The organism is Variovorax sp. V93, assembly GCF_041154485.1.
Taxonomy (GTDB): Bacteria; Pseudomonadota; Gammaproteobacteria; order Burkholderiales; family Burkholderiaceae_C; genus Variovorax; species Variovorax beijingensis_A.
Map to the genome: position 1 here is coordinate 1726216 of NZ_AP028669.1, position 56080 is coordinate 1782295.

Consider the following 56080-nt stretch of genomic DNA (forward strand, 5'->3'; position numbering starts at 1 on the left):
GCTGCACGAGCGCGTCCGCCTCGCCGAACTCGACTTCGGTAAAAACTGCCATGGCGATGCTCAGCGTCTTGCTGCAGATGGAAGGCGCGGCACGGTCAGAACTTCATCACGTTCCAGACCCGGGCGCCGTTGCCGTTCGAGTTGGCATCGCCCGAACCCGCACGGGCGCCTGGATCGTTGGGCCGCACCTCGTAGCCCGGCACGTTGGCCTTGGGCTTCACGTTGATGCTCTGCGTGCGGCCGCCGTAGCGCACCTCGTCGACTGAGGCGCCGCTGTCTTCCGTGTGGATGTGCTCGACCTTCTGGTTGCGGCGGCCGTCGGCCTGCTCCTGATTTTGTAGCGGCTCGGCCGGCGCAGGCGTTGCGGCGGGCGCGGGCTGCGCCTGGACGGCGGCAACGGGGACGGCAAAGGCCAGCGCCAGCAGGATGCGGCGGGCGACCAGGAGTGTGGGGCTAGGCATGCAGGGATTGTAGGCGCGGGGGCGCTTTCGGGGTGTCGGCCGGCGGCGCTTGCCGGCGTGGTTCGGGATGCCGGTCCGGGCACGGCAAAATGGCCCGATGACCGACAAGAAAACGCTGCTGCTCGTCGATGGCTCGAGCTATCTCTACCGCGCCTTCCATGCCATGCCCGACCTGCGGGCCGTGCCCGGCGACCCGAAGAGCCCGGCGACCGGCGCCATCCGCGGAATGATCAACATGATGACGGCGCTGCGCCGCGAGGTGCGCGCCGACTATGCGGCCTGCGTCTTCGATGCGCCCGGCAAGACCTTCCGCGACGACCTGTACCCCGAGTACAAGGCCAACCGCTCTCCCATGCCCGACGACCTGCGCAGCCAGATCGACCCCATCCACCAGGTGGTCAAGCTGATGGGCTGGCCGGTGCTCTGCGTGCCCGACATCGAGGCCGACGACGTGATCGGCACGCTCGCCAAGACGGCGGCGCAGCAGGGCGTCGAAGTCATCGTGTCGAGCGGCGACAAGGACCTGAGCCAGCTGGTGGACGAGCACATCACGATCATCGACACGATGAACGGCAAGAAGCGCGACGTGGCGGGGGTCACGGCGGAATTCGGCGTGCCGCCCACCTTGATGATCGACTACCAGACGCTGGTGGGCGATGCCGTCGACAACGTGCCCGGCGTCGAGAAGGTCGGCCCGAAGACTGCTGCCAAGTGGCTGCTCGAATACGGCTCGCTCGACGCGCTGATTGAACGCGCCGCCGAGGTGAAAGGCCAGGCTGGTGAAAACCTGCGCAAGGCCCTGGACAAGCTCCCGCTGAGCCGTCAGCTCGTCACCATCCGCACCGATTGCGACCTGGCCGCGCACGTGGCCGGCCTGCCTTCGCTCGAAGGCCTGCCGGTGGGTGCACCGCAGACCGCGGAGCTCAAGCCCTTCTACGAGAGGTTCGGCTTCAAGAGCCTGGTCAAGTCCCTCGAGGCGCTGGAAGTGCCGCCCGAGCTGATCGAAGAGAACATCAAGAAGCAGTTGGCCCGGGGCGCCGCCGCGAGCGCCGACCAGGGCGGCCTGTTCGACGAATCGGCCGAGCTCGGCGCGCTGGAGGCCGCTGCGCCCGCGAGCAACCTCAAGTACGAGACGATCACCACCTGGGAGCAGTTCGATGCCTGGCTCGCCAAGCTCGAGGCCGCCGAGCTGGCCGCCATCGACACCGAGACCACCTCGCTCGACGAAATGGTCGCGCGCATCGTCGGCGTGAGCTTCAGCATCGAGCCCGGCGCGGCGGCCTACGTTCCGCTCGCGCACAACTATCCCGACGCGCCCGCGCAGTTGCCCATCGACGAGGTGCTCGCGAGGCTCAAGCCCTGGCTCGAAAACCCCGCGAAGAAGAAGCTCGGCCAGCACATCAAGTACGACCGCCATGTGTTCGCCAACCACGGCATCGAGGTGCAGGGCTATGCGCACGACACCATGCTGCAGAGCTACGTGCTCGAGGCGCACCGGCCGCATGGGCTCGCGAGCCTGGCCGAACGGCACCTGGGCCGCAGCGGCATCTCGTACGAAGACCTGTGCGGCAAGGGCGCGCACCAGATCCCGTTCAGCCAGGTCGACATCGCCAAGGCCGCCGAATATTCGTGCGAGGACAGCGACCAGACGCTCGACGTGCACCTGGCGCTGTGGCCGCAGATCGAGCGCGACGAGAAGCTGCGCTTCATCTACCAGCTCGAGATGGATTCGAGCGAGGCGCTCTACCGCGTCGAGCGCAACGGCGTGCTGATCGATGCACCCACGCTGGCCGCGCAGAGCCACGAACTCGGCACGCGCATCATGGCGCTCGAGCAGGAGGCTTACGAGATCGCCGGCCAGCCCTTCAACCTGGGCTCGCCCAAGCAGATCGGCGAGATCTTCTTCACCAAGCTGGGCCTGCCGGTGGTCAAGAAGACGCCGAGCGGCGCACCCAGCACCGACGAGGAAGTGCTCGAGAAGCTGGCCGAGGACTATCCGCTGCCGGCCAAGATCCTCGAGCACCGCGGCCTGTCCAAGCTCAAGGGCACCTACACCGACAAGCTGGGCCAGCTCGCCAACCCGCGCACCGGCCGCGTCCACACGCACTATGCGCAGGCGGTGGCGGTCACGGGGCGGCTGTCGAGCAACGATCCCAACCTGCAGAACATCCCGATCCGCACGCCCGAAGGCCGCCGCGTGCGCGAGGCCTTCATTGCGCCGCCCGGCAGCGTGATCGCGAGCGCCGACTACTCGCAGATCGAGCTGCGCATCATGGCCCACATCAGCGGCGACGAATCGTTGCTGCGCGCCTTCAGGGAAGGCATCGACGTGCACCGCGCCACCGCGGCGGAGGTGTTCGGCGCCACGCCCGACCAGGTGTCGAGCGAGCAGCGCCGCTATGCCAAGGTGATCAACTTCGGACTCATCTACGGCATGAGCAGCTTCGGCCTGGCGCGCAACCTGGGCATCGAGACCAAGGCCGCGGCCTCCTACATCGACCGCTACTTTGCGCGCTATCCGGGCGTGAAGGCGTACATGGACGAGACCAAGGCGCTGGCCAAGGAGAAGGGCTATGTGGAGACCGTGTTCGGCCGGCGCCTCTACCTGCCCGAGATCAATTCGCCCAACGGCCCGCGCCGCGGCGGTGCCGAGCGCGCCGCCATCAACGCGCCGATGCAGGGCACGGCGGCCGACCTGATCAAGCTCAGCATGATCAAGGTACAGAACGTGCTTGACGAGGAGAAGCGCGCCACCCGCATGATCATGCAGGTGCACGACGAACTGGTGTTCGAGGTGCCCGAAGCCGAGATCGAATGGGTGCGCACCGAAATCCCGCGCCTGATGGCCGGCGTGGCCGAGCTCAAGGTGCCGCTCCTGGCCGAGATCGGCATCGGTCCCAACTGGGACAAGGCGCACTGATCCCCACCCACTGAAGAAAGAAGAAGCACGCACATGACATTCCAGCCCCGCAAATTCTTGCTCGCCGCCGTTTGCGCCGCATGCCTTGGCACCGCGTTTGCCGCGCCCGATGCCAGCATCGCCTCGCTGGCCGCCAAGGAAAAGCCCGCGCTGCTCGAGACGCTGAAGGAGCTGGTCTCCATCGAATCCGGCAGCCGCGACCTCGAAGGCCTCGAGAAGATCTCCGAGCTCATCGCCGCAAAGTTCAAGGCCATGGGCGGCGAGGTCGAGCTGGTCGACACCAGCGCCGAGGCCTACCGCATGGAAGACACGCCCGAGAAGATCGGCCGGGCGGTGCGCGCCACCTTCAAGGGCACGGGCAAGAAGAAGATCATGTTGATCGCGCACATGGACACGGTCTACACCGTGGGCATGCTCGACAAGCAGCCGTTCCGCGTCGAAGGCGACAAGGCCTATGGCCTGGGCATTGCCGACGACAAGCAGGGCGTGGCCGTCATCACGCACACGGTGGCGATGCTGCAGGCGCTGAAGTTCAAGGACTACGGCACGCTCACGGTGCTGATCAACGGCGACGAGGAAATCAGCTCGCCGGGTTCGCGCGCGCTCATCACGCGGCTGGGCGGCGAGCACGATGCGGTGCTGTCGTTCGAGGGCGCCTCGGTCAAGGAAGACAAGCTCTCGCTGGCTACCGCGGGCATCGCCTCGGTCACGCTGAACGTCACGGGCAAGGCCTCGCACGCGGGGTCGGCGCCGGAGCTGGGCGTGAATGCGCTCTACGAGCTGTCGCACCAGATCCTGCAGATGCGCGACCTGTCCGACCCCGCCACCGGCCTCAAGATGAACTGGACCATCTCGCGCTCGGGCAGCAACCGCAACGTGATTCCGGCCAGCGCCACCGCGGGCGCCGACGTGCGCGTGCTCAAGGTGAGCGACTACGACCGCATCGAGCAGCAGGTGCAGGAGCGCGTGAAGAAGCAGCTGATCCCGGAGGCCAAGGTCGTGATGAAGTTCGAGCGCCGCCGTCCGCCGCTCGAAGCCACCGATGCCTCGCTGGCGCTTGCGAAGCACGCGCAGCAGATCTACAAGGACGAGCTCGGCCGGCCGCTGGGCGCCGACGACAAGGTGGCCGGCGGCGGCACCGATGCCGCCTTTGCCGCGCTCAAGACCAAGGCGCCGGTGGTCGAGCGCTTCGGCCTGCAGGGCTTCGGCGCGCATTCGGCCGATGCCGAGTACGTGCTGGTCGACTCCATCGAGCCGAGGCTCTATCTTGCAACCCGCATGGTGATGGACCTCTCGCGCAGCAAGGTCGCAGGCAACTGAGCCGGCCATGCGCCTGCGCCACATCGAGGTCTTCAACGCGATCATGCTCACGGGCAGCGTGAGCGCGGCGGCGCGGCTCATCAACATCACGCAGCCGGCCGTGAGCCGCACCTTGCAGCATGCCGAGCTGCAACTGGGCTTTCCGCTGTTCCAGCGCGCCAAGGGCCGGCTCACGCCGACCACCGAGGCGCTCACGCTCTATCCGCACATCGAGCGGCTGTTCGCGCAGCTCGACGAGGTGCAGCGCCTTGCGGCCAACCTGCGGGCGGGCAGCGACACCGGCGAGCTGCGCATCCTGAGCGTGCTGGCGCTGAGCTACGAGGTGCTGCCGCGCGCGCTCAAGGCCTTCCGCGAGAAGCATCCGGGTTATGCGATCACGGTGGAGTCGCTGCATTCGCCGCAGATCATGTCGGCGCTGCTGCTGCAGGAGGCCGACGTGGGCTTTGTCTTCAGCCCCGCGGTGCATCCCTCGCTCACGCAGGAGACGCTGGCCGACACGCGCATGGTGTGCATCGCGCCCAAGGGCATGCTGCCGCGCGCGCTGGTGCGCAACGGCTCGGTGGCACTGCACGACCTGGTCGACCGGCCGGTGATCGGCCTGGACAGCCGCGACCCGGTGGGCACCAGCCTGAGCCAGGCCTGCCGCCAGGCGGGCGTCGGCTTCCAGCAGGCGGTGGTCACGGTGCAGACCTACCACGCGGCGCTGTCGATGGCGCACCACGGCCTCGGCGTGGCGCTGGTCGACGGCTGCACGGCCCGCTCGGCGGACGCCGCCAAGGTCGACGTGCTCGCGCTGGAGCCGCACATCCCGGTGCCGGTGCGCGCCTTGCGTTTTGCGGGGAAGCCCGATTCGGTGGCGGTGCGCGGCATCACGCGCTGCATGCGCGAGGCAATCGAACAGGCGGCCTGAGGGCCGCAGCGGGGAAACTCAGGAGTCCGCGGACTCCAGCGCCTCGGCAATCCGCTGCGCCGAGCCGAAGGCCAGCGTGAAGCCCAGCGCGCCATGCCCGGTGTTGAACAGCATGTTGGCCGGCGCGCTCGGCAGCCGGCCGATGATCGGCAGCCCCTTGGGCGTGGCCGGCCGCATGCCGGTCCACGGATGCAGTTCCTCGAGCCGGCTTGCATGCGGGAACACGGCGCGCGTGGCCGCGGCCAGCGTCTCGATGCGCGTGGCCGGAATGCTCGCATCGTGCCCCACCAGTTCCGCCATGCCCGCCACGCGCAGCCGCGAGCCGATGCGCGCGAACACCACCTTGCGGGCGCTGTCGGTCACGTTCACCGTGGGTGCGGCGCCCGGCGAAGGATCGACCTCCACCGTGATGCTGTAGCCCTTGAGCGGATACACCGGCAGGTAGGCGCCCAGCGCGCGCCCGAGCCGGTGCGAGGCCGAGCCCAGCGCCATCACGAAGGCATCGGCCTCGATGCCGCCGGCGCTGGTGTTCACTGCCGCCACCTGGCCGTTGCTGCGTGCGAAGCCATGCACGTCGGTGCCGAGCAGAAAGCGCACGCCGCGTGCGCCGAGCACCCGCTGCAGTTCGGCGCAGACCTTGAGGCAGTCGGCCGCGCATTCGCTCGGCGTGTAGACCGCGCCCGCCATCTGGCCGCGGTAGCCCGCGAGCGCGGGCTCGATGGCCACGCACTCGTCGGGCGAGACGATGCGCTGCGCGCTGCCCATGGTGCGCTGCAGTTCGAGCTGCGCGCGCGCCCCGTCGAGCGAGGCCGCGCTGGCGTACAGCACCAGCTTGCCGGTGGCGGAAAAGTCGCAGTCGGGTGCCACGTCGGCTTGCATTTCCTCGAAGCCGGTGCGGCTCAGCGCGGCCAGCGCGAGCAATTGCGCGGTGGTGCTGCGCGAGGTCTGCGCATTGCAGGCGGCCATGAAGGCCAGCCCCCAGCGCCACTGCAGCGGATCGAGCTGGGGCCGCAGCTTGAGCGGCGACGAGGGCGAGAGCAGCAGCTTGGGCAACTGCTTCCAGATCGACGGGTCGGCCAGCGGCTGCACGTACGAGTAGCTGAGCTGCGCGCCGTTGCCGCCGCTGGCGCCCGCACCGGGGGCTGCGCGGTCGACGACCGTGACCTGGTGGCCCCGGCGTTCGAGCTGCCAGGCGGTGGCCAGGCCCACGATGCCGGCGCCCAGCACACACACATGCATGAAGGCAACTTTCCGGGAGGGAGTGAAGAGGGGACGGCATCGACTGTAGGTGCACGCCGCGCCGGCCGGAAATGCCAAAAGCGTGGTGGCCCATAGCCAAAGCGCATGCCTTGCCGCCCGGCTTTGCCTAACCCATAACCTTTGGGTATGGCCTAGGGTTCAATTGGAATTGTCGCGCTGTGTCACTCCTTCTTACACTGGCCGCTCTGTTCAACCAACCTGAAGAAGGCTCGCATGAAACTCTCCGCATTGATGGCCGCCGCTGCCGTGGTGCTGCTTACCGCCACCGGCGTCCAGGCCGCCGACACGCTGGCCAAGATCGCCGAGACCGGCAAGATCACGCTCGCCTACCGCGAGTCGTCGGTGCCCTTCAGCTACCTGGACGGCCCCAACAAGCCGATCGGTTTCTCGGTCGAACTCTCCAACGCCGTGGTCGAGGCGGTGAAGAAGAAGCTCAACAAGCCCAGCCTGCAGGTGCAGCTGATGCCGGTGACCTCGCAGAACCGCATTCCGCTCATCACCAACGGCACCATCGACCTGGAGTGCGGCTCCACCACCAACAACAGCGCGCGCGGCAAGGACGTGGCCTTTGCCGTCAACCATTTCTACACGGGCACGCGCCTGCTGGTGAAGAAGTCCTCGAAGATCAAGGACTACGCCGACCTCGCCAAGAAGACGGTGGCCAGCACCACCGGCACCACCAATGCGCTGGTCATGCGCAAGTACAACACCGAGAAGAACCTCGACATGGACATCGTGCTCGGCAAGGACCACGCCGATGCCTTCCTGCTCGTGGAAAGCGACCGCGCCATGGCGTTTGCCATGGACGACATCCTGCTGTACGGCCTGATCGCCAACGCCAAGAACCCGGCCGACTACGAGGTGGTGGGCGAGGCGCTGCAGGTCGAGCCCTATGCCTGCATGCTGCCCAAGGACGATCCGGCCTTCAAGAAGCTGGTGGACGACACCTTCATTGGCATGATGAAGAGCGGCGAGTTCGAGAAGCTCTACACCAAGTGGTTCATGTCGCCGATCCCGCCGAAGAACGTGCCGCTGAACCTGCCCATGAGCCAGCAGCTCAAGGACAACATCAAGGCGCCTTCGGACAAGCCAGCTACTTGAGCTCGCCCCCAGGCTGCGCGCACTTCGTGTCGCTTCGCCCACCCCCTACCGGGGGCAATACCCGCGGCCCGGCAAAGCCGGTTCCGCGGTATTCCTGAAACAGAGAAAGATCATGGCTTCCACGAACGTAGTTGGCATCCTGGGCGGCATGGGCCCTGCGGCGGGGGCCGACTTCGTGCGGCTGTTCGTGCAGGCCTGCGCACAGCAGATGCGCGCGCGCGGGGAGCCGGTGCGGGACCAGTCCTTTCCGGAGCACTGGCTCGCGCAGGTGCCGGTGCCTGACCGCACCGACGCGCTGGGCTCGGCCGAAAACGGCGCACACCAGCCGCTCGAGCCGATGCTGCAGGCGCTCGGGCGCCTGGCCGCGCTGGGCAGCCAAGCCGTGGCCATTGCCTGCAACACTGCGCATGCCTGGCATGCCCGGCTGCAGGAGCGCTTTCCGCAGATCGAGCTGCTGCACATGGCGCGCGAGGTGGCGCGGCATCTGGCCGCGCAGGGCACGGGCAGCGTGGCGCTGATGGCCACCGAAGGCACCTACCGCGTGCGGCTCTACGAACAGGCGCTGGCCGAGGCAGGGCTCGACTGCCATGTGCCGCTGGCCGAAGAGCGCCGCATCATCACGCGCGGCATCTTCGACGGGGTCAAGGCCGGCAACATGCAGCTCGCCGAGGCCTGCTTTTCGCAGGTGGCGCTGCAGCTCGCGCAGCGCCACGGGCCGGTCACCATCATCATGGGCTGCACCGAGGTTCCGCTCGGGCTCCAGGGCTCGGCCGCCGTGGCCGGGCTGGACCTGGTCGACCCGGCGCAGGTACTGGCCGCCGCACTGGCGCGCCGCGCCTACCGCGACTAGTCCGGCAGCAACCCTGCCGGCAGACGGGCCGGGCTGGTTTCGCCTACATTGCGGCGTGCGTTTTTCGCGCATGCCCTCCTTGTCCGACGATTCAACTGGAGCCCTACCCATGTCCCTTCGCGACGACAGCCGTTCCGATTTCGATTCGCTTCGCCCCGGCCAGAGCACAGAGCAGGGTGCCACGCGGCGCACCGCGCTCAAGGCCGCCATTGGCGTGGGCTACGCGGCCGCGGTCATGCCGGTCACGGCGCAGACCGCCATCAGCACCTCGGCCGAAGGCCTGAAGGCCGGCCCCGTCAAGTACACCGTCAATGGCTTCGAGGTGCCGGCCTATGCGGCCGCGCCGGCCGGCGAGACCGGCCTGCCCGTGGTCCTGGTGGTGCAGGAAATCTTCGGCGTGCACGAATACATCGCCGACACCTGCCGCCGCTTCGCCCAGCTCGGCTACCTGGCGATCGCGCCCGAACTCTATGCGCGGCAGGGCAATCCGCGCGGCTATACCGACATCCCGAAACTGCAGGCCGACATCGTGAGCAAGGTGCCCGATGCGCAGGTGCTGGCCGACCTCGATGGTGCACTTTCGTATGCATCGGCCAATGGCGGCAACGTGGCCAAGGCCGGCATCACCGGCTTCTGCTGGGGCGGGCGCATCGTGTGGCTCTATGCCGCCACCGGCAAGATCAAGGCCGGCGTGGCCTGGTACGGCCGGCTGGTTGGCCAGCCGAGCGAACTCACGCCCAGGCACCCGATCGACATCGCGGCCAGCCTGCAGGCGCCCGTGCTCGGGCTCTACGGAGGCAAGGACCAGGGCATCCCCCTTGACACGGTTGATAAGATGAAGGCGGCCCTGGCCACCGGAACCCCGGCGGCCAAGGCTTCGAGCTTCGTCGTGTATCCCGAAGCAGGCCACGCGTTCCATGCCGACTACCGCCCGAGCTACGTGAAGAGCGCGGCCGAAGACGGATGGCAGCGCGCCACGGCCTGGTTCAAAGCCAATGGCGTCGCCTGACGACAGCCTGTAGCCATCCACCGCCGAAGGCCGTCCCCGTGACGGCCTTTCTCTTTTTATGAACGGTATCGGGCATCAATGCCCATCGACATTGCGCAAGCAGCTATGAATTTGATAGTGATCATCGTGGCGACCCTGGTTGCCGGCATCGGAAGCGTGTGGCTGGCCGCATTGCTCTTGCGCGTGGGCGTTCGCAACGGTTCGGGCGGCGTGAATTCGCAGCACCTGCTGAGCCTGGCCGCGGGCGCGCTGCTGGCCACCGCATTCATGCACCTCTTGCCCGAAGCCTTCGAGAGCCGCATCGAGCCCGCGCTGCTGTTCGGCGTGCTGCTGTTCGGCCTGGTGTTCTTCTTCCTGCTCGACAAGGCCGAGCTCTGGCACCACGGGCACGAGCACCATCACGGCGATCACGGCCATGCCCACGATCACGGCCACGATCACGGCCATGCGCATGCCCACGCGCCCCGCATGGGCGGCGGCTGGGCGGTGCTCACCGGCGACAGCGTGCACTGCTTCGGCGACGGCATCCTGATTGCGTCGGCCTTCATCGCGGACATCCGCCTGGGCCTGGTGGCGGCCGTGGCCGTGCTCGCGCACGAGGTGCCGCACCACATCGGCGACCTGGTCGTGCTGCGCCAGAGCTCGGCCAACCAGCGTGCGGCGCTCGTCAAGGTGTCGCTGGCCGGCACCATGACCATGCTCGGGGGCATCGTGGGATGGTGGCTGGTCGACCAGCTGCACGGCTGGCTGCCGTACTTCCTGGTGCTGGCCAGCAGCAGCTTCGTCTACGTGGCGCTGGCCGACCTGATTCCCCAGCTGCAGAAGCGGTTGCCCGCGCGGCAGACCGCGGCGCAGATCGTGTGGCTGGTGGTGGGCATTGCGCTGGTTTCGCTGGTGAGCCGGCTGGCCCACGGCGAGCATGGCCATGGCGACCACGGCCATGACGAGGGCCATGGGGAACACGGCCACGTCCACAAGGACTGAAGGCGGGGCCCGGCAAGTCAGGCGGCGCCGGGCGAGAAACTTTCCGACACCGACGCCGCGCCTCAGGTGAAGCGGAACGGCCGAAACAGGCGCACTATAGGGGTTCGTTCAGTCCAGTATCCAGTCTGAGGAGCCGATCATGATCAACGTCGACGCCACCGCGCGTTCCGCCTCGTTGCCCGACGAAGACGACGACAACACGCCAGCCGACGATTTCGAGGAAACCGACAGCGAAATCTCCGACGACCTGTCGGAGGAAACGGGCATCGATCTCACGGATGCGAGCGAACTCGACGCCGACAACGTCCCGGCCGACGAGGAGTTCGACCGCGTGATGAACGCCCCCGACTGATCCCCGTCAGGCCGCCGTTTCGCGCCGCGTGATCACCTGCCCGTTGCGCGCACCGCTGTGCGCGCCGTGCTGCCAGGTGATGGCGCCATTCACGATCACTGCATCGATGCCTTCGGCCGCCCGTGTCGGCGTCTCGTAGTTCGCGGTGTCGCGTACCGTGGCCGCATTGAAGATCACCACGTCGGCGTGGTGGCCCGGCTTCAAGGTGCCGCGCTCGTGCAGCCCGAAGTTGCGCGCGGTGAGCCCGGTCATCTTCCACACCGCCGTCTCCAGCGGAAACAGGCCGACGTCGCGGCTGTAGTGGCCGAGCACGCGCGGGAAGGTGCCCCAGAGGCGCGGATGCGGCTTCTCGCCGAGCGGGATGCCGTCGGAGCCGATCATGGTGTCGTCGAAAGCGAGGATGCGCTGCACGTCGTCCTCGTCCATCATGAAATAGATCGCGCTGCCGGGCGACAGCCGCTTCGCCGCCTCTTCGCCGGAGACGCCCCATTCGGCCGCGATGTCCTTCAGGTCGCGCCCCGCGCACTCGGGGTGCGGCACGCTCGACGCGATCAGCACCCGGCCGTCCATCATGCCCCGGTCGGTGCGGATCATGGTGGAACCCGCGGTGTAGGGATAGCAGTCGAGGCCGATGCACTGGTGGCGCATCGCTTCCTTGATGAAGGGCAGCGTCACCTTGCTCTTGCCGAAGTTCTGCGCGTTCTGCACCTTGTGGTGAGACACCACCACCGGAATGCCGAGCGCGCGGCCGATGTGGAAGGTTTCCTCCAGCGACTCCATCACGCGATCCGCCTCGTCGCGCATGTGCGTCACGTAGAGCGCCTTGCGCGAACTGAGCGGGCGGGCGACCTCGATGATCTCCTCGGTCGTCGCCTTGACGGCCGGCGGATAGAAGGTGCCGGTCGACAGGCCGATGGCGCCGGCCTGCATGGCTTCCTCGACCAGCGCCTGCATGGCGGCGATCTCGCTGTCGTTGGCGGGGCGGTCGAGGTCGGACATGGTCACGGCGCGCAAGGTCGAGTGGCCGACCATCGCGGCCACGTTCACCGACGAGGGCGTGGTGCGCAGCGCATCGAGGTAGGCCGCGAAGGTCGTGAACCGGTCTTCCGGCGGCGTCTCGAGCAGGCTCAGCGGCATCGGCAGTTCCATGTCTTCGCGCAGCGGCGCGGCGCTGATGCCGCAGTTGCCCGCCACCACCGTGGTCACGCCCTGCGACACCTTGAAGGGCATCTGCGCCTGCGACAGCACGGCCTGGTCGTCGTGCGTGTGCGAGTCGATGAAGCCGGGCGCGACGATGCGGCCGGTGGCGTCGAGCGTTTGGTCGGCGGTGTGGCCAGCGAGATTGCCGATGGCCGCGATGCGGCCGCCCGAGATGCCCACGTCGGCATCGAAGCGCGGCGCCTTGGTGCCGTCGATCACGGTGCCGCCGCGGATCAGCAGGTCGTAGTGGGGTGTCTTGTCGCTCATCGGTGGGATCTTTCAGCGGAAGTGGCAGGCGACCCAGTGGCCGCCGATGGAAGACGAAGGCCGCTCGCTCAACTCGGGCGCTTTTTCCTTGCACACGGCCTGCGCCATCGGGCAGCGTGTGTGGAAGCGGCAGCCCGAAGGCGGATTGGCGGGGCTCGGCGGATCGCCCTGCAGCAGCATGCGGCGCGCCGGTGTGCGCGGATTGGGCACGGGCACCGCCGACAGGAGAATCTCCGTGTACGGATGGCGCGGCGCAGAAAACAGCGTGTTGCGATCGGCAATCTCGACGATGTGCCCGAGGTACATCACCGCCACGCGGTGGCTGATGTGGCGCACCACCGCAAGGTCGTGCGCGACGAACAGGTAGGCAATGCCGAACTCGGCCTGCAGATCCATCAGCAGGTTCACCACCTGCGCCTGCACCGACACGTCGAGTGCCGACACCGGCTCGTCGCAGACGATCAGCTTGGGGTTGAGCGCCAGCGCGCGCGCAATGCCCAGCCGCTGCCGCTGGCCGCCCGAGAACTCGTGCGGGAATTTCTTCGCCGCCTCGGGCCTGAGGCCCACGCGCGAGAACAGCCACTGCACGCGCTCGCGCCGCTCGGCGGCCGTGCCCGTGCCAAGATGGCTGAAGTTGCGCATGGGCTCGGCCACGATGTCGCCGGCCGTCAGGCGTGGGTTCAGCGAGGCATACGGGTCCTGGAAGATGATCTGCAGCTGGCGCCGGCGCAGCCGCATCTCGTTGGCGGAGAGCGTCAGCAGCTCCTCGCCCTCGAGCTGCACCGAGCCCGAGGTCGGTTCGACCAGCCGCATCACCGACTTGGCGGTGGTCGTCTTGCCGCAGCCCGATTCGCCGACCAGCGACAGCGTCTCGCCGCGCGCGACCGAGAACGAGACCCCATCGACCGCCTGGATCGCGGGCCTGGCCGGCCGCAGCCAGCGCTTGGGCGAGAGGTAGTGCTTGCGCAGGTTGCGCACCTGGAGCAGCGGCGCTGCGGTTGTCGTCGTGGTCATGCGCTCACCTCGGCGGCCTCGGCCCATTGTTCTTCGACGGCAAAGCAGGCCACCACGTGGTCGTTGCCCTGCAGCGTGAGCTGCGGCGCCTCGGCGCGGCAGCGTTCGCGCGCCTGGCTGCAGCGCGCCGCAAAGGCGCAGCCGCGGCCCAGCTCGTGCGCGGCCGGCACCAGCCCCGGGATCTCGGCCAGCCGCGTGCTCGCGGTGTTCATCGACGGCATCGAGGCCATCAGCGCGCGCGTGTAGGGGTGCAGCGGCCGGTCGAACAGGTCGATCACATCGGCCTCTTCGACCTTCCTGCCGGCATACATCACGACCACGCGGTCGCAGCTCTCGGCCACCACGCCGAGGTCGTGCGTGATCATCACCACGCCCATGCCCAGCTCCTTCTGCAGCCGCTTGATGAGGTCGAGGATCTGCGCCTGGATCGTCACGTCGAGTGCGGTGGTGGGTTCGTCGGCAATCAGCACCTCGGGGTTGCAGGCCAGTGCCAGCGCGATCATCACGCGCTGGCGCATGCCGCCCGAAAGCTGGTGCGGGTACTCGTTCACGCGCCGCTCGGGCTCGGGGATCTGCACCACGCGCAGCATTTCCACCGCGCGCTGCAGCGCTTCGGCGCGGCTGGCCTTCTGGTGCAGCTGCACTGTCTCGGCGATCTGCCGGCCCACGGTGAGCACCGGGTTCAGCGAGGTCATCGGCTCCTGGAAGATCATCGAGATGCGGTTGCCGCGGATCTGCCGCATCTCGCGTTCGCCGAGCTGCATCAGGTCGGTGCCGCGCAGGCGCACGGCGCCCATGTGGCGGCCCGGCGGCGTCGGCACCAGCCGCAGGATCGAGAGCGCGGTCACGCTCTTGCCGCAGCCCGATTCGCCGACCACGCCGAGCGTGCGGCCCGCGCGCACGGTGTACGACACGCCATCGACCGAGCGCACCACGCCGGCCAGCGTATGGAAATGGGTGCGCAGGTTGTCGACTTCGAGCAGGGGCTCGCCGGGCGCGAGCGCAAGGTGGGACATCGGTGCCATGGTGGGCCTCACAGCTGCCGCGCCAGGCGCGGGTCGAGCGCATCGCGCAGGCCGTCGCCGAGCAGGTTGATCGCCAGCACCGTGGCCGCCAGCAGCAGGCCCGGGTACAGGATGATGTGGAACGCCACTGCCACGAAGTTGCGGCCCTCGGCCATCATGTTGCCCCAGCTGGGCGTCTGCGCCGGCACACCCACGCCGAGGAAGGACAGCGCCGCTTCCGTCAGCACCGCGGCGGCGGCCACGAAGGTCGACTGCACGATCAGAGGGGCCACCATGTTGGGCAGCACGTGGCGCAGCAGGATCACGGGCAGCCGCGTGCCGACCGCATGCGCGGCCTCGACATACAGCTGCTCGCGCAGGGTGAGCGCGAGCGAGCGCACCAGCCGCACCACGCGCGGAATCTCCGGCACCGTGATGGCGACGATCACCGTCGTGAGGCTGGCGCGCGTCACCGCCATGAGCGCAATGGCGAGCAAGATGCCGGGAATGGCCATGAGCCCGTCCATCACGCGCATCACCGGCCCGTCGGCCCAGCGCACGAAGCCCGCGATGAGGCCGATCAGCACGCCGAAGAAGGTGGCGAGCAGCGCGACCGAGGCGCCGACGATCATCGACACCTGCCCGCCCCACACGGCGCGGCTGAACACGTCGCGGCCGAGCGCGTCGGTGCCGAACCAGTGTTCGGCCGAAGGCGGCTGCATGCGCGCGAGCGGGTCGATGTCCTGCGGATCGAAGGTGGCGATCCAGGGCGCGCCGATGGAGACCGCGGCCACTGCAACCAGCAGCAGCCCGCCGACGATCAGCGTCGGATGCTTGCGCACCCAGCGCCAGCGCGGCGGCACGAAGGGCGCATCGTCGGCCGCGGCAACGGGCGGCGCGGGCAGGGGGCTTTCACTCATCGGAAGTACGGTGGACATGGGGTCATCTAGTACGTGATGCGCGGATCGAACAGCCGGTAGCTCAGATCGATCAGCAGGTTGATCAGCACGTACACGCCGGCCGACAACAGCAGCACGCTCTGGATCACGGGATAGTCGTGGCGCTGCACCGAATCGATCACGAGCCGGCCCACGCCCGGAATGGCGAACACCGTCTCGGTGACCACCACGCCGCCGATCAGGAGCGCGATGCCCACGCCCACCGTGGTGGCGATGGGAATGGCCGCATTGCGCAGCGCATGGCCCAGCACCGGCAGCACGCCCAGGCCCTTGGCGCGCGCGGTGCGGATGTAGTCTTCATGCAGCACCTCGAGCACGGTGGCGCGCGTCATGCGCGTGACGAGCGCGATGTACACCAGTGCGAGGTTCACGCAGGGCAGCACCAGGCCGCGCAGCCATTGGCCGGGGCTGTCGGAGAAGCGCGCGTAGCCCTGCACCGGAAACCACGGCAGCTGGATCGCGAAGGCGTAGATCAGCAGGTAGCCCACCAGGAACACCGGCACCGAGAACGCGAGCACCGCGAACAGCATCACGAGCCGGTCGATCCAGCTGCCCGCGCGGTAGGCCGCGAGCGTGCCCAGCGGCACCGCCAGAACGAGCGTGATGGCCATGGTCAGCACCGCGATCGACACCGTGGGCTCCAGCCGCTGCGCGAGCAGCTGCGCCACCGGCACCTGGGTGAAGATCGAGGTGCCGAGGTCGCCCGTGAAGAGCTTGCCCAGCCAGATTGCGAACTGCTGCCACAGCGGCAGGTTGAGGCCGAGCGCGGCGCGCAGTTTCTCGATGTCCTCGACCGAGGCCAGGTCGCCCGCGATCAGCGCCGCGGGGTCGCCCGGCGACAGGTGGATCAGCAGGAACACCACCACCGCCACCACGGCCATCACGGGCAGCGTCGAGAGGAATCGTCGGAGGATGTAGCCCATGGTGCTGCCGTGCGATGCCGCTTACTTGTCGAGCATCCAGACCGTCGGCATGCCGGCCCAGAGCTTGTCCGTGCCCTTGAGGCTCGCGCGCGCGGCAAACGCGGCCGTGTACTGGCCTGCGTTGATGTAGGGCACCGTTTCGTAGGCGCGGGCCTGGAAGGCGTCGAGGATCTCGCGGCGCTTGGCCGGCACGGTCTCCTTGAGCCAGGCGTTGCGCAGGTCGTCGAGCGTCTTGTCGCAGGGCCAGCCGGGCAGGGTGTTGCCGCAGGCCGCGCTCAGGTAGGCGTTGGTGATGGGGGAGTTGACGTCGAACTCGCCCGCCACCGTGACGTACATGTTCCAGCCGCCGGCCTCGGGCGCATCGCGCTTGGCGCGGCGCGCGCCGATGGAGGCCCAGTCCATGGTCTGCGCATCGACGTTCATGCCGATGCTGCGCATGGTCTGCGCGGCCATCAGCGCCTCGGCGTTGAGGTAGGTGACGTCGCTCGGCACCAGGATGGTGATCTTCTCGCCCTTGTAGCCGGCGTCCGCGAGCATCTTCTTGGCCTTGGCCACGTCGGCCTTGCGGTAGGGTTCGGCGCCCGCGGCGGTGTCGTTGGGGCTGCCGCAGATGAAGAAGGTCTGGCAGTAGCTCATGCGCATGTCCAGCGGATAGCCCATGGCCGCGACGATGCGCTCCTGGCTCACGGCCTGCAGCAGCGCCTGGCGCACCTTCGGGTTGTTGAAGGGCGGCAGCAGGTGGTTCATCACCAGGAAGCCCTGGTAGGTGCCGCCCGAGCCGATCTTCACGCCCGGGTCGGTGCGCAGCGGCGCGATGTAGTCGGGCGGCACTTGCTCCACCAGGTCGACCTCGCCGCGCTTGAGCGCCGCGATGGCGCTGTTGGCGTCGGGCAGGTAGAGCCATTCCACGCGGTCGAAGCTGGTCTTCTTGCTGCCGGCCAGGCCGCTCGGCGCTTCGCTGCGCGGCAGGTAGTTGGGGTTGCGCACGAACACGGTCTTGTTGCCAGGCACCCATTCGTCGCGCTTGAAGATGAAGGGGCCGGAGCCGATCACCTCGGGCAGCGGCGCGGTGGCGGGCATCTTCGCGAGCCGCTCGGGCAGGATCACGGGCGGAAAGCTCGACGGCTTGGCGAGCCCCTCGAGCACCAGGCCGAAGGGCTCGGCGAGCGTGAGCGTGAAGGTGCGCGCATCCACCGCCTTCCACTCGGCGCCGCCCGCCACCATGGCGCGGCCGATGCTGTCGCGTGCGGCCCAGCGCTGCAGCGAGGCAATCGCGTCGGCCGAGGTCACGGCGCTGCCGTCGGAGAACTTCAGGCCTGGGCGCAGCGTGAAGCTCCACTGCTTGCCGTCCTTGGAGGAGGTGTACTTCTCGGCCATCTGCGGCTGCGGCTTGCCGTTCGCATCCTGCGCGAACAGCGTGTCGTAGACCATGTAGCCGAAGTTGCGCGAAATGTAGGCGGTGGTGAAGGTCGGGTCGAGGATCTTCAGGTCGGCATGCGCCACCACCTTGAGCGTCTTGGGCGGCGCCGTCTGGGCGAGCGCCGGCAAGTACGCGGCCGAAAGCGCCAGGGTGGCAAGGGCTGCAAGCGTTCGTCGTTTCATCGTCGGTACTCCGGTGGGGGGCGAAAGAAAGGTCAGGCGGCAGCGCCGATGGGCCACTTGGGCAGGCGCGCCTTGCGGTAGGGCAGGGTGTTCAGGTCGAGCGTCACGGCGCCGGGAGCGCCGGCGTAGATCACGTGCTTCGCAACCTTCGAGTAAGAAGCGTAGAAGTGCTGCGACGACTTCACGACGATGATCTTCCTGGCCGCCAGGTCGCATCCGAGCTGCGTGAACAGGTCGGTGCCCATGGCCTGGTTGCGCAGCGTGACCAGCACGATCTCGATGCCGTTGGCCTCGACCAGCGCGCTGTCGCCCATGAGCGTGGGCGTGCCCGCCAGGCCCGTCATCACCAGGTCGTGCTTGAGCGCCTTCACGGTGCAGTCGAGGTCGATCGGGTCGCCCGAGAGCGGGCTGATCTTGCCGCCGATGCGCATGGCCAGCTTCGCGCCCACGCCGGCATCGAAGGCGATGCGCACCGCGATCGGGTCCCACATCGGACCGATGGCCGCGTTCGCGATGCCGCGCTCGACCATGCGGCGCAGGATGAAGGTGGAGTCGCTGGCCGCGCCGCCGCCGGGGTTGTCGGCGCCGTCGGACAGCACTACCGGGCCACCGTCGAAGGCCAGCGCCTGGTCGAGCGAGGCGTCGATGCCCGGGTAGTCGATCGTGAGCCCGTCGCGCATGGCGATGACTTCGTCCGCGAGCTGGCGGGCGAGCGCATCGGCCTTGGCCTGGTCGCCGTCGGTGTAGACCAGCACCTTGGTGCCCATCTCGGGCACGTCGCCCCATGAGAAGCCGTGCGTGAGCGAGATCGACAGCACGCCGTCCTTGCCCTCGAGCGACTGCATGCGCTCGACGAACCCGCGCGCCGGCTCGCGCGAGGTGTGAACGGTAACGATCATGTCGCAGTCGACCATCGCGGCCACCGGCTTCACCTTGCCTTCGACCATTGCGGCGCAGATGTCCACCAGCTCCAGGCCGCGTTCGAGCACGTCGGTGTGCGGGTATTCCTTGAACGAGATCATCAGGTCGGCGTTGTCGACCATCTGGGGCGTCAGGTGGTTGTGCGGATCGAGTTCGGCGCCGATCACCACGCCGGGCCCGACGATCTGCCGCACGCGCGCGAGCAGATCGCCCTCGCAGTCGTCGTAGCCGTCGGCCACCATGGCGCCGTGCAGGCCGAGCAGCACCATGTCGACCGGCAGCACCGCGCGCAGGTCGGCCAGCAGTTCGTCGCGCAGCGTCTCGTAGGCGTGGCGCGTGGTGGTGCCGCTGGGCTGCGCGCCGGCCACCATGCCTTCGAACAGCTCCCAGCCGCGGTCGGCGCCGCGCATGCGCGCGGCCCACAGCGGGCCCGAGAACAGCGTCATCGCGTCCGGATGCTGGCCGGCCGGGAAGTAGCCGCGGTCCCTGAAGGAGGCGAGGCCGGTCGGCATCGGGCCGAAGGTGTTGGTTTCGGTGGCGAGGGAGGCGCTGAAGACACGCATGGGTTTGTCTCTGTGGTGGTGGGAGTGTTCTTGTCAGCCGGCTGCGACAGTGCGCAGCCGCTGCGGCCCGAGCATCTCGGCCGTGAGGCCGAAGCCCGCGATGCGTTCGGGCAGCGGCAGCCCGCGTGCCAGCGCGGCGCAGGCCTCGCCCATGGCCGCCGAGGTCTGGATGCCATAGCCGCCCTGCGCCGCAACCCAGAAGAAGCCCGGCGCGTCGGGATCGAAGCCGCCCACCAGGTCGCCGTCGGCCACGAAGGAGCGCAGGCCGGCCCAGGTGCGCGTGGGCCGGCGGATGGTGAGCGTGGTCGCTTCCTCGATGCGGTGGATCGCGAAGGCGATGTCCAGTTCTTCGGGCTGCACGTCCTGCGGCTCGACCGGGTCCGCATTGGCCGGCGAGCCCAGCAGCATGCCGGCATCGGGCTTGATGTACCAGCCTTCGTCGGCGCCGAAGACCATGGGCCAGTGTGCGACGCTGCTGCCTTCGGGCGGCGCGAAGATGAAAGCCGAGCGCCGGCGCGGCTCGATGCCGATGGGCTGCACGCCAGCCAGCTGCGCGATGGTGTCGACCCAGGCGCCCGCGGCATTGAGCAGCACCGGCGCTTCGTACACGGCGCCGCCAGCGGTCACGCGCCAGCGCTCGCCGATGCGCTCGATGGCCGTCACGCCGGCATCGCACACCAGCTTGCCGCCGGCCTGCCGCATGCCGCGCAGGTAGCCCTGGTGGATGGCGTGCACGTCCATGTCGGCGGCATCGGGTTCGTAGACCGCGCCGGCGACCTGCTCGGGCCGTAGGGCCGGCACCATCGCGAGTGCCTCTTCGCTGCCCAGGCGCGTGGCGCCGGTGTTCATGGCGCGCAGCACGTTCCAGTGGGCTTCGAGCTCCGGCAGGTGCTCGGTGCTCGCGACCATCATCGCGCCGCGTGGCGTGAGCAGCGGGTGTTCGGAAAAACCTTCGGGCGGATGCTCGAGAAAGGCGCGGCTCGCCATGGTGAGGGCGCGCACCTGCGCCGTGCCGTAGCTTTCCATGAAGAGCGCGGCCGAGCGGCCGGTGGAGTGGTAGCCCGGCTGGGCTTCGCGTTCGAGCAGGATCACGCGGGCGTGCGGCGCGAGCCAGTGGGCCACCGAAGCCCCGGCAATGCCGCCGCCAATCACAAGGTAGTCGGCCACCGTGGGTGCTTTGGAATTTGCAGTCATCGGCGAAAAGTGTAGGTAGAAATTTGCGGATACGCAAATAAAATAGAGGGCACCAAGGGGAAACCATGGTGCACCTGGTCGGTGAAATTTGCGTCAACGCAATTTGCGTATACGCAACTTCCGGGCCTGCACCGCCCGGGCCGCAAGGAACGGCGCGGCACCGGGCTGGCAGAATTGCGCTGCACCACAAGAGAAAGCCAAGCGTGAATCCACACACAGGGACCAAGCCGGGGACAAGGCCGAAGGACGAGGCGCCCACGCTGGACCGCACCACCTTCGGCCATCGCCTGCGCGCCGCGCGCAAGCGCTTCGGCTGGACGCTGGCGCAGCTGGCCGAGCGCTCGGGCGTGTCGATCACCACCATCTCGCGCGCCGAGCGCGGCCAGCTCGCGCTGGGCTACGAGAACTTCACCGCGCTCGGCCGCGCGCTGGAGATGGACATGAACGCCATGTTCGCGGGCGCCGGCGTCAAGCCCGCGCAGCTCGACGGGCCGGTCGTCACGCGCGCCGGCAAGGGCGTGGTGTACCGGGGCCTGTCGATCGCGTATGAATTCCTCGGCACCACGGCGGCCGGCAAGCAGATGAGCCCCATCGTGGGCACCGTGCATGCGCGCCGCATCCACGGCCCGGAAGACTTCGTGCGGCACTCCGGCGAGGAATTCGCCTACGTGCTGTCGGGCGAGATCGAGGTGCACTTCGACAACGGCGAGGTGGTGCGCCTGGCGCGCGGCGACTCGCTGTACTTCGACAGCCGCATCGGCCACGCCTATGTGAGCGTGAGCCGGCAGCTCGCCAAGATCGTGGGCATGACCACCGCGGAGAGCGGGCACATGAGGTCGGCGCGCGAGGCGCCTGAGCCGGGGCCGGAGCCGAAGCGCAAGGCCGCGGCAAGGAAGACCCGCCGCGGCCGGAAGGATTGAAAGGACGGCTCTTGCAAGGTGTTGACTGCGGCGCGGTGCCAACGCTATAGTCGCGGCCGCAGTCGCCCACGCGGCGCTGCCGTAAGCGTTACCGTCATCCAACGCGTCCTTTGTCGAGAGGATCCCAGCGGGGAATATCTCGATCCATAAAGACGCGCCTTGGCATGACATCACTTTTCTCATCCGCTTCCGTTCGCCCCCTCGAGACCCGTTCTGCTTTCACGGGGCTCGCCCCGGTGGTGCTGGCGGTCTTCCTCGGATTCCTTGCAATCAGCGTTCCGCTGGCTGCGCTCGCGCTCCAGGTGCGCGACCGCCTGGGATTCGGCGCGGCCACCGTCGGCTGGGCCATCGGCCTTCAGTCGCTCGCCACTTTGCTGACCCGCCACCAGGCCGGCACGCTCTGCGACCAGCGCGGCCCGCGGGCCGCTGTGCTTTTCGGCCTTCCGCTGGCCGCCTGTTCGGGCCTGGCCTATGGCTTGTCGAACGCCCTGCCCATCGATCCCGCTGCGAAGCTTGCCGTCCTGCTGCTGGGCCGGCTGGTGGCGGGCGTCGGCGAAAGCCTGTTTCTCACCGGCTTGATGAGCTGGGGCATTGCACGCGTGGGCGCCGCCCGCACCGGGCAGGTGATGTCGTGGACGGGCATTGCCATCTACGCCGCGCTCGGGCTCGGCGCGCCGCTCGGGCTGGCCGTGCAGGCGTCGCATGGCTTCACGGGTGTGGGCGTGGCCGCGCTGCTGGCACCGATGCTGGCCTGGGTCATCGCGGCGCGCCTTCCGGCGGTGGCCGCGGCAGGCGGGCAGCGCGTGCCCTTTCATCGGGTGCTCGGACTGATCTGGCGGCCCGGTCTCGTGCTCGCGCTGGCGACCGTGCCCTATGCCGCGATGGCGGCCTTCCTGACGCTCGACTACGCGGCCCACGGCTGGCCGCATGCCGGCACGGCGCTGCTCGGCTTCGGTGCCGCCTATGTCTTCGTGCGGCTGGCCGGTTCGGGCCTGCCGGACCGCTTCGGCGCGACGCGCGTGGCCGTGGGCTCATTGATTTTCGAGGCCGTGGGGCAGGTGCTCGTCTCGTGCGCCGCCACGCCCGCGATGGCCGTGTGCGGAGCCACGCTGACGGGGCTCGGCTTTTCGCTCGTGTTCCCGGCGATGGGCGTGCTGGCGACCCGGTCGGTGCCGCCGCAGCAGCGCGGCCGCGCGGTGGGCAACTTCATTGCGTTTGCGGACATCGCAATGGGGGTGACCGGACCCGCGGTCGGCATTGCGACGCAGTGGCTCGGGATCACGGCAGCTTTCCTCGTGGGTGCCGGCGCGACCTGTGCCGCGCTGTGCCTGCTGCCTTCCTTGCGGCTCGGCCGCAGCAGCGGCTAGCGGCGCGAAGCGCTACCGCATGGGGCCGCCATGGCACTGTCGCCGATTTGCAGCGCGCCGCGCTTCGGCTCGCTATGCTGGCGCCCGCCATCCACTCCAACAAAGAGAACCTTCATGACCATGCGCTCCTCGCCTTTCTTCGCCCTGCGCTCCATTGCACTGGCCTGCGGCCTCGTGTTCGGTGCCGCCGCCGCCGCGCATGCCGCGCCCGATGCCAAGCTGCTCGCCGCCGCTGAAAAGGCGCAGCCCGCGGTGATCGACAACCTCAAGGAAATGGTGCTGATCGAGTCGGGCAGCCTCAACGTCGACGGCCTGCTCAAGATGGCCGACGTGGTGGAAGCGCGCCTGAAGGCCGCCGGCTTCAAGACCGAGCGGCGCAAGGCCACATCCGGTGCGGGCGCCGACATCGTCATCGGCACCCTCAAGGGAACCGGCAAGCGCAAGATCATGCTGCAGGGGCACATGGACACGGTGTACGCCGCCGGCATCCTGAACAGCCAGCCCTACAAGGTCGACGGCAACCGCATCTACGGACCGGGCATCGCGGACGACAAGGGCGGGCTCGCGGTGATGATGGCTTCGCTGAAGATCCTGGCCGACGCGGGCTGGCGCGACTACGACACGCTCACGGTGTTCATGAACCCCGACGAAGAGGTGGGCTCGGTCGGCTCCGGCGAACTCATCGCAACCATGGCCGATCAGCACGACACGGTGCTGTCCTTCGAGCCCACCGCGGCCAAGTCGGTGGCCAAGGGCGAATCGCTGCTGCTGGGCGCGGCCGGCATCGCGCAGGCCACGCTCGACGTGAAGGGCCGCGCATCGCATGCAGGTGCTGCACCCGAGCTGGGCCGCAACGCCCTGTACGAGCTGTCGTACCAGCTGCTGCAGACCCGCGACGTGGCAAAGGACATTCCCGGCGTCGCACTCAACTGGACCGAGGCTCGCGCCACCGGGCCGATCAACCAGATCACCGAAAAGGCGCAGGCGCTCGGCGACATCCGCATCACGCAGCCTGGCGCCGAGAAGAAGCTCGAAGCCGCGCTGCAGGCGAAGATCGCGAGCGGCAAGCTGGTGCCCGATACCGAGACCACGCTCAAGGTGGAAGTGGGCCGTCCGGCTTTCGTGGCGGGCGAGAAGGGCCGCGCGCTGGGCGAGAAGGCGCAGGCCATCTACAAGGAGATCGATCGCGAGCTCGCGCTCACGCCAATGACCGGCGGCGGCACCGATGCGGGCTATGCAGGCCGCTCCGGCAAGGCCACCGTGCTCGAGAGCTTCGGCCTGGCGGGCTTCGGCTATCACGCGCGCGACGAATACATCGAGGTCGACTCGATCGTGCCGCGCCTTTATCTCGTCACCCGGCTGCTGACCGAAATCGGCAAGCAATAGCAGCGCGCGCCGCGGCGCTCCTTCTCAGGGTTGATCCTTGGGAGGTTCGCCGGGGCGGCCGGGTGGCCGGCGATGGGCGGCTGCGGCTGCGGCCGCATGCTGCTGGGCCTGCTGTTGGCGCTGGGCCGCCTGTTGCTGCTGCTGTTGTTGGTGGAGCTGGGCCTGTTGCTGTTGGCGCTGCTGCTGCATCGCCTGTTGTTGTTGCTGGCGCGCGGCTTGCGCCTGCTGTTCCTGCTGCCGGTGCATCTGCTCTTGCTGCTGCTGGCGGGCCTGTTGCTGCGCCTGCTGCCGCTGCATCTGTTGCTGCTGCTGTGCCTGCTGGCGCCGCGATTGCTCCTGCTGTGCCGACTGCCTTTGCTGCTGGCGCTCCTGCATGGCCTGCTGCTGTTGTTGAGCCTGCTGGCTGGCGGCGCGCGCCTGTTGCTGCTGGGCCGCCTGCTGCCGCCGTGCCTGGTCCTGCTGCTGTTGTTGAAGCAAGGCCTGCGGCGCCTGCGGGGGCGCGTTGTGTGCCTGCTGCCGTGCCTGCCGCTCCTGTTGTTGTGCCTGTTGCCGTGCCTGTCGTTGCGCCTGCCGTTCTTGCTGTTCCTGCTGGCGCTGGCGGGCCTGCAACTGCTGGGCTTGTTGCGCGGCTTGCTGCTGTTCCTGCTGCTGGCGCATGAAGGCTTGCTGCTGCCGTGCCTGCTGCTCCCGTTGTTGTTGCTGTTGCTGCGCGAACTGGGCGTTCTGTGGCGGGGGCAGGCTCGGCGCGGCCGCGAAATTGGGCGCGGGAGCGCCTGGCGGCAGGCTGCGCGGTGCGTTGTTGTTGTAGACGTTGCGCACGTTGTTGACCACGGTCGTCGAACGCGAGATGTAGGTGCTGTTGTTGTAGATCACGGCAGGCCGCGCATAGGCCGGCGGCACCGCGCGGTCGCGATCGCTATCGCGGTCACGGTAGCGCGGCGCACCCCAGTTCACATCCCAGGAGCGCCAGCCCCAGTCGTGCCGCTGGAGCGCGGCGCCCACGACCACGCCGAGCCCGAAGGTGAACGCGCCTGCCGCCGCCACCTGGCCGCGGCTGTAGCCGGGCGCAACCTCGACGGGCGGGGTGTACGCATAGCCGGGGTACACGGGCACGGGTTCGCCGTAGATGCGCTGCGGGTCGTAGCTCGGTACGTAGACCACGTCGGGCTGTGCGGGCTCGATGGTGATGAACTGCGGCGGCGGCTCGACCACGGCGGGGCCCGCGTAGACGGGCTGCATGTCAGGCGCCGGTGCGTAGTTGCGCGGTGTGGCGGCGCTGGCCACGCGCAGCTTGTCGTTGTTCTTGAGCCGGCCCGCCGCCGATGCGCGCTGGCGCATGACCTGGATCGCGTTCATCACGTCGGCCGGATCGTTGTAGTAGGCCTGCCCCAGCGCTTCGGTCCACGCGATGTTGCCGGCCATCTGGTCCAGCACCGGGCGGAATGCGGTGAGCGCCTTGACGCTCGGGTCCCAGGGCTGCTGGTTGGCCGCGTCGGCGAGCGCGCCGCCCTTCAAGGCCGCGTTCTGCACGAGCCAGCCGTGCGCCGCAGTGATCTGCTCGGGATAGGTGGCGCCGGCCAGCACCTGCGCCACCAGCTTGTCGGGGTACAGCGCGACGGGTGCGACCAGCTGGTAGAGCTGCTCGGCCGGGGGCGGCGTGTAGGCCGCGGGTGCGGGGGCAGCCGGCGCTGGTGCGGGCGCCGCAGCCGCTGGAGGCGAGGGCGCGGGTGCCGGCACCGAAGGCGTGTCGGTCCTGTTGCAGCCAGCGATGGCGAGCGCGCCGGTGCACAGCGAGATCGTCAGGAGCCGCGCGAGCGGTGTGCGGCGCAGTGATGTTGTCATCTGGAGTTCCTGTGGGCGCAGAAGTCACGCCTTCGAAACTCTTCAACGGCGCGCTACCTGTAGCGACGACGCCAGCGTGCATCGTCGATGCAACGGTCTGTGTCGGTGTTGCGCCGCCTGTGCTGTCGGCGCAGAACCACAAGTCGCCAGAAACCCTACTTGGCCCCGCCCGTGTATTTGCTGACGCTCGTTGCGTTCACGTGGTAGCCGCTCACGCCCATCATCGAATCATTGCGCAGGGTCTGCAGCTTGCCGGTGACCCACACGGTGTCCATGGCGCGGAACTTGGCGCCCTTGGGCGTTACCACATGCAGGATCTGGTTGGCCGGCGGCGGCGGCGTATGGATGCAGGCGCCGAAGTAAGGCACGAGCAGGAACTCGGTGACTTCGCCCTTGGCTTCCTCGAGCGGCACGATGAAGCCCGGGATCTTGATGTCCGCGCCGTTCATGGCCGGGTTGGTCGGCGCGTTGTTCGACACTTCCTGCATTTTCATGAGCAGCTCGTTGGCGCGCGGGTCGCCGTCGTTGAGCGCGCTCAGGTCCATGCCTTTGAATTCCTTGGCCGGGTCCCAGTCCTTGGGCACGAGTTCTTCCCAGGTGATCTGGCGCGGCTGGCCCGGCGCGGCCTTGGCCGCTGCGGCAGCTGCGGCCTTTCCGCCGAGCGGGTTCGATGCGGTGGTGTCCTTGGGCGCCGGCTCGGCGGCCCATGTGGCGGCGGCCAGGCCGGCGCCGGCCAGCAGCATCGAAAGCCGCGTGAAAGCCTGGATCGTGGGGTTCTTCTTTGCGATGCGCATGGTTCAAATCCTCGGTGAGAGGCCGTCGGCAAGAGAGAGCCGGTAGGCCCGGATGCCGGGCAAGAGGCTCGCCAGCCAACCCGCGACCAGCAGGCTCGCCATCAGCAGCCATTCGTTCAGTGTAGGTGGCGAAAGGGTCAATGTCAGCCCGAACTGCGCCTGCAGCCATGGCGCGAGCAGGGCGATGCCGAGCACCGCCATCAGCACGCCGAAGGCCACGCCCAGCACTGTGACCATGGCGCCTTCGAGCGCAAGCAGCGCCAGCACATGGCGCAGGCCGGCGCCCACGGCGCGCAGCACGGCCAGTTCACGCCGCCTTTCGTTGAGCCCCGCCATCACCACGGAGACCAGGCCCGCAAGGCTCACGAGCGCGACCAGTGCCGACATCAGCAGCAGGGCGTTCTCGCCGATGCCGATCACGCTCCACAGCTCGTCGAGCGCCACGCCCGGCAGGATGGCCATCAGCGGCTCGCCGGTGTAGGTGGAAATCCAGCGCTGCACGCCGAACACGGCGGAGCGGTTCTTCAGGCCCACGAGCGCGGCCGTTACGTTCTTGGGCGTGAGATCGAACTTGCGCACCTGCTCGGCCGGGATCTTCACGCCCGGCATCGGCGCGCCGCCCACCCATTCGAGGTGGATGGCTTCCATCGCCTCGAGGCCGATGTGCACCGTGCGGTCGACTGGCGTGCCGGTGCGCGCGAGCACGCCCACCACGGTGAAGGGCTTGTCGGCATGCTCGGACGCGTTGAGTTCGCCGCTGCCGTGCGCGAGCGTGATCCTCTGGCCGACGTGGTAGCCGAGCTTGTCGGCCACTTCGGCGCCCACCACGGCATCGAACAGCGCGCTGAAGGGCTTGCCCTCGCGCAGCGCGAGCGGCTGGCGGTTGCCGTAGCGAAAGCGCGTGAAGTATTCGGGCGAGGTGGCGAGCACCGCGAAGCCGCGGTGCGAATCGCCCAGCGAAAGCGGCACCACCCAGTCGACGCCGGGGTGCGCAGCCAGCGCCTGCACGCTCTTCCATGAAATGTTGTTGGTGGCCGCGCCGATGCGGAACACCGAGTACAGCAGCAACTGCGTGGCGCCGGTGCGCGCACCCACGATCAGGTCGGTGCCCGAGACGGACGAGGCGAAGTTCTCGCGCAGCTCGGTGCGGATGCGCTCGACGCCGAGCAGGAGGAAGGTCGACAGCGCGATCGAGAAGACCGTGAGCGCCAGCGTGAAGCGCCGGTTCCAGGCACTGCGCCAGGCAATGGAAAAGAGCGCCTTCATCTCACGCGTCCGCCGCCATGGCGGCAGGCGCCGCGCGGTTGATCTCGGGCAGCAGCACGTGCCGCGCAAAGCGCTGCGCAATGCGCTGGTCGTGGCTCACGAACACGAGCGCGCTGTTGTTGACTGCGCAGGCCGTCAGCAGCACGTCGAGGAAGGCTTCGCGCCGGTCTTCGTCGAGCGCGGAGGTGGGTTCGTCGGCAATCACCACCTCGGGCTGGCCGATGAGCGCGCGCGCCGCGGCCACGCGCTGCTGCTGGCCCACCGAGAGCTGCATTGCCTGCCGCTTCCAGAGGTTGTGGTCGAGGCCCATCTGCTCGAGCAGGTGTTCGGCCTCTTCGCGCGCGCTGCCGCCGCGCGCGGCCTGGGATTCGCGCCGCTGCGAGAAGCGGCAGGGCAGCAGCACGTTGTCGAGCACGCTCAAATACGGCAGCAGGTTGAACTGCTGGAAGATGTAGCCGACATGCGCGACGCGGCAACGGTCGCGCGCGGCGCCCGAGAGCTGCGACCAGTCGTGCCCCAGCAGCATGACGCGGCCTTCGTCCGCCACCAGCACGCCCGCCAGCAGCGACAGCAGCGTGCTCTTGCCGCAGCCGCTCGGCCCGTGCAGGAAGACCGCCTCGCCCGCGGTGATGCGCAAGGCCTCGATGTCGATGCACGGCCTTGCCATGCCGGGCCACGAGAAGCGCAGCCCTTCGGCGGCGAGCACCACGCGCAGCGGCGGCGCGGCCTCGCCCTGGGGGACGGTGCTCACGGCGTCACTTGCCCAGGTTCAGGCGAACGGGCTGGGTAGCTTGCGCACCGGCCGGGCGCTTGAGCTGGCGCTTGGACTGGCCTTGGGCAGTCGCAATCTGCACATCGATCTGGCGCGTGCCCTTGAAGGCGGAGAAAAGATTCACGTCGATGAACTTTGCCGCGGCCGCATGGGTGCAGTTGAACGAAATGGTGGCGTCGAGGTCGGCGTGGCCCGCGGGCTCGCTGGGGTCGGGGTTGCCCAGGCCCAGTGCGCTGGAGCGTAGCTCGACCGGGCCGAGCTTGCAGTTGGCGGCCGGGTCGATGGCAAACAGCTTGTCGGCTGCGCGCAGCTGGGCGATGGCGTCTTCGGCGGTCTTCTTCTCGGCATCGGTCTTGGGCGCGCGCTCGAAGCCGACGATGTTGTCGAGCGGGGACTCCATGTCGATCACCACCGTGGGCCCGTCGACCGCCACGTCGAGCTTGAGTTGCCCATGCACGTGCGCATGCTGCTGCTGCGCCTGGGCGGAAAGAAAGGGGGCTGCGAACAATGCCGCGGCCAAAGCGAAGCCGGATGAAATGCGTCGAAGTCGGGTCTTGCTCATGGTTCTGCGCCTTGCCGGGTCGGCAGCCCCGGCGTGTTGCTCCATTCGCTCCAGCTGCCGGCATAGAGCGCCGTCGTCCCAAGGCCCGCGATCTGCATCGCAAGCAGGTTGGGCACAGCGCTCACGCCGCTGCCGCAATGGTGGACGACCGTCGCCGGGTCGCGTCCCGCGAGCAGCGCTTCGAACTCGGCACGCAGTTGCGATGCCGGCTTGAACTTGCCGTCGGGGCCGAGGTTCTCGGCGAAGGGCCGGTTCACAGCCCCGGGGATGTGACCCGCAATCGGGTCCAGAGGTTCCACCTCTCCGCGATAACGCGCAGCGGCACGCGCGTCGATCAGGTTCTGGTCAGGCTGGCCGAGCCGGCGCGCCACGACGTCGGTGGTCACCAGTTCCACCAGCGGTTCGCCCATCACAAAGTTCGACTGGAAGTGCGCGGGTTCTTCGCGGTTCGTGACTTCGCCGCCCGCGGCCTGCCAGGCCTGCAGGCCGCCGTCGAGCACGGCCACCGCGTCGTGGCCCATCCACTTGAGCATCCACCAGAGCCGGCCGCAGTAGTTGGCGCCGTTGCGGTCGTACACCACGGCCTGCATGTCGTTGGAAAAGCCGATGCTCGACAGCCAGGCCGCGAATTTTTCGCGGCTGGGCAGCGGATGGCGTCCGCCCGAGGCCGGCACGCCGTCTTCCTGCGCGATGACCACGTCGCCCTGGGCGCCCGGCACGCCGTGCTTGGCGCTCAAGTCGGTGTCGAGGTTCGCATACACCGCGCCCGGAATGTGGGCGGCGGCATATTGCTGCGCGCCGGCTTCGGGCTTCATGAGATCGAAGCTGCAGTCAAACACCATGTGGGGCGCGTCGCCGGACTGCAACTGCTGGAGTTGTTCGACGCTGAGGAGGGTGGTGTACATGGCGGGGTTCCTTCGTTGTCGATGAGGGTCGATGCAGATCAGTGTTCTTCGGCCGGCGCCTTGGGCACTGCGCGCTGGCGCAGCACGGTGGCCGCGATGCCGCTCACGATGATGAGCGCCATGCCGGTCCAGCCGGCGGCGTCGATGCGGTCGTCGAACAGCACCACGCTGTACAACGCCGCAAAGATGATGCCGGAGTACTGCAGGTTGGCCACCACGAGCGTGCCGGCCTGCGTCTTGGCCGTGGCGTAGGCGCGCGTCATGCACAGCTGCCCGAGGGCCGCCAGCAGGCCGATCGGCAGCAGCCACAGCGCATGCTGCCACGTCCAGGAGCCTCCGCCCGAAAACCCCGTGGCCGCCGTGGCAAAGGCGCCTGCCACCGCGGAACCCACCGCGAAATAGAACACCGTGCGCAGCTCCGGCTCGCCGATGCGCGACAGCGCCACCACCTGCATGTAGGCGAAGGCGGCCGTGAGGCCCGACAGCAGGCCCAGCATTCCCGCGAAGCCGTCGCTGCCGCTGACCGTGGGCTTGAGCATCAGCACCACGCCGACGAAGCCCGCGAGCACGGTCAGCGCGAGCGTGCCCTGCAGCGGCGGGCGCTCGATGCGGCCGTCGCGCCCCGGCACCGGCACCCAGGCCAGCAGCGCGCCGCCGACCAGGAAGGCCGCGATCCACACGCTGCTCATGTAGTTGAGCGTGACGGCCGTGGCCAGCGGCATGTGGGCAATGGCGTAGAACCACGCACCCAGCGACACCACGCCGATGGTGCTGCGCCAGGCGTGCATGCCGGGGTAGCGGGTGGCCATGGAGACGCCGCGGTTGCGCGCGAGAAACCACAGGAACACGATGCCGATCAGGCCGCGCCCGAGCACCATCTCGCCGCTGTTGAACCAGGCCGAGGCGACCTTCACGACCACGCTCATGGTGGCGAACAAAAAGGCGCCGAGCACCATCCAGAGCGCTTGCACTGTGTTCGGCTCAGGCGTTGTTCTGCATTGCGCTGCGGTACCACTCGTGGAACTGCTGCATGCCGTCTTCCATCGGACTCTGGTAGGGGCCGCTCTCGTCGTCGCCGCGCAGCATGAGCGCGCGCCGGCCGGCGTCCATGCGCTCGGCGATCTCGTCGTCCTCCACGCAGGTCTCCATGTAGGCGGCCTGCTGGGCCTCGACGAATTCACGCTCGAAGGCCACGATTTCCTCGGGGTAGAAGAACTCCACCATGTTGAGCGTCTTCGTGGGGCTCACCGGATGCAGCGTCGACACGGTGAGCACATGCGGATACCACTCGATCATCACGTGCGGATAGTAGGTGAGCCAGATGGCGCCGTACTTGGGCGGCTTGCCTTCGCGGTACTTGAGCAGCTGCTCCTGCCACTTCTGGTAGATCGGGCTGCCCGCGCGGCCGAGCCGGTTGGCCACGCCCACGGTCTGCACCGAGAAGTTGCGGTTGAACTCCCAGCGCAGGTCGTCGCAGGTGACGAAGCTGCCCAGGCCCGGGTGGAACGGGCCGACGTGGTAGTCCTCCAGGTAGACCTCGATGAAGGTCTTCCAGTTGTAGTTGCACTCGTGCAGTTCGACGCGGTCGAGCGCATAGCCCGTGAAGTCGAGGTCGGCGCGCGGGCCGAGTTCGGCCATGTCGGCCGCCACGTCGCGCCCCGCGCCATCGGGGCCGCGCTCGAACAGCAGGCCGTTCCACTCGGTGAGCGGATAGTTGTGCAGGTTGAGGCAGGGGTCCTGCTGGAAGTGCGGCGCGCCGATCAGCGTGCCGGTGGTGCGCGCGTCGCTTGCCGCATAGGTCCAGCGGTGCAGCGGGCACACGATGTTGCCGCCGGCCTGGCTGTCGAGCTGGCCGCGGCCCTGCAGAATGAGCGCCTGGCGGTGGCGGCACACGTTGGAGATGAGTTCCACGCCCTTGGGCGTGTGCACCAGCGCGCGGCCCTGGTGCTCCTGCGGCAGCGTATGGAAGTTGCCGGGCTCGGGCACGGCCAGCCGGTGGCCCACATAGCGCGGACCTTGCGCGAACAGCGTTTGCATTTCGCGCGCGTAGAGCGACTCGTCGAAGTACGCGGAAACTGGAAGTTGGCTCGTGGCCTGCTGCAGTTGAAGACTTAAATCAGACATGGAGGACCTGACCAAGCTCCCCACAGGGAGAAAAAAAGAAAAGACGGAAGGCGCCGTCTGGAGGGCGACGGCCCGAAGAGTTGTGCCGGGTTGGCCGGCATGGGAACCCCGGATTGTACCCAAGGGGGCAGTGCGGTGCCCATGGCTTGCCGCATGCCGGCGCCCGTTTGCTTCCCCGTCCTAAAATGCGCGGTTTCACACTCGCTCCCTCGCATGCCCAAGGTCCCTTCTTCCGCCACGTCCAGCCCGGCCGCCACGCCCGATACGGGGCCGCTGCCGGCCAGCTACGAAGCCGGGCTCCAGGAGTTGGAACAATTGGTTGCAGAACTCGAGTCGGGCCAATTGCCGCTCGACCAGCTGCTCGGCAGCTACCAGCGCGGCGCTGCGCTGCTTGCCTTCTGCCGCGAAAAGCTCCAGGCGGTCGAAGACCAGATCAAGGTGCTCGACGCGGGCAGCCTCAAGCCCTGGACTTCCGAATGAGCGCGGCGGACCTGGTTCACTGGGACGCCGCACGCCTGGCCAGCTGGAGCGACCCGCACCTGGCGCGCGTCGAGGCGGCGCTGTCGCGCTGGGTCGGCGTCGATGCGCCGGTGCTGCTCGGCGATGCCATGCGCTATGCGGTGCTCGACGGCGGCAAGCGGCTGCGGCCGCTGCTGGTGCTGGCGGCGAGCGAAGCGGTCGGCGGCAATGCGGCCGCGGCGCTGCGCGCAGCCTGTGCCACCGAGCTGATCCACGCCTACTCGCTGGTGCACGACGACCTGCCGAGCATGGACAACGATGTGCTGAGGCGTGGCAAGCCCACCGTGCACGTGAAGTTCGGCGAGGCCGACGCGCTGCTGGCCGGCGACGCGCTGCAGGCCCTGGCCTTCGAACTGCTCACGCCCGACGGCGACGAGATTCCCGCATCGATCCAGGCCACGCTGTGCCGGCTGCTCGCGCGCGCCGCGGGCAGCCAGGGCATGGCAGGCGGGCAGGCCATCGACCTGGCCAGCGTGGGCCTGGCGCTGGACGAAGCGCAGCTGCGTGAAATGCACCGCCTGAAGACCGGCGCGCTGCTGCAGGGCAGCGTCGAGATGGGCGCGGCCTGCGCCGGCGCCGTGGCGCCCGCGGCGCTGGCCGCGCTGCGCGACTATGGCGCCGCCATCGGCCTGGCGTTCCAGGTGGTCGACGACATCCTCGATGTCACGGCCGATTCGCAGACCCTCGGCAAGACGGCCGGCAAGGATGCGGCCGCCGACAAGCCCACCTATGTTTCGCTGTGGGGCCTGGACGGTGCGCGTGCGCAGGCAAGGCAGCTGCTGGCCGAGTCGCTCGCGGCGCTGGACCGCAGCGGCCTGGCCGACACTTCGGCCTTGCGCGCGCTGGCCCACATGGTCGTCGACCGCGACCGATGAACAACTCACAGATGGACAAGAAGACCCACGACGTTCCCATGGCTGCGCTGCTTCCCACGCTTCACGATCCATCGCCGATCCGCCACTACGACCGCGCCCAGCTCAAGCAGCTGGCGGCCGAGGTGCGCGCCTGCGTGCTCGACAACGTCTCGCGCACCGGCGGCCACCTGAGCTCGAACCTCGGCACCGTCGAGCTCACGGTCGCGCTGCACCATGTGTTCAACACGCCGCACGACCGCCTGGTGTGGGACGTGGGCCACCAGACCTATCCGCACAAGATCCTCACGGGCCGGCGCGAGCGCATGCCCACGCTGCGGCAGATCGGCGGCATCTCGGGCTTTCCGCAGCGCAGCGAGAGCGAATACGACACCTTCGGCACGGCGCACTCCTCGACCAGCATCTCGGCCGCGCTCGGCATGGCGATGGCGGCCAAGCAGAAGGGCGAGGACCGCCATTCCGTGGCCATCATCGGCGACGGCGCGCTCACGGCCGGCATGGCCTTCGAGGCGCTCAACAACGCCGGCGTGTGCGACTGCAAGCTGCTGGTGATCCTGAACGACAACGACATGTCGATCAGCCCGCCCGTGGGCGCGCTCAACCGCTACCTCGCGCAGCTCATGAGCGGCAACTTCTACGCCGCCGCCAAGAACGTCGGCAAGAGCGTGCTGCGCGCCGCGCCGCCGCTGTTCGAACTGGCCAAGCGCTTCGAGCAGCATGCCAAGGGCATGGTGGTGCCGGCCACGCTGTTCGAGCAGTTCGGCTTCAACTACGTCGGCCCCATCGACGGCCACGACCTCGATTCGCTGGTGCCCACGCTCGAGAACCTCAAGCACCTGGACGGCCCGCAGTTCCTGCACGTGGTCACCAAGAAGGGCCAGGGCTACAAGCTGGCCGAGGCCGACCCGGTGGCCTACCACGGGCCCGGCAAGTTCGATCCGCAGGTGGGGCTGGTCAAGTCCACGGCGGTGGCCAAGCAGACCTTCACGCAGGTCTTCGGCCAGTGGCTGTGCGACATGGCGGCGCACGACGGCCGGCTGGTGGGTATCACGCCGGCCATGCGCGAAGGCTCGGGGCTGGTCGAGTTCGAGCAGCGCTTTCCCGACCGCTACTACGACGTCGGCATTGCCGAGCAGCATGCCGTCACCTTCGCGGCGGGCCTGGCCTGCGAGGGCCTGAAGCCGGTGGTGGCGATCTATTCGACCTTCCTGCAGCGCGCCTATGACCAGCTGATCCACGACGTCGCGATCCAGAACCTGCCGGTGGTGTTCGCACTCGACCGCGCCGGCCTCGTGGGCGCCGACGGCGCCACGCACGCGGGCGCCTACGACATCCCGTTCCTCCGCTGCATTCCCAACATGAGCATTGCCTGCCCGGCCGACGAGCGCGAGTGCCGGCAACTGCTGTCGAGCGCCTACGAGCAGAACCACCCGGTGGCCGTGCGCTATCCGCGCGGTGCCGGTGCCGGCGTGGCGCCGCACCTCGCGCTCGACGCGCTGCCCTTCGGCAAGGGCGAAGTGCGCCGCGAGGGCCAGCGCATCGCCATCCTCGCCTTCGGCACCCTGCTGTATCCGGCGCTCGCGGCGGCCGAATCGCTCGACGCCACGGTGGTCAACATGCGCTGGGCCAAGCCGCTCGACGTCGAGCTGCTGCTGAAGGTGGCGGGCACGCACGAGGCCATCGTCACGCTTGAAGAGGGGGCCGTCATGGGCGGCGCGGGCAGTGCGGTGCTCGAGGCGCTGCAGGCCGCCAACGTGCAAAAGCCCGTGCTGCAGCTGGGCCTGCCGGATCGGTTCATCGAACATGGCGACCCGGGCAAATTGCTCGCCTCCATCGGTCTCGACGCCGCCGGCATTGGAGCCTCGATCGCGCAGCGCTTCGGGGGCGTCGCAGGGTAAACCCCGGCCGGGCGCGTGTAAGCGTTTTTTACAATAACAAAGACTCACAAAAGTCGTCGACGCGGCCACAAGCCGCGTTTCGTTTTTTCCAATGCACTCGGAGTGAATTCAATGGATCGTCGTTCCCTCATCAAAAACGCCGGCATCGCCGGCGTTCTGGCCGCCGGCATTGCGCCCGCAGTTCATGCGCAGGCGGCCGTCCGCTGGCGCCTGGCATCGAGCTTTCCCAAGTCGCTCGACACCATCTATGGCGGCGCGGAAGTCTTCGCCAAGGCGGTCAAGGCCATGTCGGGCGGCAAGTTCGAAATCTCGGTTCATGCGGGTGGCGAGCTGATGCCTCCCTTCGGCGTGGTGGACGGCGTGCAGAACGGTTCGGTCGAGATGTGCCACACCGTGCCCTACTACTTCTACGGCAAGAACCCCGCGTTCGCGCTCGGCTCGGCCATTCCGTTCGGCCTGAACTCGCGCCAGATGAACGCTTGGATGATGCACGGCAACGGCCGCAAGCTCATGAACGAGTTCTACGCCAAGTACAACATGGTGAGCTTCGCGGGCGGCAACACGGGCTGCCAGATGGGTGGCTGGTTCCGCAAGGAGATCAAGTCCGTGGCGGATTTCAAGGGCATGAAGATGCGCCTGGGCGGCGGCCTCATCGGCGACGTGATGACCAAGCTGGGTGCCGTGCCGCAAAGCCTGCCGGGCGGCGAGATCTACCAGGCGCTCGAAAAGGGCACCATCGATGCCGCCGAATGGGTGGGACCGTACGACGACCAGAAGCTCGGCTTCAACAAGGTGGCGCCGTTCTACTACTACCCCGGCTGGTGGGAAGGTGGTCCGGAAGTGGACTTCTTCATCAACCAGAAGGCGCTCGACGGCCTCTCGGCCGAGAACAAGGCCATCGTGGAAGCCGCCGCGGCCGTGGCGTCGTCGGACATGCTCGCCAAGTACGACGCGCTGAACCCCATCGCGCTCAAGCAGCTGGTGGCTGCCAAGACCAAGGTGCTGCCGTTCTCCCAAGCCATGATGGACGCCGCCTACAAGGCTTCGCTCGAGGTGTATGCCGAGAACGACGCCAAGAGCCCCGAGTGGAAGAAGATCTACGCCGACTTCCGCAGCTTCCAGCGCGACCAGGTGCTCTGGTTCCGTTTTGCGGAATCGCGCTTCGACTCGTTCATGTCGACGCTCAAGCTCTGATCCGGAGTTCATCCGGCCAGCAAAAAGCCCCGCATCGCGGGGCTTTTTTTTGAGTCGCGAGAACAGAGGGCCGGGCGGGCGGGCCCCGCGGGGCCCGCGGCAGCGGCGGCCGGACTATTTCTTGCCGGCGTCCCGGTCGAGCTGTTCCTGCATGGCCTTCATCGGATCGTCTTCCGCGGCCGACGGCGCCGCGGGCGCTTCGCCGCCGGCCGGTGCCGAGGCGTCCGGCTGCGGCTCGGGTGCGGGCTGCGAATCGTCCTTGGGCATGTTGGCCTGCATCTCGGCGCCGATCTTGTCGAGGTCGACGGCGACCTCCTTGTCGAGTCCGCTCGAGACGATGGCCGGGAACGCGATGATCAGGCCGACCATGATGATCTGGATCAGCACGAAGGGCACCGCCCCCCAGTAGATCTGCATGGTGGTGACGGGTTCGATCCGTTCGTTCGTGACCTTGTCGTTGTAGGCCTTGGTAGGCGCCACGCTGCGCAGGTAGAAAAGTGCGAAGCCGAAGGGCGGGTGCATGAACGAGGTCTGCATGTTCACGGCCAGCAGCACGCCGAACCAGATCAGGTCGATGCCGAGCTTGTGCGCCACCGGAGCCAGCAGCGGCACGACGATGAACGAGAGTTCGAAGAAGTCGAGGAAGAACGCCAGGAAGAAGATCAGCACGTTCACCAGGATCAGGAAGCCGAGCTGGCCGCCGGGCATGCCGGTCAGCAGATGCTCCACCCAGCGCGGTCCGTCCACGCCCTGGAACACCAGGCTGAAGATGGTCGAGCCGATCAGGATGAACACCACGAAGCAGGACAGCTTGGTGGTGGTGTTGAGCGCCTGCTTGAGCAGGGCCATGCTCAGGCGCCCGCGCACCATGGCCATGATGAAGGCCCCGAGCGCACCCATGGCGCCGCCTTCGGTGGGCGTTGCCACGCCCAGGAAAATGGTGCCCAGCACCAGGAAGATCAGCAGCAGCGGCGGGATCAGCACGAAGGTCACGCGCTCGGCAATGCGCGACAGCAGCCGCAGCCGCAGCAGCCGGTTGGCCACTGCGATCAGGAAGGCCAGCATCACGCCGACGCACATCGACACCACGATGGTTTCGTCGGTGGCCACGCTGGTCACGGGCTCGCCGGTCCACCAGGTATGGACGTCGGCGATGTGCTCGGCAAAGAACACGGCCGCCGCGGTGGCAACGATGGTCAGCACCAGCAGCGACGGCAGGCCGCTGCTGCCGCTCGGCTCGCGGAAGGTGCGCGCCTCGAGCGGCAGGGCCGGCACCCACTTGGGCTTGAAGATGGCCAAGAGGATCACGTAGCCCGCGTACATGGCGGTCAGCATGAAGCCGGGCACGAACGCGCCCTTGTACATGTCGCCGACGCTGCGGCCGAGCTGGTCGGCCATGATGATCAGCACCAGCGAGGGCGGAATGATCTGCGCCAGCGTGCCCGAGGCCGCAATCACCCCCGAGGCAAGCCGCCGGTCGTAGCCGTAGCGCAGCATGATCGGCAGCGAGATCAGGCCCATCGAGATGACCGAGGCCGCCACCACGCCGGTGGTTGCGGCGAGCAGCGCACCCACGAAGATCACGGCCAGCGCCAGGCCGCCGCGCACGGGCCCGAAGAGCTGGCCGATCGAGTCGAGCAGGTCTTCGGCCATGCCGCTTCGCTCGAGGATCAGCCCCATGAGCGTGAAGAACGGAATGGCCAGCAGCGTGTCGTTCTGCATGATGCCGAACACCCGAAGCGGCAGCGCCTGCAGCAGTGCCTCGGGCAGCAGGCCGAGCTCCACGCCCAGGAAGCCGAAGAACAGGCCGCAGGCACCGAGGCTGAATGCCACCGGAAAGCCGAACAGCAGGAAGACGATCAGCCCCGCGAACATGATCGGGGCGAAGTTTTGCGTAATGAATTCCATGGGGTGCTACCGCTCAGCCTTTGGCGTTGGATTCGGCGAGCCGGCGGATCGACTCGGCCAGTTCTTCTTCGGCGGTCTTCTCTTCGCGCTTCTGCGTGGGGTCGTCGATGCGGCCCTGCAGGAAGGCGATGCGCTTGATGAGTTCGGACCAGCCCTGGAGCATCAGCAGCGTGAAGCCCAGCGGGATCATGGCGTAGATCGGCCAGCGGATCAGCCCGCCCGCGTTGTTCGACATTTCGCCCGAGCGGTAGCCCTGCAGGAAGAACGGAATGCCATACCAGAGGATGGCCAGGCAGACCGGCGTGAGGAAGAAGGCGAAGCCGATGATGTCGACCCAGATCTGGCCGCGTTTGGAGAGGCGGCTCAGGATCACGTCGATCTTCACGTGCTCCTGGTTCAGGAGGGTGTAGCCCGCGGCGATCAGGAAGGACGCGGCGAACAGGTACCACTGCACTTCGAGATAGGCGTTGGAACTGACATTGAAGACCTTCCGGACCACGGCATTCACGCCGCTGATCACGGTGGACGCAAGGATGAGCCAGATCACGTACTTGCCGATCTGGCCGTTGAGCCAATCGACCGCGCGCGAAAATCTGAGCAGGAAATTCATGCTCTTCTCCAGAGAGGAAATGGATGCTTGGATGCAGAAGCGGGCCGGGTCACGCCGGCGAGCGGCGGTCCGGGGGCTTTCGGCGGACGCGCGATTTTATCGGCGCCGGAAGCTGTTTTCGGACCGGGCCGGGCGGTGTATTCCCGTAGGCACGGGCGCAATGCGCCGCGACGGTGCGGCGGCTCGCGATAATGAAACATGCCGTCGTCGTCGCCGCCCCTGTTGCCCGCGGGCTTGCCGCACTCCATCGATTCGCCCGACATGCAGCGCGCCGGCCGCGAGCTGCTCTCGCTGGCCCTGATCGATGCGCGCAACCATACGCTGCACCTGTTGTCGCTCTACGAAGAGGCGCTGGGCTCGCCCGCGCTCGCGGTGGAACGCACGGGCGATGCGGGCGTGGTGCCGCCGGTCTGGCTGGCCGGGCACATCGGCTGGTTTGCCGAATGGTGGATCGGGCGCAACACCCAGCGGGCTTTCGGCGCCGACTGTCCGGTGCGGCCGACCCGGCTGGCCGCCATCGAGCCCGGCGCCGACGACTGGTGGAACCCGGCCCAGGTACCGCCCGCGCAGCGCTGGTCGCCCGGCCTGCCGGACCTGGCCCAGACCAAGGCCTACCTGCTCGAAACGCTGGAGAGCACGCTCGAACTGCTCGAGCATGCGGCCGAGACCGATCCGGGGCTGTACTTCTACCGCCTCGCGCTCTTCCATGAAGACCTGCGCGGCGAGCAGTTCATCGTGATGGCGCAGACGCTGGGGCTGCCCCTGGGCATCGAGCCGACGCCCGCGGGCGTCACGCGCGAGCCGCTGCTGCTGCCGGCAACGCAATGGGAGCTCGGCCTGCCCGAGGGCTGCGGATTCGCCTTCGCGCAGGAGCAGGGCGCCCACCGGGTCGACGTGCCCGAGTTCGAGATCGACGCCCAGCCCGTGACCTGGAACCAGTACATCGAATTCGTCGACGAAGGCGGCTACGACCGCGAGGAGCTCTGGCATCCGCAGGGCTGGCGCTGGCTGGCCTCGCAGATCGAAGGGCGCCGCGGGCCGCGCCATGTCGAGCAGATCGGCGCCGCGCGCAACGGCACCGGCGGTTCGGTGCTGCAGCACCGCTTTGGTGCCACCGTGCGTGCGGCCGGCCACCACAGCGCGGTGCACCTGAGCTGGTGGGAGGCCGATGCCTGGGCGCGCTGGGCCGGCCGGCGCATCGCAACCGAGGTCGAATGGGAGATTGCGGCGCACACGGCGGCGCGGCGCGGATTCCGCTGGGCCGACGTGCACGAGTGGACCGCGGGCACGCTGCGGCCCTGGCCCGGCTTTCGTGCCGATCCGTGGAGCGCGGGCAGCGAGTTCGATCCCGTGCCCGCATTCGGCGAGGCGCGCGTGCTGCGCGGCGCTTCGTTCGCGACCCGCTCGCGCCTGCGTTCGCCGCGCCGCCGCAGCTTTGCACTACCGGGCCGCGACGATGGATTTTTTGGTTTCAGGACCTGTAGTCTGTGATTCACCCCCGGAGCGGCGCACTTCGTGTCGCCGCCTCCCCCTCAAGGGGGCAACACCAGCGGCCCGGCGAAGCCGGTTCCGCGGTGTTTCCCGAATGGCTCAGCGAGGGTGTGGGTCCGACGACAGCGGCGGCGCCACTTCCTCCAGCGGCTTGCACTCCGCATCGGCCGCATAGCGCAGCGCCAGCAGCCCCGCGACGATGACCAGCGTGGCGCCGATCGCGTAGCCCACCATCACCGCGCCCCGGCTGCCGGTCTCGATCAATACGCCGAACAGCACGGGCGCCGCGAAGCCGCCCGCGCCCATGCCGATGGCGTAGAAGATCGCGATGGCCATGGCGCGCATCTCGAGCGGGAACACTTCGCTGACCGTGAGGTAGGCCGAACTCGCCGCGGCCGAGGCCAGGAAGAACACCGCCGACCAGCACAGCGCCTGGCTGCGCGCGTCGAGCCAGCCCATCATGAAGGCCCAGCCGGTGAACGCGAGCCCGACGCCCGCGAGCACGTAGGTCAGCGCGATCATCCTGCGCCGGCCCACGCTGTCGAACAGCGGACCCAGCAGCAGCGGCCCCAGCACGTTGCCAAGCGCGAACGGAAAGATGTAGAGCGCCACGTTGTCCTCGGCCACGCCGTAGAAGCGCGTGAGCACCAGCGCGTAGGTGAAGAAGATCGCGTTGTAGAAGAAGGCCTGCGAAACCATCAGCGCCACCGCGACCACGCTGCGCGCGCGATAGCGGCGCAGCAGCACGTGCGCCACCTCGCGCATCGACGGGCTGCGGTGGTGCCCGCCGCCGTAGGCCACGCGGCCTTCCGCCAGCGCCAGCGGACCGTGCTGCGCGCGGACCTCGGCCTCGATGGTCTCGACGATGCGCAGCGCCTCGTCGGAGCGGCCGCGCGACATCAGCCAGCGCGGGCTCTCGGGCACGTCGCGCCGCACCAGCAGGATGGCCACCGCCAGCATCGCGCCCAGCGCGAAACCCGCGCGCCAGCCCCACACCGGGCCGATCACGCGCGGATCGAGCAGCACCAGGCTGAGGCCGGCCCCCAGCGCCGCGCCGATCCAGAAGCTGCCGTTGATCGCGAGGTTGACGCGGCCGCGCACCCGCGCCGGAATGAGTTCGTCGATGGCCGAGTTGATGGCCGCGTATTCGCCGCCGATGCCCAGGCCCGTGACGAAGCGGCACAGCGCAAAGAAGGCGAAGTTCGGCGAGAACGCGGTCGCCAGCGTGCCCAGCGTGTAGACCACCAGCGTAACCAGGAACAGCTTCTTGCGCCCGAGCCGGTCGGTCAGGCGGCCGAAGAGCAGGGCGCCGATCACCGCCCCGGCGATGTAGACCGAGCCCGACCAGCCGATCTCGCCGGCGCTGAGCCCCAGCGTGTCGGGCCGCTCGAGCACGGCGCCGATCGAGCCGACCAGCGTCACCTCGAGGCCGTCGAGCACCCAGGCCACGCCGAGCGCAATCACCACGCGCCAGTGCCAGCGCGACCAGGGCAGGCGGTCGAGACGGGCGGGAATGTCGCTGTGCACCGCAGCTGTCATGGGCACAACCTTAACCCATGTGCCCGGACCGCCTTTTCAAGGCCCGTGGCGGGCCTTCTTCTTCTCGCGCGCGAAGGTCCACCAGGGCAGCAGCGCGCGCAGCGACTGCACTTCGCCGCTGTCCGCGGCTTCATAGCCGGGCAGCGTCTCCAGCAGGTGCTGCCAGCTCGGGCTGCGCAGCACCGCCACCAGCGCCTGCGTGGCGGGCTGGTCGAGCGCCGACTTGAGGCAGGCCAGGTGGTAACGCTCCCGCACCAGCGGCACGAAGTCGAGCCCTTCGGCGTGCGCGGCCGACTCGAGCCCGAGCCCCGCATCGGCCTGCCCGGACGCCACGGCATGCGCGACCGCGGCATGCGAGGTTTCGCTGCGTTCGTAGCCCGCGAGCGCGGCGGCATCGAGCCCGGCCTGTGCCAGCAGTTCGTCCAGCAGCAGGCGCGTGCCGGTGCCGATCGCCCGGTTGACGTAGCGCGCGCGCAGCCGCGCCGCGTCGGCCAGCGAGCGCAGGTTGAGCGGGTTGCCCGGCGCCACGAGCAGGCCCTGCGTGCGCCGCGCGAATCCGATCAGCTTGTGCTGCCCGGGCTTGAGCAGCGGCTGGTAGGTGCGCTGCGCCAGCGAGCCGCGCGGCGGGTGCTCCAGCGTGTGGAAGCCCGCCATCACGCAGCGGCCCTGGTTGAGCGCGCGGATCGCATCGACGCTGCCGGTGAAGTGGATGTCCAGGTGCAGCTGCGCGGTGCCCGCCGCATGCGTGCGCAGCAGCGCGAGCGCGTCGTCGTGGCTCGCCTGCAGGCTCAGCACATGGGTGCGGTCGTCGAAGGCGAGGGCAAAGGCGCGCTCGAGTTCGGCGTGCAGCGCCTCGATCTGCGGGGCCAGCCGGGCCTGGGCCTGGCGCTCGGCCCACAGCAGCTTGTCGCCGAATTCGGAAAGCTGCGCGCGCTGGCCCTGCTCGCCCTGTATCAGCGGATGGCCGAGCGCCTGCTCCCAGTGCTTGAGCTCGCCCCACACGTGGCGATAGGACAGGTCGAGCGCGCGCGACGCGCCCGAGATGGAGCCGTGCTCGCGCACCGCCTGCAGGATCTGCATCAGCGGATTGCGGATCTGCCGCGATCCGCTGCGGCGGGGCCGGATCGCGTAGGAAAGATCGATCTGTTGCACGGGAGCTGGCGGGAAATGGAGGCCGGCTCATTATGCAGAGCCGTCCATTGCCCGCCCGCCGTGCGTCAGGCCGTCTCTGCGAGCGCGTCGCCCAGTGCGTTGACGAGGCGGTCGATCTCGGCCTTCTCGGCAATGAACGGCGGCGCGAGCTGGATCGTGTCGCCGCCGTAGCGCACGTAGAAGCCCTTCTTCCAGCAGTTCATCGCGATCTCGTAGGGGCGGCGCGCCGGCTCGCCCGGCAGCGCGGCAATCGTCAGGCCCGCGGCCAGGCCGTAGTTGCGGATGTCCGTCACGTGCTTGCTGCCCTTGAGGCTGTGCACGGCGTTCTCGAAGTGCGGTGCGAGCGCCTGCACGCGGCCGATCATGTCTTCCTTCTGCAGCACGTCGAGCGCCGCGATGCCGGCGGCGCAGGCCACCGGGTGCGCGCCGTAGGTGTAGCCGTGCGGGAATTCGAGCATGTAGTCGGGCCCGCCCGCCGCCATGAAGGTGTCGTAGATCTCCTTGCTGGCGATTACCGCGCCCAGCGGTTGCGCGCCGTTGGTCACCTGCTTGGCGATGTTCATGATGTCGGGCGTCACGCCGAAGGCATCCGCGCCCGTGAGCGCGCCGCAGCGGCCGAAGCCGGTGATGACCTCGTCGAAGATCAGCAGGATGTTGTTGGCCGTGCAGATGTCGCGCAGGCGCTTCAGGTAGCCCTTGGGCGGAATCACCACGCCGGCCGAACCCGCGAAGGGCTCCACGATCACGGCCGCGATGTTCGAGGCGTCGTGCAGCGCGATCAGGTCGAGCAGGCGGTCGGCCAGCTCGGCGCCGTTCTCGGACATGCCGCGCGTGAAGGCGTTGCTCGCGAGCTGCGTGTGCGGCAGGTGGTCCGCTTCCACGGCCTGGCCGAACAGCTTGCGGTTGGCCGCGATGCCGCCCACCGAGATGCCGCCGTAGTTGACGCCGTGGTAGCCCTTCTCGCGGCCGATCAGGCGCGTCTTGCTGGCGAGGCCCTTGGTGCGCCAGTAGGCGCGCGCCATCTTGAGCGAGGTGTCGGCCGCTTCGGAGCCCGAGCCGGTGAAGAACACGTAGTCCAGGCCCGCGGGCGTGAGCTCCTTGATCCTGTTGGCCAGCTCGAACGAGAGCGGATGGCCGAACTGGAAGGCGGGCGAGTAGTCGAGCTTGGCGATCTGGCGGCTCACCGCCTCGGTGATCTCGGGGCGGCCGTGGCCCAGGCCCGAGCACCACAGGCCGGAGAGGCCGTCGAAGATCTTGCGGCCGTCGCCATCGGTGAAGTAGGCGCCCCTGGCCTCCACGATCATGCGCGGATCGGCCTTGAAGTTGCGGTTGCCGGTGTAGGGCATCCAGTGCGCGTCGAGCCAGGCGGCGTCGGTGCGCAGGGCGGGCGTCGGTTCGATGGCGGGCGTTGCAAGGGTCATGGCGCTTCCCGCGCAGGCGGGCTCCGGAAGGGTGATGAGGTGTGCCGATTGTTGGCAGGGTCTTCAGTGTGGAGAATGGCGCAATATCAATGTTCACTTGACACTTTATGCAAGTAAAGGCGAAAGCCCAGAACAGTGCCCGGAATCGCGCCGTATTGGGGCAGCTCAGCGACATGGACCTGCGCCTGCTCAAGGTGTTCAAGAGCGTGGTCGACTGCGGCGGCATGGCGGCGGCGGAGCTGGAGCTCAACATCGGCACCTCCACCGTGAGCCGGCACGTGAAAGACCTGGAGACGCGGCTCGGCCTCGTGCTGTGCCGGCGCGGCCGCGCGGGTTTCGCGCTCACGGCCGAGGGCCAGCGCGTGTACGACGAGACGCTGCGACTGCTGGCCTCGGTCGATGCCTTTCGCGGCAGCATCGACGACATCCACAACCGCATGGGCGGCCAGCTCGACGTGGCGCTGTTCGACAAGACGGCGACCAACCCGAAGGCGCGCATCGGCGAGGCCATTGCGCGCTTCACGGAGATCGCGCCCGAAGTGAACCTGGCGGTGCACGTGGGCTCGATCAACGCCATCGAGCAGGGGGTGCTCGAAGGCAATTTCCAGATCGGCATCATTCCGGCGCACCGGGCCTCCAAGAGCCTGGTGTACGCCGACCTGTTCGACGAGACGATGCTGCTGTATTGCGGCAAGGGACATCCGCTGTTCGGCAGCAACAACGCCAAGCTCACCTGGGCCAGGCTGCGCGAGCATCACTTCGCGGGCCTGGGCTACCACTCGCCCAACATGGAGCTGAGCCATCGCGCCAAGCTGTCGCGCAAGGCCACGGGCTTCGACCAGGAGGCGATCGCGACGCTGATTCTGTCGGGGCGTTTTCTCGGTTTCCTGCCCGACCACTACGCGCAAGTGTTCGAGCAGCGCGGGCTCATGAAGCCCGTGCTGCCGGCGCGCTTCAGCTACGCATGCCGGTTCGTGAGTTTGCTGCGGCGTTCGCCCAAGCCTTCACGGGCGGTGCTGGCGTTTCAGGAGTGCCTGGAGAAGGCGCATGCCTGAATCCGGGGTGCGATCACGCCGACGGAGTGCCTTGCTCCGCGAATGTCCCCCGGCCTGCGGCCTCCTCCTTTATTTCGCTGCGCAAGGCACCCCATCGACGTGATCGCTGGTCAGAGCGGCGGGTGATCAGCCGGCACGACAGCCGCGCCTCTCGTGCACAGGGCATCGGGTGCTCCTCGCAGCGAAATAAAGGAGGAGGGCGAAGCCCGGGGGACATTCGCGGAGAGGAGTACCCGGTGGCCTGTGCACGCGCCCTGAACAACCGCGATCCAAAAATCAACGCTGCCCACTGGGCAGCAGCAGATGCTTCGCCCCGATGTGCGCCTCCATCTCGTGCATGTGCGCCTCGGCATCGACCATGTGCTCGGCCATCAGCCGGCGCACCTCGTCTGCATCCTCCCGGCGATAGGCCGCCAGCAGCTGCGTGTGATAGTCGACGTTGGCCTCGCCGAAGTGGTGATGATCCAGCGCCTTCTTGTAGACCACCAGGTCGCGCAGCAGGTCGTTGAGGAAGCGGCACATGAAGGACAGCACCGGATTGGGGCAGGCCTCGGCCAGCATGGTGTGAAACGCGAGCTCGGCCTCGCGTTGCGTGCGCAGCTCCTCCTCGTTGGTGGGCTCCAGCGTGCAGAGGCGCACGTTGGCTTCGAGCCGCTCGAAATGTTCGGGCGTCAGCTTGCCCACCACGCTCACGGCCAGCTCCGGCTCCAGCACCTTGCGCAGCTGGTAGATGTGGTGCCCGTCCAGGTGGTGGAAGTGCAGGAAATTGCGCAGCGGCTCCGACGCATGGTCGACCGACACCTGCTGCAGGTAGGCGCCGCCGCCGGGGCCGGTGCGGATGGAAACCAGCCCGCGCACCTCCAACGCCTTCAGCGCCTCGCGCACCGTGCTCTTCGAATAGCCGAAGAGCTCGATCAGTTCCTTCTCGTTCGGCAGCCGGTCGCCGGGCTGCTTGCGCTCGGCAACGATCCAGCGCTTGACGTCCTCGACGATGACGTCAGAGAGCTTCTGCCGTTTGGCACGGGTGTGTCCAAAGGTCATGGCGTCCTGCGTCGATTTCATGCGTAAAGGGTCATTTCGGGGTGATGAAGGGCTCTGAGCAGGTATCGGGCCCGGGCCTTCCCGGATTTTGGCACGGGCATTGCTAGCGGGTTTTTACCAGCATATTAATCCTATTTATCCGCTTAAATTCGTTGCCGACTTCAGGCAGCACCTTTCTCTTACCTCCCACCCACGTCCGGAGAATTCCATGCAACGCAGACACCTTCTTCAGCTCGCCGCCCTGTCGGCCGCTCCCGCTTCCCTGCTGGCCGGCCGCGCCGCCTTCGCCCAATCGGCCGATGCGATCCGCTTCGGCTGCCCGGTGCCGATGTCGGGCGCCTTCGCCGCCAACGGCAAGTTCGCCGACCTGGGCATGAAGCTGGCCATCGAGCAGTACGGCAGCGTGCTCAAGCGGCCCCTGGCCTACACGGTGCTCGACACCGAGGGCAAGCCGGCCACCGCGGTTCGCAAGGTGCAGGAAGCCTCGCAGCAGCAGGGCGCCAAGTTCTTCGCGGGCGGCATCCTGTCGTCGGAAGCGCTGGCCATGGGCAAGGAGGCCGAGAAGGCTGGCGGCATCTTCATCACCACCGCGGGTGCCGACGAGATCACGGGCAAGGACTGCAACCCCGCCACCTTCCGCTGGTCGGTGCCCACCTTCGGCGCCATCGAGCAGACGGTGCGCCCGCTGATCGCCTCGATGCCGAAGGCCAGGCGCTGGTACACCATCACGCCGCAGTATGTGTTCGGCGAAGGCCTCCTGGGCGCGGCGAAGAACATCTTCCAGGAGAAGGGCATCGAGCACGTGGGCAACAGCTACCACTCGCTCAACGAGAAGGAGTTCAGCGGCTATCTCACCAACGCCATGGCCGCGAAGCCCGACGTGCTGCTGCTGCTGAATTTCGGCGCGCAGTCGTCGGCCGCGCTGCGCCAGGCGGTGAGCTTCGGCATGCACAAGAACATGACGATCCTCATGGCCTGGGCCTCGGGCCTGGAGCAGTTCGACGAGCTGGGCGCCGACCTGTGCGATGGCGTCTACTTTGGCGCGCAATACTGGCACACGGCCGACACGACGCTCAACAAGGACCTGGTGAAGCTCACGGCCGACAAGCTCAAGATCGTGCCCAACTACAGCCTCGCGGGCTCGTATGTCTGCACCAAGATCCTGATCGACGGCATCGTGAAGGCGGGCACGGTGGACCAGAAGGCCGTCATCGCGGCGCTCGAAGGCATGAAGTACGAGGGGCTCACGGGCACGGAAGAAATCCGCAAGGCCGACCACCAGGTCGTCAAGGACTACTACCTGCTCAAGGGCAAGGCCAAGTCGAAGATGAAGAACGCGGCCGACTATGTGGACGTGGTGAGTTCGGGCAAGTCCTTCCTTGCCGTCGACAAGACCGGCTGCAAATTGGGCTAACCCCCAGGCTTGCCCACTGCGTGTGGCCTCCAACCCCCTTGCAGGGGGCAACACCTGCGGCCCGGCAAAGCCGGTTCCGCGGTGTTCCTGGAAGGGAGGAGGGCCGCGCCACCACTACTCACCCCTATGACCGTCTACCTGCTCCAGACCATCAACGGAATCGGCATCGGCATGCTGTATTTCCTGCTGGCCGTTGGCTTGTCCATCGTGTTCGGCCTGCTGCGCTTCGTGAATTTCGCGCACGGGGCCTTCTACCTGCTGGGCGCCTACCTGTGCTTCCAGGCCATGCAGTGGGGGCTCGACTTCTGGGCCGCGCTGGTGCTGGTGCCGCTGTTCGTGGGCGCGCTCGGCTGGCTGGCCGAGAAGCTGCTGCTGCGCCGCGTGTATGCCAAGGCGCACGAGTTCCACATTCTCGTGACCGTGGGGCTTGCGCTTGCGGTGCAGGAGATCGTCATCGTGTTCTGGGGGCCGCTCGGCAACAGCGTGGCGACGCCCGACCTGCTGCAGGGCGTGGTGATGTGGGGCAGCTTCATCTATCCCAAGTACCGGCTGTTCGTGATCGGCTTCACGGCCGTGCTGGCGGTGCTGCTGTGGTGGGTGCTCGAAGGCACGCGCCTGGGCAGCGCGGTGCGCGCGGGCAGCGAATCGACCGAGATGGTGTCGCTGCTCGGCATCAATGTGTTCCGCGTGTTCAGCCTGGTGTTTGCGCTGGGCGCGGCCACCGCGGCGCTGGCCGGTGTGCTGGCCGCGCCGATCCGCGGGGCGGAGCCTTTCATGGGTGTCGAGGCACTCGGCGTCGCTTTCGTGGTGGTGGTGATCGGCGGGCTCGGCAGCTTCGGCGGCGCGCTGGTCGGCGGCCTCTTGATCGGCATCGTGCAGAGCCTCATGAGCACCATCTGGCCGCCGGGCGCGAGCCTGATGATCTATATCGCGATGGCAGCCGTGCTGCTGCTGCGCCCGCATGGCCTGCTTGGCCGCAGAGGATGAACGTCGCCATGACCAAGAAAACCACGTTCCTGCTGGCGCTCGTCGTCGCACTGGGCCTGCCGCTGGTGCTGCGCTCGGGTTCGCTCGCGAGCGAAGTGCTCATCTACGCGCTCGCCGCCCTGGGCTGCAACCTGCTGCTGGGCTACACGGGGCTGCTGTCGTTCGGGCAGGGCATCTTCTTCGGGCTGGGCAGCTACACCATCGCGATCCTGCTCACGCGGTTTTCGCTGCCGATGCCGCTTGCCTTGCTTGCGGCCATCGCCATGGGCGCGCTCGGTGCGGCGGTGGTCGGCTGGGTCGCGATCCGCCAGCGCGGCACCTACTTCGTGATGCTCACGCTGGCCTTCGCGCAGATGTTCTATTTCGTGGCCTACACCGCTTCGGGGCTCACCGGCGGCGACAACGGGCTGCTCGATGTGCCGCGCCCCGCCTTCATGGACACGCCCTGGAAGTACTACGCCTTCGTGGCCGTGATGTTCCTCATCGCCTTCGGCCTGCTGCTGCGCGTGACCGATTCGGTGTTCGGCCGCACGCTGCTGGCCATTCGCGACAACGAGGACCGCGCCGCCGCGGTGGGCTACGACCTCAAGCGCTTCAAGCTGCTGGCCTTCGTGATCTCGGGCGCCGTCACCGGCCTGGCGGGCGGCCTGCACGCCATGATGACCGGCATCGCGCCGCTGTCGAATGCCGAATACCACACGAGCGAGATGATCCTGGTCATCACCGTGATCGGCGGCACCGGCAACCTGTTTGCCTCGGTGCTGGGCTCGGCCTTCTATGTGCTGCTGGCCGACTGGCTCTCCACGCTGTGGCCGCGGTGGCTGCTGTTGCTGGGGCTCCTGTTGATCGGCGTGAGCATCGGCATGCAGCGCGGCCTCTGGGGCCTGGGCGAAAGCGCATGGCGGCGCGTGTTCCGCAAGGCGCCGGCCGCCACCAGGGCGCCGGCCGTGCAAGGAGAACAGGCATGAGCGACATCCTCATCGAAGCCATCGGCGTCACCAAGCACTACGGCAAGTTCGCCGCGCTCGGCGGGGTCGACCTGAAGATCAAGCGCAACACCGTGCACTCGGTGATCGGCCCGAACGGCGCCGGCAAGACCACGCTGTTCCACATGCTCACGGGCACCGGCACCACCACGGGCGGCCGCATCCTGTTCGACGGCCACGACGTGACGCACGAGCCCGACCACAAGCGCGTGCAGCGCGGCATGGCGCGTTCGTTCCAGGTGACCAGCCTGTTCGCGAGTCTTCCGGTGCGCGAGAACCTGCGCGTGGCGGCGCAGGGCATCGCGCCGCGCCAGGCCATGAACTGCTGGCGCGCGCCGGTCGGCGAACGCGCTTGCGCGGAAACCGTGGCCGAGGTGCTGGAGCGCGTGGGCCTGCAGCGGCTGGCCGACGTGCCGGCGAGCGAGCTGTCGCACGGGCAGCAGCGCCGCCTGGAGGTGGGCATGGCGCTCGCCGCGAAGCCCAAGGCCATCTTCCTCGACGAACCGACCTCGGGCATGGGCATCGACGACCTCGACGACATGAAGCGGCTGATCCGCGGCCTGCGCGATGCGCACACCGTGGTGCTGATCGAGCACAACATGAACATCGTGATGGACATTTCCGACACCGTCACCGTGATGCAGCTGGGCCGCGTGCTGGCCGAGGGGCTGCCGGGCGACATCCGGTCCGATGCGCGCGTGCGCACGGCCTACCTGGGCAACATGATCACGGGCGGCAAGGCATGAGCGGGAAGAACATCCTCGAAGTCGAAGGACTGCACGCGCACTACGGCAAGAGCCACGTGCTGCAGGGCGTGTCGATGACGGTGGGCGAGGCCGAACTGGTCACGCTGCTGGGCCGCAACGGCGCGGGCAAGTCGACCACGCTCAAGAGCATTGCCGGAGCGGTCGTGCCCACCGGCGGCTGCGTGCGCTTCCAGGGCGCGGACATTGCGGGCCTGCCGCCGCACCGCATCGCCACGCGCGGCGTGTGCCTGGTGCCCGAGCACCGCGGCGTCTTCAAGCTGCTCACGGTCGAAGAAAACCTGCTGCTCGGCCAGCGCCGCGATTCGCCCTGGCAGCTGGGCGACATCTACCGCATCTTCCCGCGCCTGAAGGAGCGGCGCCGCAATGGCGGCGGCCAGCTCTCGGGCGGCGAGCAGCAGATGCTGGCCATCGGCCGCGCGCTCATGAACCATCCGCGGCTGCTGATCCTGGACGAGCCGGTCGAAGGGCTCGCGCCGGTCATCGTGGAGGAAATCGTCGCGCAACTGAAGACCATCAAGGCGGCCGGCGTGGCCATCCTGCTGGTCGAGCAGAACCTGGAAGTCTGCGTGCAGCTGGCCGACCGCCACTACATCCTGGAGCAGGGCGTGATCGTGCACGAGGCCGGCAACGCCGCCTTCATGGCCGACCACGATGTGAAAGACCGTTACCTGGGCGTGGGCCTTGCTTGAGGCTTCGCGCATTCCTTCTTCTTTTTGCAAAGCCATGAACTCACCCACCCAACTGCGCATCAACGGCGAGCGCCTCTGGAACTCGCTGATGGAACTGGCGAAGCTCGGCGCCACCGAGAAGGGCGGCGTCTGCCGCATCGCGCTGACCGATCTCGACCGCCAGGGCCGCGATCTCTTCACCCGCTGGGCGCGCGAAGCCGGCTGCGAGGTGCGCGTCGACCGGATCGGCAACATCTTTGCGCGCCGCGCCGGCCGCGACAACACGCGCCCGCCGGTAGTCACCGGCAGCCACATCGACACCCAGCCCACGGGCGGCAAGTTCGATGGCAACTATGGCGTGCTGGCCGGGCTTGAAGTGATCCGCAGCCTCAACGATGCCAGGGTCGTCACCGAGGCACCGCTGGAGATTGCCGTGTGGACCAACGAGGAGGGCTCGCGCTTCGTGCCCGTGATGATGGGCTCGGGCGTGTTCGCCGATGCCTTCACGCTCGAGCATGCGCTGGCGCAGCGCGACAACGACGGCATCAGCGTGGCGGAGGCGCTGGCTTCCATCGGCTATGCGGGCAGCGCGCCGGCCTCGGCCGCGGCGTCGCCCGTGGGTGCGTATTTCGAGGCGCACATCGAGCAGGGGCCGGTGCTCGAGGCCAACGAGCGCGTGATCGGCGTGGTCGAGGGCGCGCTCGGCCAGCGCTGGTACGACGTGGTGCTGCAGGGCATGGAAGCGCATGCCGGCCCCACGCCCATGGAGCTGCGCAAGGACGCGCTGCTCGCGGCCTCCGAACTGGTGATCGAGGTCAACCGCATCGCGCTGGCCCATGCGCCGCATGCGCGCGGCACCGTGGGCTGGATCGACAACTATCCGAATTCGCGCAACGTGATCCCGGGCCGCGTGAAGCTCAGCGTCGACCTGCGCGCGGCCGACGACGTGGTGCTGTCGGCCATGGACGCCGAGCTGAAGGAGGCGGTGCAGCGCATCGCCGCCAAGGGCAAGGTCGAGGCCACGGTGGAGCAGGTCGTCTACTTCCCCCCGCAGCCTTTCACGCCCGCGCTGGTGTCGGCCATTCGAGAGGCCGCGCAGGCGCAGGGCATGACCTGGATGAACGTGATCAGCGGCGCGGGCCACGATGCGGTCTACCTCGCGCGCGTGTGTCCCACGGCCATGATCTTCGTGCCCTGCCTCGATGGCATCAGCCACAACGAGATCGAGGATGCGCAGCCCGGCCATCTCGAGGCCGGCTGCAATGTGCTGCTGCAGGCGATGCTGCAAAGCGCGGGAGTCGCGTCGTCATGAAGGTGCTGATTGCGCGGCTCAACCACGAGACCAACACCTTCTCGCCGGTGCCCACGCCGCTCGCGGCCTTCGGCCCTGACGGCCCGACGTTCGGCGAGCAGGCCTATCGCGACAACAAGGGCATGCGCACCGCGATGTCCGCCTTCATCGACCTGGCCGAGCAGGCCGGCGCGACGCTGGTCACGCCGGTGTCGGCCTCGGCCAATCCGAGCGGGCCGGTCGATGCCGGGGCCTACACCACGCTCACGCAGTGCATCGTCGATTCGGCGCCGGGCTGCGACGCCATCCTGCTCGACCTGCACGGCGCGATGGTGGCGCAGAACAGCGCCGACGGCGAAGGCGACCTGCTGCTGCGGCTGCGCGCCGCGGCACCCGGCGTGCCCATTGGCGTGGCGCTCGACCTGCATGCCAACGTCACGCCCGCGATGGTCGGCAATGCCGATGTGATCGTCGGCTTCAAGACTTATCCGCACGTCGATATGTACGAAACCGGCGAGCATGCCGGCCGCCTGCTGTTCGACCTGCTCGCGGGGCGCAGCAGGCCGGCGATGCGCTGGCACCCGCTGCCGCTGATGGCGCACACGCTGCGCAGCGCCTCGTTCACCGGCGCGATGCAGCGCGCCATCGAGGCGGCGCGCGCGGCCGAAGCATCGGAGTCGCTTGCGGCGTCGATCTTTGCCGGCTTCTCGCTGTCGGACATCGAGGCACCCTGCATGAGCGTGGTGGTGGTCGATGCCGAATCGCCCGAGCGCGCGCAGGCCACGGCCGACCGGATCGCCAGGCAGATGTGGGACGAGCGCGAGGCGTTCATCTACCGCAGCGAGCCGCTGGCCGAGTCGATCGCGCGGGCCAAGGCCATCGCCGGCGGCGCGACGCGCCCGGTGCTGCTGCTCGACCATGGCGACAACTGCATGTCGGGCGGCAGCTGCGACACCATGGACGTGCTGCAGGAGGCGCTGGCGCAGGGGCTCGACGGCATCGGCGTGGGGCCGCTGTGCGACCCCGAGGCGGTGGCCGCGCTGGTTGCGGCGGGCGAGGGCGCCAAGGTGACAGTGGCGCTCGGCAACAAGGTGTCGCTGGCAGGCATCGGCCTGTCGAAGAAGCCCGTGACGCTGACCGGCACGGTTCGCACCATCGGCAACGGCGAATACGTGATCACCGGCCCCACCTACACCGGCCAGCGCAGCAGCATGGGCCGCACGGTGCTGTTCGACATCGGGCCGGCGCGCATCGTGGTGACCGAGCGCACGCAGGAGCCCTGGGACATCGGCGTGTTCGAATGCGCGGGGCTCGATCCGCGCAAGGAACGTTTTTTGCTGCTCAAGTCGCGCATGTACTGCCGGCCGGTGTTCGAGCCGCTTTCCGCCGCGCTAATCGAGTGCGACAGCCCGGGCGTGACCAGTTCGGACTACGGCCTGTTCCCGTTTTCCCGGGTCCGCAGGCCGGTGTTTCCACTCGACGCGATCTGAGCCGAAGGTGGCGGGCCTACCTATGCAAGAAATTGCATAGGTAATTGGAGGTACACCCCGATACTCCGGCGCTTCGACCCATGAAGCCCACCGCGTGAACACCTTTGCCCAGAGCGCCGTCGCGGCCTGGCAGCTGCTCGTGTCCGGCGATCCGGTGCTGCTGGCCATCGTCGGCCGTTCGCTCGCGGTCAGCGCCAGCGCCTGCGTGCTGGCCTGCGGGCTGGGCCTGCTGCTGGGCGCCTGGCTGGGCGTGGCGCGCTTTCGCGGCCGCGCCGGCCTGCTCACGCTGCTGAACACCCTGCTGGCGCTGCCGTCGGTGGTGGTCGGGCTGGTCATCTACCTGCTGCTGTCGCGCTCGGGCCCGCTCGGCTTCCTGGGCTGGCTGTTTTCGTTCAAGGCCATGGTGCTGGCGCAGACGGTGCTGGTGCTGCCGGTGGTGACGGCGCTCACGCGCCAGGCCATCGAGGATGCCGAGCGCGCGCATGGCGAGCAGCTGAGCTCGCTCGGCGCCAAGCCTCTGGTGCGGGCGCTGCTGCTGGTTTGGGACGAGCGCTACGCACTGCTCACGGTGCTGATCGCCGCCTTCGGCCGCGCGGTATCGGAAGTGGGCGCGGTGATGGTGGTGGGCGGCAACATCGACGGCTTCACGCGCGTGATGACCACCGCCATCGCGCTCGAAACCAGCAAGGGCGACCTGCCGCTGGCGCTGGCGCTGGGCATCGTGCTGCTGGGCGTGGTGCTGGTGCTGAACCTTGCGATTGCCGCCGTGCGCGGCTGGCGCGAACGGGTCGACGGCGGGGGCGGCGCAGGCGGCATGGCGGCCTGGTGGCGGCCGGAGGCGCGCCCGTGAACGAACACGCGCAGCTCGCGAGCGTGGATGCCACCGTCTTCGCGCTCTATGGCGTCGACGTTCGCCTGGGGCGGGTGGCGGCGCTGCAGGGCGCGACGCTGACCATCGCGGCCGGCGAGCGCGTGGCGCTCATCGGCGCCAACGGCAGCGGCAAGACCACGCTGCTGCGGCTGCT

Annotated in this window: 51 protein-coding genes (2 of these 51 running past the window's edge); 26 read left to right on the plus strand and 25 right to left on the minus strand. The window is 68.3% G+C overall.

Annotation, left to right across the window (positions count from 1 at the left end; translation table 11 throughout):
• Positions 1–52, minus strand: partial view of a homoserine kinase gene (locus ACAM54_RS08145; protein WP_192325006.1) — the 5' portion only. It extends 995 nt beyond the left edge of the window; 52 of the gene's 1047 nt are visible here — the first part of the coding sequence; it begins with the start codon at positions 50–52; the stop codon falls past the left edge of the window.
• A gap of 43 nt (positions 53–95) precedes the next feature.
• A complete protein-coding gene (locus ACAM54_RS08150; RefSeq protein WP_145741663.1) occupies positions 96–461 on the minus strand; it encodes a hypothetical protein in 366 nt (121 codons plus the stop codon).
• A gap of 97 nt (positions 462–558) precedes the next feature.
• Between ACAM54_RS08150 and polA the strand changes: the two genes are divergently transcribed.
• Genes polA through ACAM54_RS08165 form a run of 3 tightly spaced genes read left to right on the plus strand, consistent with a single transcriptional unit; the run spans position 559 to position 5611 of the window.
• On the plus strand, positions 559–3381 hold the full coding sequence (gene polA / locus ACAM54_RS08155) for a DNA polymerase I (RefSeq protein WP_369650396.1): 2823 nt from the start codon (positions 559–561) through the stop codon (positions 3379–3381).
• Between the two features lie 33 nt (positions 3382–3414).
• Complete coding sequence (locus ACAM54_RS08160) at positions 3415–4701, plus strand: M20/M25/M40 family metallo-hydrolase (RefSeq protein ID WP_369650397.1); 1287 nt, start codon at positions 3415–3417, stop codon at positions 4699–4701.
• A 7-nt stretch (positions 4702–4708) separates the two neighbouring features.
• Positions 4709–5611 (plus strand): LysR family transcriptional regulator, encoded by a 903-nt coding sequence (locus tag ACAM54_RS08165; protein WP_124957001.1) that lies wholly within the window; start codon positions 4709–4711, stop codon positions 5609–5611.
• 18 nt (positions 5612–5629) lie between these two features.
• Here the strand turns inward: ACAM54_RS08165 and ACAM54_RS08170 are convergent, their stop codons facing one another.
• Positions 5630–6850, minus strand: coding sequence for a D-amino acid dehydrogenase (locus tag ACAM54_RS08170; RefSeq protein ID WP_369650398.1), 1221 nt, complete (start codon positions 6848–6850; stop codon positions 5630–5632).
• Positions 6851–7084: 234 nt separating this feature from the next.
• On the opposite strand from ACAM54_RS08170, the gene ACAM54_RS08175 reads away from it, so the two are divergent.
• From ACAM54_RS08175 to ACAM54_RS08195, 5 genes are all read left to right on the plus strand, one after another.
• The gene (locus ACAM54_RS08175) at positions 7085–7972 is read left to right on the plus strand and encodes a transporter substrate-binding domain-containing protein (protein ID WP_145741672.1); all 888 of its coding nucleotides are present in this window, start codon (positions 7085–7087) and stop codon (positions 7970–7972) included.
• 112 nt (positions 7973–8084) lie between these two features.
• Positions 8085–8822 carry an aspartate/glutamate racemase family protein gene (locus tag ACAM54_RS08180; protein WP_369650399.1) on the plus strand — a complete coding sequence of 246 codons (738 nt, stop codon included), beginning with the start codon at positions 8085–8087 and terminating at the stop codon, positions 8820–8822.
• Positions 8823–8931: 109 nt separating this feature from the next.
• Positions 8932–9831: a dienelactone hydrolase family protein gene (locus ACAM54_RS08185; protein ID WP_369650400.1), complete on the plus strand. Its 900-nt coding sequence runs from the start codon at positions 8932–8934 to the stop codon at positions 9829–9831.
• A gap of 105 nt (positions 9832–9936) precedes the next feature.
• Entirely contained in the window at positions 9937–10815 is an 879-nt protein-coding gene (locus tag ACAM54_RS08190; protein WP_369650401.1) for a ZIP family metal transporter, read from the plus strand.
• A gap of 139 nt (positions 10816–10954) precedes the next feature.
• A complete protein-coding gene (locus ACAM54_RS08195; protein WP_145741681.1) occupies positions 10955–11167 on the plus strand; it encodes a hypothetical protein in 213 nt (70 codons plus the stop codon).
• A 6-nt stretch (positions 11168–11173) separates the two neighbouring features.
• Here the strand turns inward: ACAM54_RS08195 and ACAM54_RS08200 are convergent, their stop codons facing one another.
• From ACAM54_RS08200 to ACAM54_RS08235, 8 genes are read right to left on the minus strand one after another with little or no spacing between them, the layout of a single operon-like run.
• Positions 11174–12634: an amidohydrolase family protein gene (locus ACAM54_RS08200; protein ID WP_369650402.1), complete on the minus strand. Its 1461-nt coding sequence runs from the start codon at positions 12632–12634 to the stop codon at positions 11174–11176.
• Positions 12635–12646: 12 nt separating this feature from the next.
• Entirely contained in the window at positions 12647–13648 is a 1002-nt protein-coding gene (locus tag ACAM54_RS08205; protein WP_369650403.1) for an ABC transporter ATP-binding protein, read from the minus strand.
• Positions 13645–14673: an ABC transporter ATP-binding protein gene (locus ACAM54_RS08210; RefSeq protein ID WP_369650404.1), complete on the minus strand. Its 1029-nt coding sequence runs from the start codon at positions 14671–14673 to the stop codon at positions 13645–13647. Before ACAM54_RS08210 ends, ACAM54_RS08205 begins: the two co-directional genes overlap by 4 nt.
• A gap of 8 nt (positions 14674–14681) precedes the next feature.
• On the minus strand, positions 14682–15572 hold the full coding sequence (locus ACAM54_RS08215; RefSeq protein WP_369650405.1) for an ABC transporter permease: 891 nt from the start codon (positions 15570–15572) through the stop codon (positions 14682–14684).
• 26 nt (positions 15573–15598) lie between these two features.
• Complete coding sequence (locus tag ACAM54_RS08220; RefSeq protein ID WP_369650406.1) at positions 15599–16534, minus strand: ABC transporter permease; 936 nt, start codon at positions 16532–16534, stop codon at positions 15599–15601.
• Positions 16535–16555: 21 nt separating this feature from the next.
• Positions 16556–18136, minus strand: a complete 1581-nt coding sequence (locus ACAM54_RS08225) for an ABC transporter substrate-binding protein (RefSeq protein ID WP_209499695.1) — start codon at positions 18134–18136, stop codon at positions 16556–16558.
• Positions 18137–18168: 32 nt separating this feature from the next.
• Positions 18169–19620, minus strand: a complete 1452-nt coding sequence (locus ACAM54_RS08230) for a M81 family metallopeptidase (RefSeq protein ID WP_369650407.1) — start codon at positions 19618–19620, stop codon at positions 18169–18171.
• A gap of 33 nt (positions 19621–19653) precedes the next feature.
• Positions 19654–20814: an FAD-binding oxidoreductase gene (locus tag ACAM54_RS08235; RefSeq protein WP_192325026.1), complete on the minus strand. Its 1161-nt coding sequence runs from the start codon at positions 20812–20814 to the stop codon at positions 19654–19656.
• A 203-nt stretch (positions 20815–21017) separates the two neighbouring features.
• Here ACAM54_RS08235 and ACAM54_RS08240 point away from each other — a divergent pair, with 203 nt between their 5' ends.
• From ACAM54_RS08240 to ACAM54_RS08250, 3 genes are all read left to right on the plus strand, one after another.
• Complete coding sequence (locus ACAM54_RS08240; protein WP_369650408.1) at positions 21018–21734, plus strand: helix-turn-helix domain-containing protein; 717 nt, start codon at positions 21018–21020, stop codon at positions 21732–21734.
• Positions 21735–21898: 164 nt separating this feature from the next.
• A complete protein-coding gene (locus tag ACAM54_RS08245; RefSeq protein ID WP_369650409.1) occupies positions 21899–23101 on the plus strand; it encodes an MFS transporter in 1203 nt (400 codons plus the stop codon).
• 114 nt (positions 23102–23215) lie between these two features.
• Complete coding sequence (locus ACAM54_RS08250; protein ID WP_369650410.1) at positions 23216–24487, plus strand: glutamate carboxypeptidase; 1272 nt, start codon at positions 23216–23218, stop codon at positions 24485–24487.
• Between the two features lie 24 nt (positions 24488–24511).
• Here ACAM54_RS08250 and ACAM54_RS08255 read toward each other — a convergent pair whose 3' ends face one another.
• From ACAM54_RS08255 to ACAM54_RS08290, 8 genes are all read right to left on the minus strand, one after another.
• Positions 24512–26329 carry a DUF3300 domain-containing protein gene (locus tag ACAM54_RS08255; protein ID WP_369650411.1) on the minus strand — a complete coding sequence of 606 codons (1818 nt, stop codon included), beginning with the start codon at positions 26327–26329 and terminating at the stop codon, positions 24512–24514.
• A 155-nt stretch (positions 26330–26484) separates the two neighbouring features.
• The gene (locus tag ACAM54_RS08260; RefSeq protein WP_369650412.1) at positions 26485–27123 is read right to left on the minus strand and encodes a DUF3299 domain-containing protein; all 639 of its coding nucleotides are present in this window, start codon (positions 27121–27123) and stop codon (positions 26485–26487) included.
• A gap of 3 nt (positions 27124–27126) precedes the next feature.
• Entirely contained in the window at positions 27127–28389 is a 1263-nt protein-coding gene (locus ACAM54_RS08265; RefSeq protein ID WP_192325036.1) for an ABC transporter permease, read from the minus strand.
• 1 nt (position 28390) lies between these two features.
• Entirely contained in the window at positions 28391–29140 is a 750-nt protein-coding gene (locus ACAM54_RS08270; RefSeq protein ID WP_369650413.1) for an ABC transporter ATP-binding protein, read from the minus strand.
• Between the two features lie 4 nt (positions 29141–29144).
• Positions 29145–29723 carry a DUF2796 domain-containing protein gene (locus ACAM54_RS08275; RefSeq protein ID WP_369650414.1) on the minus strand — a complete coding sequence of 193 codons (579 nt, stop codon included), beginning with the start codon at positions 29721–29723 and terminating at the stop codon, positions 29145–29147.
• Positions 29720–30628 carry a sulfurtransferase gene (locus ACAM54_RS08280; RefSeq protein ID WP_145741714.1) on the minus strand — a complete coding sequence of 303 codons (909 nt, stop codon included), beginning with the start codon at positions 30626–30628 and terminating at the stop codon, positions 29720–29722. Before ACAM54_RS08280 ends, ACAM54_RS08275 begins: the two co-directional genes overlap by 4 nt.
• Positions 30629–30666: 38 nt before the next feature.
• On the minus strand, positions 30667–31584 hold the full coding sequence (locus tag ACAM54_RS08285; RefSeq protein WP_145742022.1) for a DMT family transporter: 918 nt from the start codon (positions 31582–31584) through the stop codon (positions 30667–30669).
• A 25-nt stretch (positions 31585–31609) separates the two neighbouring features.
• The gene (locus ACAM54_RS08290; RefSeq protein ID WP_145741716.1) at positions 31610–32752 is read right to left on the minus strand and encodes an aromatic ring-hydroxylating dioxygenase subunit alpha; all 1143 of its coding nucleotides are present in this window, start codon (positions 32750–32752) and stop codon (positions 31610–31612) included.
• Positions 32753–32965: 213 nt separating this feature from the next.
• Here ACAM54_RS08290 and ACAM54_RS08295 point away from each other — a divergent pair, with 213 nt between their 5' ends.
• From ACAM54_RS08295 to ACAM54_RS08310, 4 genes are all read left to right on the plus strand, one after another.
• Positions 32966–33232, plus strand: coding sequence for an exodeoxyribonuclease VII small subunit (locus ACAM54_RS08295; protein WP_369650415.1), 267 nt, complete (start codon positions 32966–32968; stop codon positions 33230–33232).
• Positions 33229–34146, plus strand: coding sequence for a polyprenyl synthetase family protein (locus tag ACAM54_RS08300; protein ID WP_369650416.1), 918 nt, complete (start codon positions 33229–33231; stop codon positions 34144–34146). The genes ACAM54_RS08295 and ACAM54_RS08300 overlap by 4 nt, the downstream gene beginning before the upstream one ends.
• Positions 34147–34184: 38 nt before the next feature.
• Positions 34185–36041 carry a 1-deoxy-D-xylulose-5-phosphate synthase gene (gene dxs, locus ACAM54_RS08305; RefSeq protein WP_369650956.1) on the plus strand — a complete coding sequence of 619 codons (1857 nt, stop codon included), beginning with the start codon at positions 34185–34187 and terminating at the stop codon, positions 36039–36041.
• 111 nt (positions 36042–36152) lie between these two features.
• A complete protein-coding gene (locus tag ACAM54_RS08310; RefSeq protein ID WP_192325042.1) occupies positions 36153–37235 on the plus strand; it encodes a TRAP transporter substrate-binding protein in 1083 nt (360 codons plus the stop codon).
• Between the two features lie 114 nt (positions 37236–37349).
• Here ACAM54_RS08310 and ACAM54_RS08315 read toward each other — a convergent pair whose 3' ends face one another.
• Together ACAM54_RS08315 and ACAM54_RS08320 are read right to left on the minus strand one after the other, a co-directional pair.
• Entirely contained in the window at positions 37350–39143 is a 1794-nt protein-coding gene (locus ACAM54_RS08315; RefSeq protein ID WP_192325044.1) for a TRAP transporter large permease subunit, read from the minus strand.
• Positions 39144–39156: 13 nt separating this feature from the next.
• Positions 39157–39753 (minus strand): TRAP transporter small permease subunit, encoded by a 597-nt coding sequence (locus ACAM54_RS08320; protein ID WP_192325046.1) that lies wholly within the window; start codon positions 39751–39753, stop codon positions 39157–39159.
• Between the two features lie 198 nt (positions 39754–39951).
• Here ACAM54_RS08320 and ACAM54_RS08325 point away from each other — a divergent pair, with 198 nt between their 5' ends.
• Positions 39952–41244 (plus strand): SUMF1/EgtB/PvdO family nonheme iron enzyme, encoded by a 1293-nt coding sequence (locus tag ACAM54_RS08325; protein WP_369650417.1) that lies wholly within the window; start codon positions 39952–39954, stop codon positions 41242–41244.
• A 99-nt stretch (positions 41245–41343) separates the two neighbouring features.
• Here the strand turns inward: ACAM54_RS08325 and ACAM54_RS08330 are convergent, their stop codons facing one another.
• The 3 genes from ACAM54_RS08330 to ACAM54_RS08340 all read right to left on the minus strand — a co-directional run bounded on the left by ACAM54_RS08330 (position 41344) and on the right by ACAM54_RS08340 (position 45356).
• Complete coding sequence (locus ACAM54_RS08330) at positions 41344–42783, minus strand: MFS transporter (RefSeq protein WP_369650418.1); 1440 nt, start codon at positions 42781–42783, stop codon at positions 41344–41346.
• A 36-nt stretch (positions 42784–42819) separates the two neighbouring features.
• On the minus strand, positions 42820–43935 hold the full coding sequence (locus ACAM54_RS08335; RefSeq protein WP_369650419.1) for a substrate-binding domain-containing protein: 1116 nt from the start codon (positions 43933–43935) through the stop codon (positions 42820–42822).
• Between the two features lie 65 nt (positions 43936–44000).
• Positions 44001–45356 carry an aspartate aminotransferase family protein gene (locus tag ACAM54_RS08340; protein ID WP_369650420.1) on the minus strand — a complete coding sequence of 452 codons (1356 nt, stop codon included), beginning with the start codon at positions 45354–45356 and terminating at the stop codon, positions 44001–44003.
• A 107-nt stretch (positions 45357–45463) separates the two neighbouring features.
• Here ACAM54_RS08340 and ACAM54_RS08345 point away from each other — a divergent pair, with 107 nt between their 5' ends.
• Positions 45464–46411, plus strand: a complete 948-nt coding sequence (locus ACAM54_RS08345; RefSeq protein WP_369650421.1) for a LysR family transcriptional regulator — start codon at positions 45464–45466, stop codon at positions 46409–46411.
• Between the two features lie 276 nt (positions 46412–46687).
• On the opposite strand, the gene ACAM54_RS08350 is transcribed toward ACAM54_RS08345, so the two are convergent.
• Positions 46688–47473, minus strand: a complete 786-nt coding sequence (locus ACAM54_RS08350; protein ID WP_192325055.1) for a FadR/GntR family transcriptional regulator — start codon at positions 47471–47473, stop codon at positions 46688–46690.
• A 187-nt stretch (positions 47474–47660) separates the two neighbouring features.
• Between ACAM54_RS08350 and ACAM54_RS08355 the strand changes: the two genes are divergently transcribed.
• From ACAM54_RS08355 to ACAM54_RS08395, 9 genes are all read left to right on the plus strand, one after another.
• On the plus strand, positions 47661–48866 hold the full coding sequence (locus tag ACAM54_RS08355) for an ABC transporter substrate-binding protein (RefSeq protein WP_369650422.1): 1206 nt from the start codon (positions 47661–47663) through the stop codon (positions 48864–48866).
• A 126-nt stretch (positions 48867–48992) separates the two neighbouring features.
• Positions 48993–49853, plus strand: a complete 861-nt coding sequence (locus tag ACAM54_RS08360) for a branched-chain amino acid ABC transporter permease (protein ID WP_145741744.1) — start codon at positions 48993–48995, stop codon at positions 49851–49853.
• Positions 49854–49861: 8 nt separating this feature from the next.
• Positions 49862–50821 (plus strand): branched-chain amino acid ABC transporter permease, encoded by a 960-nt coding sequence (locus ACAM54_RS08365; RefSeq protein WP_369650423.1) that lies wholly within the window; start codon positions 49862–49864, stop codon positions 50819–50821.
• The gene (locus tag ACAM54_RS08370) at positions 50818–51585 is read left to right on the plus strand and encodes an ABC transporter ATP-binding protein (RefSeq protein ID WP_309924835.1); all 768 of its coding nucleotides are present in this window, start codon (positions 50818–50820) and stop codon (positions 51583–51585) included. Before ACAM54_RS08365 ends, ACAM54_RS08370 begins: the two co-directional genes overlap by 4 nt.
• Positions 51582–52295, plus strand: coding sequence for an ABC transporter ATP-binding protein (locus ACAM54_RS08375; RefSeq protein WP_309932868.1), 714 nt, complete (start codon positions 51582–51584; stop codon positions 52293–52295). The genes ACAM54_RS08370 and ACAM54_RS08375 overlap by 4 nt, the downstream gene beginning before the upstream one ends.
• 34 nt (positions 52296–52329) lie before the next feature.
• A complete protein-coding gene (locus tag ACAM54_RS08380) occupies positions 52330–53586 on the plus strand; it encodes a Zn-dependent hydrolase (RefSeq protein ID WP_369650424.1) in 1257 nt (418 codons plus the stop codon).
• Positions 53583–55055 (plus strand): M81 family metallopeptidase, encoded by a 1473-nt coding sequence (locus ACAM54_RS08385; protein WP_209534887.1) that lies wholly within the window; start codon positions 53583–53585, stop codon positions 55053–55055. Before ACAM54_RS08380 ends, ACAM54_RS08385 begins: the two co-directional genes overlap by 4 nt.
• Positions 55056–55149: 94 nt before the next feature.
• The gene (locus ACAM54_RS08390; protein ID WP_209534889.1) at positions 55150–55905 is read left to right on the plus strand and encodes an ABC transporter permease; all 756 of its coding nucleotides are present in this window, start codon (positions 55150–55152) and stop codon (positions 55903–55905) included.
• Positions 55902–56080, plus strand: the start of a protein-coding gene (locus tag ACAM54_RS08395) for a phosphate ABC transporter ATP-binding protein (protein ID WP_145741758.1). Its footprint extends 541 nt past the window's final position; the window shows 179 of its 720 coding nt (coding positions 1–179); its start codon is at positions 55902–55904; the stop codon falls past the right edge of the window. The genes ACAM54_RS08390 and ACAM54_RS08395 overlap by 4 nt, the downstream gene beginning before the upstream one ends.

Excerpts from the sequence above, each read along its gene's own strand:
- ACAM54_RS08385 (WP_209534887.1), top strand. The coding sequence starts at position 53,583 with ATGAAGGTGCTGATTGCGCGGCTCAACCACGAGACCAACACCTTCTCG.
- ACAM54_RS08215 (WP_369650405.1), bottom strand. The coding sequence starts at position 15,572 with ATGAGTGAAAGCCCCCTGCCCGCGCCGCCCGTTGCCGCGGCCGACGAT.
- ACAM54_RS08235 (WP_192325026.1), bottom strand. The coding sequence starts at position 20,814 with ATGACTGCAAATTCCAAAGCACCCACGGTGGCCGACTACCTTGTGATT.
- ACAM54_RS08205 (WP_369650403.1), bottom strand. The coding sequence starts at position 13,648 with ATGACCACGACGACAACCGCAGCGCCGCTGCTCCAGGTGCGCAACCTG.
- ACAM54_RS08375 (WP_309932868.1), top strand. The coding sequence starts at position 51,582 with ATGAGCGGGAAGAACATCCTCGAAGTCGAAGGACTGCACGCGCACTAC.
- ACAM54_RS08230 (WP_369650407.1), bottom strand. The coding sequence starts at position 19,620 with ATGCGTGTCTTCAGCGCCTCCCTCGCCACCGAAACCAACACCTTCGGC.
- ACAM54_RS08185 (WP_369650400.1), top strand. The coding sequence starts at position 8,932 with ATGTCCCTTCGCGACGACAGCCGTTCCGATTTCGATTCGCTTCGCCCC.
- dxs (WP_369650956.1), top strand. The coding sequence starts at position 34,185 with ATGGCTGCGCTGCTTCCCACGCTTCACGATCCATCGCCGATCCGCCAC.
- ACAM54_RS08275 (WP_369650414.1), bottom strand. The coding sequence starts at position 29,723 with ATGAGCAAGACCCGACTTCGACGCATTTCATCCGGCTTCGCTTTGGCC.
- ACAM54_RS08160 (WP_369650397.1), top strand. The coding sequence starts at position 3,415 with ATGACATTCCAGCCCCGCAAATTCTTGCTCGCCGCCGTTTGCGCCGCA.
- ACAM54_RS08310 (WP_192325042.1), top strand. The coding sequence starts at position 36,153 with ATGGATCGTCGTTCCCTCATCAAAAACGCCGGCATCGCCGGCGTTCTG.
- ACAM54_RS08380 (WP_369650424.1), top strand. The coding sequence starts at position 52,330 with ATGAACTCACCCACCCAACTGCGCATCAACGGCGAGCGCCTCTGGAAC.
- ACAM54_RS08195 (WP_145741681.1), top strand. The coding sequence starts at position 10,955 with ATGATCAACGTCGACGCCACCGCGCGTTCCGCCTCGTTGCCCGACGAA.
- ACAM54_RS08265 (WP_192325036.1), bottom strand. The coding sequence starts at position 28,389 with ATGAAGGCGCTCTTTTCCATTGCCTGGCGCAGTGCCTGGAACCGGCGC.
- ACAM54_RS08175 (WP_145741672.1), top strand. The coding sequence starts at position 7,085 with ATGAAACTCTCCGCATTGATGGCCGCCGCTGCCGTGGTGCTGCTTACC.
- ACAM54_RS08180 (WP_369650399.1), top strand. The coding sequence starts at position 8,085 with ATGGCTTCCACGAACGTAGTTGGCATCCTGGGCGGCATGGGCCCTGCG.
- ACAM54_RS08300 (WP_369650416.1), top strand. The coding sequence starts at position 33,229 with ATGAGCGCGGCGGACCTGGTTCACTGGGACGCCGCACGCCTGGCCAGC.
- ACAM54_RS08225 (WP_209499695.1), bottom strand. The coding sequence starts at position 18,136 with ATGAAACGACGAACGCTTGCAGCCCTTGCCACCCTGGCGCTTTCGGCC.
- ACAM54_RS08210 (WP_369650404.1), bottom strand. The coding sequence starts at position 14,673 with ATGGCACCGATGTCCCACCTTGCGCTCGCGCCCGGCGAGCCCCTGCTC.
- ACAM54_RS08345 (WP_369650421.1), top strand. The coding sequence starts at position 45,464 with ATGCAAGTAAAGGCGAAAGCCCAGAACAGTGCCCGGAATCGCGCCGTA.
- ACAM54_RS08350 (WP_192325055.1), bottom strand. The coding sequence starts at position 47,473 with ATGAAATCGACGCAGGACGCCATGACCTTTGGACACACCCGTGCCAAA.
- ACAM54_RS08285 (WP_145742022.1), bottom strand. The coding sequence starts at position 31,584 with ATGGTGCTCGGCGCCTTTTTGTTCGCCACCATGAGCGTGGTCGTGAAG.
- ACAM54_RS08245 (WP_369650409.1), top strand. The coding sequence starts at position 21,899 with ATGACATCACTTTTCTCATCCGCTTCCGTTCGCCCCCTCGAGACCCGT.
- ACAM54_RS08290 (WP_145741716.1), bottom strand. The coding sequence starts at position 32,752 with ATGTCTGATTTAAGTCTTCAACTGCAGCAGGCCACGAGCCAACTTCCA.
- ACAM54_RS08360 (WP_145741744.1), top strand. The coding sequence starts at position 48,993 with ATGACCGTCTACCTGCTCCAGACCATCAACGGAATCGGCATCGGCATG.
- ACAM54_RS08280 (WP_145741714.1), bottom strand. The coding sequence starts at position 30,628 with ATGTACACCACCCTCCTCAGCGTCGAACAACTCCAGCAGTTGCAGTCC.
- ACAM54_RS08330 (WP_369650418.1), bottom strand. The coding sequence starts at position 42,783 with ATGACAGCTGCGGTGCACAGCGACATTCCCGCCCGTCTCGACCGCCTG.
- ACAM54_RS08320 (WP_192325046.1), bottom strand. The coding sequence starts at position 39,753 with ATGAATTTCCTGCTCAGATTTTCGCGCGCGGTCGATTGGCTCAACGGC.
- ACAM54_RS08315 (WP_192325044.1), bottom strand. The coding sequence starts at position 39,143 with ATGGAATTCATTACGCAAAACTTCGCCCCGATCATGTTCGCGGGGCTG.
- ACAM54_RS08255 (WP_369650411.1), bottom strand. The coding sequence starts at position 26,329 with ATGACAACATCACTGCGCCGCACACCGCTCGCGCGGCTCCTGACGATC.
- ACAM54_RS08200 (WP_369650402.1), bottom strand. The coding sequence starts at position 12,634 with ATGAGCGACAAGACACCCCACTACGACCTGCTGATCCGCGGCGGCACC.
- ACAM54_RS08355 (WP_369650422.1), top strand. The coding sequence starts at position 47,661 with ATGCAACGCAGACACCTTCTTCAGCTCGCCGCCCTGTCGGCCGCTCCC.
- ACAM54_RS08365 (WP_369650423.1), top strand. The coding sequence starts at position 49,862 with ATGACCAAGAAAACCACGTTCCTGCTGGCGCTCGTCGTCGCACTGGGC.
- ACAM54_RS08340 (WP_369650420.1), bottom strand. The coding sequence starts at position 45,356 with ATGACCCTTGCAACGCCCGCCATCGAACCGACGCCCGCCCTGCGCACC.
- ACAM54_RS08165 (WP_124957001.1), top strand. The coding sequence starts at position 4,709 with ATGCGCCTGCGCCACATCGAGGTCTTCAACGCGATCATGCTCACGGGC.
- ACAM54_RS08370 (WP_309924835.1), top strand. The coding sequence starts at position 50,818 with ATGAGCGACATCCTCATCGAAGCCATCGGCGTCACCAAGCACTACGGC.
- ACAM54_RS08325 (WP_369650417.1), top strand. The coding sequence starts at position 39,952 with ATGCCGTCGTCGTCGCCGCCCCTGTTGCCCGCGGGCTTGCCGCACTCC.
- ACAM54_RS08295 (WP_369650415.1), top strand. The coding sequence starts at position 32,966 with ATGCCCAAGGTCCCTTCTTCCGCCACGTCCAGCCCGGCCGCCACGCCC.
- polA (WP_369650396.1), top strand. The coding sequence starts at position 559 with ATGACCGACAAGAAAACGCTGCTGCTCGTCGATGGCTCGAGCTATCTC.
- ACAM54_RS08190 (WP_369650401.1), top strand. The coding sequence starts at position 9,937 with ATGAATTTGATAGTGATCATCGTGGCGACCCTGGTTGCCGGCATCGGA.
- ACAM54_RS08170 (WP_369650398.1), bottom strand. The coding sequence starts at position 6,850 with ATGCATGTGTGTGTGCTGGGCGCCGGCATCGTGGGCCTGGCCACCGCC.
- ACAM54_RS08260 (WP_369650412.1), bottom strand. The coding sequence starts at position 27,123 with ATGCGCATCGCAAAGAAGAACCCCACGATCCAGGCTTTCACGCGGCTT.
- ACAM54_RS08150 (WP_145741663.1), bottom strand. The coding sequence starts at position 461 with ATGCCTAGCCCCACACTCCTGGTCGCCCGCCGCATCCTGCTGGCGCTG.
- ACAM54_RS08220 (WP_369650406.1), bottom strand. The coding sequence starts at position 16,534 with ATGGGCTACATCCTCCGACGATTCCTCTCGACGCTGCCCGTGATGGCC.
- ACAM54_RS08250 (WP_369650410.1), top strand. The coding sequence starts at position 23,216 with ATGACCATGCGCTCCTCGCCTTTCTTCGCCCTGCGCTCCATTGCACTG.